Below are 57,671 nucleotides of genomic sequence, written 5' to 3'. Positions count from 1 at the left end.
TCGTCTACGAAGGCAAGATGACGACCGAGCCTTCGCAGGGCGCCTACGCGAAGAAGCTGATCGGCCAGCTGGCCTCGCAGATCCTCGACGAAGGCATGAAGACCAGCCCCGACAAGGGTGTCGTCACGCTGATCAACGAGCGCGTCGCCGAAATCGACCGCCTGCTGACCGACCAGCTCAACGCGATCCTGCACGCCCCCGAATTCCAGGCCCTCGAAGGCTCCTGGCGCGGCCTGCGCGACATGGTGTTCGGCACCGAGACCGGCAGCAACCTGAAGCTGCGCCTGCTCAACGTGAGCAAGAAGGACCTGCTGAAGGACCTGGAGACCGCCGTCGACCACGACACCAGCGTGCTCTTCAAGAAGATCTACGAAGAGGAATACGGCACCTACGGCGGCCACCCCTACTCGCTGCTGATCGGCGACTACTACTTCGGCCGCCACCCGCAGGACATCGCGCTGCTGGAGCGCATCTCCCGCGTGGCCGCCGCCGCGCACGCACCCTTCATCGCCGCCGCCGCACCTGCGCTGTTCGACTTCAAGTCGTTCACCGAGCTGGGCGTTCCGCGCGACCTGTCGAAGACCTTCGAAAGCGCCGAGCTCGCCTCGTGGCGCGGCTTCCGCGAATCGGAAGACTCGCGCTACGTGTCGCTGGTGCTGCCGAGCTACGCAGCCCGCCTGCCCTACGGCGCCAAGACCATCCCCGTCGAGAACTTCAACTACGAAGAAGACGTGGACGGCAGCGACCACGGCAAGTACCTGTGGGCCAATGCGGCCTACCAGCTCGGCCTGCGCATCACGCAGGCGCACTCGACCTACGGCTGGACCACGGCCATCCGCGGCGTCGAAGGCGGCGGCAAGGTCGACGGCATGGTGGCCCACGCCTACAAGACGGACGAAGGCGACATCGCCCTGAAGCCGCCGACGGAAGTGACCATCACCGACCGCCGCGAGAAGGAACTGAGCGACCTCGGCTTCATCGCCATCGTCAACTCCAAGGGTTCGAATTCGGCAGCCTTCTTCGGCGGCCAGACCGTGAACAAGCCCAAGGTGTACGACAAGGACGCGGCCAACGCCAACGCAGCCGTCTCGGCGCGCCTGCCCTACATCCTGGCGGCTTCGCGTTTCGCGCATTACCTGAAGGTGATCGTGCGCGACAAGATCGGCAGCTTCCAGACCCAGGCCGACATGCAGAAGCACCTGAACAACTGGGTGGCCAACTACGTGCTGGTGAGCCCCTCGGCGCCGCAGGCCATGAAGGCCAAGTACCCGCTGAGCCAGGCGCGCGTGGACGTGACCGAAGTGCCGGGCAAGCCGGGTTCGTACCGCGCCATCGCCTTCCTGAAGCCGCACTTCCAGCTCGAGGAACTCTCGGCATCGATCCGCCTCGTGGCAGACCTGCCCGCGGCAGCGGCCTGATCGTCGCCGCTCCGGTCCAACGTCCAGATCCATCGTTCAAGTCGACAGACAGACTGATTGAAAGAAACTTCACATGCCTATCTATCTCAAGCTCCCAGGTGTCACCGGTCAAACCCAGATCGAGGGCCACAAAGACGAACTGGAAGTCCAGAGCTTCCAGTTCGGCGCCGGCCTCGCGGTGACCGCGGGCACGTCCAACCAGGAACGCACCTCGGGCAAGCCCAGCTTCTCCGAAATCACCGTCACCCGCTCCAGCGACTCGGCCACGCCGCAGCTGCTGCAGAAGCTGGCCGGCGGCGAAGTGTTCGCAGGCGACACCATCATCAGCTTCCCGCGTGAAGACAAGAGCGGCCTGCTGCCCCTGATGGTCGTCACCCTGACCGACGTGATCCTGAGCAGCTTCTCGGTGTCCAGCGGCGGCGACATCCCGCACGAAAGCATCTCGCTGAACTTCGCGGCGATCAAGGTCGAGTACACCAAGCAGAAGGAAGAAGGCGGCCAGGAAGGCATCGCTCCGTTCGGCTGGGATCTCTCGAAGAACATCGCGGTCGCCTGATGGACCGGGGCTGACGTCCGGCGCTTACCGTGTCCGAACTTGTCAAGGGGGGCGTCGTGCCCCTGTTCGACCGGCTGGCGTCGGCGCCGTCCGAGCACGCCCGTGCCGCCCATCTCGAGACGATGGAGTCCCTGCAGGATTCCATCGGCCGCGAGCTGAGGCGGCTTTTCAACACGCGCTCTCCATTGTCCGCCGCCGAATACGCGCAGGGCAACGGAACCGTGCTCGAGTACGGCATTCCCGACTTTTCCGCGCTCAGCACGCAGAACGCCGCCGACCTGCAGCAGCTCTCGGCCACGCTGCGCCAGGCGGTGCAGCGCTACGAGCCGCGCCTGTCGGACGTGAGCGTGCAGGTGAGCGCCACGCCCAACCGCCACGAGGTGGCACTGGTGCGCATCGGCGCCCAGGCCCGCGCCGGCCTCGCGCTGCGCCGCGTCGACTTCGAGATGCTGCTCGGAACGCCGGACAGCCTGATGAAAGTCGCCTGACGTGTCCGATATCCAGCACAGCGACCTGCTGCAGTACTACAAGCGCGAGCTGTCCTACCTGCGAGGACAGGGGGCGGATTTCGCCCAGCGCTACCCCAAGGTCGCCTCCCGGCTTTCGCTGCACGGCGGCGAATCGCTCGACCCCCATACCGAACGGCTCATCGAATCGGTGGCCTTTCTCTCCGCGCGCGTGCATCGCGACCTCGACCAGGAATTCCCGGACGTCGCCTACGCGCTGCTCGACAACCTCTGCCCTTCGCTCGTGCAGCCGCTGCCCTCGATGTCGGTGGCGCAGTTCGCGCTCGACCCGGCGCAGGGCAAGGTCACGGCGGGTTTTCGCGTGCCGCGCCACACGATGCTGCATGCGCGCACCGCGCGCGCGCAGCCGCAGGAATGCCGCTTCCGCACCGCGTGGGACACCGTGCTGTGGCCGCTGCGCATCTCGCACGCCGCCGTCGACGCCGACGCCGTGCTGCGGCTCACGCTCGAGTGCGATGCCGAGGCCGACTTCTCCGAACTCGAGATCGACAGCCTGCGCATCCACCTGCAGGGCGACTGGATGACCACGATGCCGCTGTACGACGCGCTGGTCTCCGGCCTGAAGTCGGTCGGCACGATCCCCGAGGGCGGCATGCTGCAGATGCTGCCGGCCGACGCCTGGCGCGAGGTCGGCTTCGCCGAGGGCGAGGAAGTGCTGCCCCAGCCCGCCAATGCGCAGCCGGCCTACGGCCTGCTGCAGGAATACTTCGCCTTCCCGCGCAAGTTCCACTTCTTCGACCTGCACCACCTGCGCTCGCGCCTGGGTCGCGGGCGCCGCTGCGAGCTGGTGTTCCAGCTCGACCGCGCGACGCGCGCGCTGCGTCACCTCGACGCCGACAACTTCCAGCTCGGCTGCACGCCCATCGTCAACCTGTTCCCTCGCGTGAGCGAACCGCTGGTGATGGACCAGCGCCACTACGAATACATGCTGGTGCCCGACCGCCAGCGCGACGCCACCATCGAGGTGCACTCGATCCTCTCGGTGGTCGCCTCCGACCCGGACGCCGACGCGCCGGTCGACGTGCCGGGCTTCGCCGCACTGGGCCACGTGGACAACGACCAGGGCGCGAACGACGCGCGCGGCGCGGTGTTCTGGGCCGCGCGGCGCGAGCCCTGCCTGCGCCACAACATCCCGGGCACCGACGTCTTCCTGTCCTTCGTCGACCGCGGCAAGGCGCACAGCCGTCCGGCACAGCCGGTGGTCTATGCGCACCTGCTGTGCACCAACCGCCGGCTGGCCGAACAGGTGCCGGTGGGTGCCCGGCTGGTGGCCGAAGGCCCGCCGCAGCCCACGCACGTGCGCTGCCTGTACGAGCCCACCGCGCAGCGCGACCCGCCGCTGGGCAGCGAGACGCTCTGGCGGCTGGTGTCGCTGCTCACGCTCAACCACCAGTCGCTGGTGGACGGTTCCACCGGCCGCGAGCAGCTGCGCGAGATGCTGCTGCTGTTCGCCTCCGACAGCCGGCGCGACCATGCGCAGATCCGCGGCATCGCCGGGCTCTCGGCGCGCGGCGTCACCGCGCACGTGGGCACCGACGCCTGGCGCGGCTACTGCCGCGGCACGCAGGTCACGCTCGAATTCGAGGACGACGCCTTCGTCGGCGGCTCGCCGCTCATGATGTCGGCGGTGCTCGCGCGCTTCTTCGCGATGTACACCTCGGTGAACTCCTTCGTGCGCCTCGCGGTGCGCAGCGGCGACGAGATCCGCAAGCAATGGGCCCCCATGACGGGCCGTCAGGTCGTGCTGTGATCGAACGGCTCACCGCCCGCCCGCAGGAATTCAACCTGTTCCAGGCCATCAGCCTGCTCGAGCGCGCCGCGCCCGAGGCGGTGCCGGTGGGCCGCTCGCAGGGCCCGCGCGAGCGCGAGGCCGTGCGGCTGCACGCCTTCGTGTCGCTGGCGTTCGAAGCCAGCGACGTGCGCGAGGTCAGCGCCGGCGCGGCCACCGGCGAGCCCTTTGCGCTCACCACGCCGGCGCTCTCGCTGGGCGGCAGCGGCGGCCCGCTGCCGATCCCCTTCACCGAGATGCTGCTGGAGCGCCGCCAGCAGCGCGATCACGCCACGGCCGACTTTCTCGACATCTTCAACCACCGCTTCCTGGCGTTCCTGTATCGCAGCCGCCGCAAGCACCATGTGGCGCTCAATCCGCAGTCGCCGTCGCGCTCCACGCTGGCTTCGACGCTGGACGCCGCCAGCGCACTCGGCCTGCGCGCGGGTGTACGCGCGCCCGACGGCTCGGCCCTGTGGCTGCGCCACGCCGGCCTGCTGGGCGGTGCGCCGCGCGGCATGACCGCACTGCTGGCGCTGCTGCGAGACCGCCTCGGCGTGCGCGTGCAGGGTGCGCAGTTCCGCGGCGGCTGGCTCGCGCTGGAGCCCGATGCCTCGGCCCGGCTCGACATGCGCACGCCGCTGGGCGGCGGCGCCGTGCTCGGCCAGCGCGTCTGGGACCAGGGCGCCGGCATCCGGCTGTCGTTCACCGAACTGAGCCAGCGGCGCCTGCGCGAACTGCTTCCGGGCGGTGCCGACCATGCACTGGCGAAATGGCTGGTGCGTCGCTTCGTGCCCCAGGAACTGAAGGTCGAGATGGAACTGAGCCTCGCGCCCGCCGAATCGCGCAGCAGCGTGCTCGGGGCCGCGAACCCGATGCGGCTGGGCTGGACCTCGTGGATCGCCGGACCGTCCTTCCGCGGCAGCCTGCCGCCCGTTCAACACACCCTGACCAGCGACGCCCGCGCCCCCGACGGCGCGAGCGCCGCCTGAGCCCACATTTCCTTATGGACATCGACATCCGCACCCTGCTCGGCCGGCTCAACCCGGAATGCAAGCGCGCCATGGAGCAGGCCGCCGAGCTGTGCGTGCAGCAGACGCACTACAACGTCGACCTCGAGCACCTGCTGCTGAAGCTGGTGGACAACGAGGCGCCCGACCTGCGCCTGGTGTTCGGCCGCTTCGGCCTGCGCCCCGACACCGTGCAGGCGCAGCTGCAGAAGTCGCTCGACACCTTCAAGCGCGGCAACGGCCGCACGCCGAGCCTGGCGCCCGACTTCGCGCCGCTGTTCCAGGAAGCCTGGCTCATGAGCTCGATGCTGCTGGGCCAGCAGCACATCCGCTCGGGCACGCTGATGCTGGCGCTGCTCGAGGTGGACCGCCTGCGCGGCCGGCTGGTCGATGCCGCGCCCGCGCTGCTGCAGATCCCGCGCGGCGCGCTGCGCGACGAGCTCGCCGGATTGCTGCAGTCCTCGCCCGAGGATGCCGCCGCTTCCGCGCTGGCCGCCGCGCCGGTGGCTGCCGCGCCGGCCGCGAGCACGGCGCACGCCAGTGCTGCGGCCGACAACGCCGGCGCCGCGCCGCTGCAGATGCCCACCGCGCGCCGCGGCAATTCGTCGACGCCCTCGCTCGACCAGTACACCGTCGACATGACGCAGCTCGCGCGCGACGGCGCGATCGACCCGATACGCGGGCGCGACGCCGAGATCCGCCAGATCATCGACGTGCTGCTGCGCCGCCGCCAGAACAATCCGATCCTGACCGGCGAGGCCGGCGTCGGCAAGACCGCCGTGGTCGAAGGCTTCGCGCAGCGCGTGGTGCAGGGCGACGTTCCGCCCGCGCTGCGCCAGGTGTCGGTGCGCTCGCTCGACCTTGCGCTGCTGCAGGCCGGTGCCGGCGTGAAGGGCGAGTTCGAGAACCGGCTCAAGTCGGTCATCGCCGAGGTCAAGGCCTCGCCCACGCCGGTGATCCTGTTCATCGACGAAGCGCACCAGCTCATCGGCGCCGGCGGCGCCGAGGGCCAGGGCGACGCGGCCAACCTGCTCAAGCCGGCACTGGCGCGCGGCGAGCTGCGCACCATCGCGGCCACCACCTGGGCCGAATACAAGAAGTACGTGGAACGCGACCCCGCGCTGGCGCGGCGCTTCCAGGTGGTGAAGGTCGAGGAGCCGAGCGAAGAGGTCGCCATCGACATGCTGCGCGGCATGGTCGAGACGCTGGAGAAGCACCACGGCGTGGAGATCGTCGACGACGCGGTGCGCGAGGCCGTCAAGCTTTCGCACCGCTACATCACCGGCCGCCAGCTGCCCGACAAGGCCATCAGCGTGCTCGACACCGCCTGCGCGCGCGTGGCCATCGGACAGAACGGACTGCCGGCCGAGCTGGAATCGGCGGCGCGCGACATCGCCTCGGCCGAGAGCGAGCTGCGCGTGCTGCGCCACGAGGCCGCCACCGGCGGCGACCACCAGGACGCCATCGCCGCGCTCACCACGCGGCTGGACACGCTGCGCCAGAAGCACAAGCGCCTGGCCGACAAGGTCGACGAGGAAAAGCGCGCGGTGATGGAGATCGTCGCGCTGCGCCGCCGCATCGCCGACAGCCTGCGCGACGGCGCGCCGCCGCCCGACGAGGAGAATGACCCCGCGCTGCTCACCGCCGCGCTGCGCCGCCTCGAGAAGGGCCTGGAGGCGCTGCAGAGCGACGAGCCGATGGTGCCGGTGTGCGTCGACGGCACGATGGTGGCGGAGGTGATCTCCGGCTGGACCGGCATCCCGGTCGGCAAGATGATGACCGACGAGCTGCACACGGTGCTCCACCTGAAGGAGAAGCTGGCCGAGCGCGTGGTCGGCCAGGACGACGCGCTCGACGCCATCGCGCGTCGCGTGCGCACCTTCCGCGCCGACCTGGACGACCCCGGCAAGCCGGTGGGCGTGTTCATGCTGGTGGGCCCGAGCGGCGTCGGCAAGACCGAGACCGCCTTCGCGCTGGCCGACCTGCTGTACGGCGGCGAGCGCAACGTCATCACTGTGAACATGTCGGAATTCCAGGAGGCCCACACCGTCTCCAGCCTGAAGGGCGCACCGCCGGGCTACGTGGGCTACGGGCGCGGCGGCGTGCTGACCGAGGCCGTGCGCCGCCGTCCCTACAGCGTGGTGCTGCTCGACGAGATGGAGAAGGCGCACCCCGACGTGCTGGAGCTGTTCTTCCAGGTGTTCGACAAGGGCATCATGGAAGACGGCGAAGGCGTGCAGATCGACTTCAAGAACACGCTGATCCTGCTGACCTCCAATGCCGCGCAGGACGTGATCACGCAGGCTTCGCAGGGCGGACGCCGCCCCGATCCCGAGGAACTGGTCGAGCGCCTGCGCCCCGAGCTGCTCAAGCAGTTCAGCCCCGCCTTCCTGGGCCGGCTGGCGCTGGTGCCCTACCACCACCTGGGCGACGGGCAGATCCGATCCATCGTGAACCTCAAGCTCGGCAAGCTGGCGAAGCGCTTCGCGCTGAACCACCACGCCACCTTCACCTGGGATGCGCAGGTGGACGACGCCATCACCGCGCGCTGCACCGAGGTCGACAGCGGCGCACGCAACATCGACCACATCCTGGCGCACGCGGTGCTGCCGGAGCTCTCGCGCCAGGTGCTCGAGCGCATCTCGATGGCCGCCGCGTTCAGCGCGGTGCACATGGGCGTGGACGCCGATGGCGCGTTCGTCTTCAGCTTCGAAGCAGCCGCGCTGAACTGATGAACATGCGCGAAGGCTTCACCCAGACCGCCGCCTTCCTGACGGTGCAGACCGCGCTCGGCCCCGATGCGCTGCTGCTCGACGCCTTCCAGGCCACCGAGGCCATCTCGCAGCCGTTCGCGTGCACGCTTACCATGCGCTCCGACTCGAACGCCCTGGCCGCCGCCGACCTGATCGGCACCTCGGCCACGGTCACGCTGCAGCGGCCCGACAAGGCGGCCCGCCACTTCAACGGCATCGTCTCGCGCTTCACCTACCTGGGCAGCAACCGCGACTTCGCCACCTACACGCTCGAACTGGTGCCGCGCCTGTGGCTGCTCACGCTGGGCCGCGACCGCGTCATCTACCAGAACAAGACCGCGCCCGAGATCGTGCAGGCGGTGCTCGGGGAGTTCGCCGTGAGCTTCGAAGCGCAGCTCAACGGCACGTACCAGCCGCGCGACTACTGCGTGCGCTACGACGAGACGGCCTTCGACTTCATCTCGCGGCTGATGGAAGAAGAAGGCATCTTCTACTTCTTCACCTTCTCGGGCGACGCCCACACCATGGTGCTGGCCGACAGCAATTCCGCCTGGCCGGCCTGCCCGGAGGCGGACAAGCTCGTGGTGCGCGGCAGCGACGTCCACTTCGGCCACGCGCATGCCGTGACCCGCTTCGAGTCGCACGCGCGGCTGGTGGCCAGGTCGCACGCGGTCGACGACTACGACTTCCTCACGCCCGACACCAGCCTGCTCGAGGAATCCGAAGGCAGCAGCGGGCGCGGCTGCGACTACGAATTCCCCTCGCGCGTGCCGGCCGCGAGCGGCGCGGCGCGTGCACGAATGCGCCTGGAGGCGCACCAGGCCGGCAGCCAGTCGGGCCGTGGCGACAGCCATTGCCACTACCTGACGCCGGGCACCACCTTCACGCTGGAAGAGCATCCGCGCGCGGACCTCAACGACAAGCACGTGGTCCACAGCGTGCAGCACCACGCCGACCAGGAGCGCTACAGCAACAGTTTCGAGACCGTGCCGCCCAACGTGCCGTTCCGCCCGCTGCGCCGCACCGCCCGCCCCGTGGTGGCAGGCAGCCACACGGCGCGCGTGGTCGGCCCGGCCGGCGAGGAGATCTGGACCGACGCGCACGGCCGCATCAAGGTGCAGTTCCCGTGGGATCGCCTGGGCAAGAAGGACGACAAGAGCTCGTGCTGGGTGCGCGTGTCGCAGATGTGGGCCGGCGAAGGCTGGGGCGCGCTGTTCGTGCCGCGCATCGGGCAGGAGGTGGTGGTGAGCTACGTCGACGGCGACCCCGACCGGCCGCTGGTCTCGGGCAGCGTCTACAACGGCACGCACGCCACGCCGGTCGCGCTGCCGGGCAAGTCGTCGCAGAGCACCATCCTGTCGCGCTCGCTGCGCGACGGCGTGGCCGGCAACGAGATCCGCTTCGACGACAAGCAGGAAGCCGAGGAGCTCTACCTGCACGCGCAGAAGGACATGCGCGTGGAAGTGGAGAACCAGCTGACCACCAAGGTGATCGCAGGCGACGAGCTTCACACCGTGTCCAAGGGCAATCGCACCGTCAAGGTCGACACCGGCAACGAGACCCATTCGGTCAAGGGCACGCGCGCGCTCGACGTCACCGGCAACGAGACGCACGACAACAAGGCCAATTTCACACAGACGGTCAGCGGCAACTACGAACTCAAGGTCACCGGCAACCTGGTGATCGACGTGACGGGCACGCTGCTCATCAAGTCGGCGCAGACGCTGGACCTGAAGGCCGGCACCGACCTGGGCGCCAACGCCGGCGTCAACTTCAAGGCCGAGGCCGGCGTGGCGCTGTCCGCCAAGGGCGGCGCCTCGCTGTCGACCGAGGCGGCCTCCATCAGCAGCAAGGCCTCGGGCATGAACTCCGTCGAAGGCGGCGGCATGGTCACGCTCAAGGGCGGGCTGGTGAAGATCAACTGAACGCCATGGCCCTGCCCCTGTCCGCCTCCCTTCCCGCGCTGCCTTCCGAAGCCGCTTCCGGCGCCGTGGTGCGCGAAGCCTTCGACGGCGCCGGCCAGGCGGTGGTGCGCGCCTCGTTCCTGGGCGAGGTCGCGCACGGGCCGATGCAGGTGTTCTCGGCCGCGGGCAAGCCCGCCATGGAAGCGTCATACCAGGCCGGACTGCCGCATGGCGCCATGCGCCTGTTCGGCGAAGGCGGCCAGCTGCTGCAGGAAACGCAGCGGCTGGGCGGTGCGGCCGAAGGCGTGACGCGCACCTACTACCCGAGCGGCCGGCTGATGCAGACGCAGCAGCACGTGCGCGGCGCGCTGCACGGCGAGACCGTGGTGTACGCGGAGTCGGGCGACGTCACCGCGCGCCTGCGCCACGTGCTCGGCCGCCTCGAAGGCGAGGCCAGCTACTACCACGAGGGCCGCATCGTCCGGCGCGAGCACTACCGCGCCGGCCTGCTCGACGGCGAGGTGGTCGACCACCAGCCGGGTGGCGGCGTCGCGCAGTCTGCGCCCTACGTGGCCAACCTGCTGCACGGCACGCTGCGCCGCTACTGGCCCAACGGCCAGCCGATGGAAGAGATCGTCTACCGCCAGGGCAAGCCGCACGGCCAGCCGCGCCGCTTCGACGAGGCGGGCCGCGAGATCGCCGGCGGCGCCGCGGCGCCGGGCTTCATGAAGAGCCTCGAAAAGCTCGTGAGGGGAAGCTGAACATGGGCATGCACGTCTGCATGGGAGCCACGCTGCAGTGCAGCTTCGGCGCCGCGCCTTCGAGCCTGGTGGTGCTGCCCGTCAACGCGGTGGTCACCGGCGGCGTGCCGGCCGCCACCATCATGGACAACAAGCCGATCGCCAACATCGCGCCCTTCGGCACCTGCAACAGCATGTCGAACCCCATGGTGGCGGCCGCCACCGCCGCGGCGCTCGGCGCGTTCACGCCGATGCCGTGCATCCCGGTCACGTCCGCGCCCTGGGCGCCCGGCTCACCCACGGTCCTGGTGGGCAACATGCCCGCGCTGCAGGACAGTTCCAAGCTGATGTGCAGCTGGGGCGGCGTGATCCAGGTGGTCGTGCCGGGCCAGTTCACTTCCATGGTTCCCTGAACCGGACACCACTTTTCTCCATGTCGCAATACGTCTTCACGATGACTTCCCGCATGGTCGCGATCACCGCGGCCTGCCTGGTGCTGCTGTGCGTTCTCCTGTTCCTGATGGGCATCGAGATCGGCAAGCTGATGGCCGCCCCCGCGGCCCCCGCCGCCACGGCACCGGCCGCGCTGCAGCCCTCCTCGCCCTCCATGGCACCCGCGCCGGCCGCCTCGCCTGCACCCGCAGCCGCACCGGCCTCCCTGCTTCCACCTCATGAACCAAGTGACCCCACGCATGCCGAACAACACACGACATCCCAAGGGCATGCACAGTGCGCTGCGGCGCCTTGCCCTTCCCGGCCTGCTGGCCCTGGCCGGCCTGCTCGCCGGCGGACCCGCCGGCGCGGCCGGCGAACGCCCCGTGGCCCAGGGGCGCTCGCCGCGCCCGCTGCCACTGCAGCGCCCGTCGTGGCGGTCGCCGCCCCAGCGGCCAGCGCCACGCCCGGCGCACCGGCCGCCGCGTTCCAGGTCGACCCGGCCAACCCCGCGCCCGCCGCGCCGGTGCTGACCAACGGCCTCGTGCGCGTGCCCGACGGCCGGCTGCTCGCACCCGACATCGCGCGCATCGTGATGCGCGGCGAGCTCGTGGTGGCCATGCTCAAGGTCGACACGCCGCCGTTCTTCTTCTTCGACGACGCGGGCCAGTGGACCGGGCTCGAGGTCGGCCTGGCGCAGTCGCTGGCCAAGGAACTCGGCGTCAAGCTGCGCTTCAACCGCGAGGCCGGCACCTTCAACGCGGTGGTCGACCTGCTCGCCAGCGGCCAGGCCGACCTGGCCATCAGCAAGCTGTCGCGCACGCTCGCGCGCACGCAGACCATCGCGTTCAGCGATGCGTACCTCACGCTGAACCATTCGCTGATCCTCAACCGCGTGAAGTTCGCCCAGCTCGCGCACGGGCGTCCGCTGCCGGAAGTCATCCGCAACTTCAACGGCACCGTCGGCGTGATCGCCAAGTCGTCCTTCGCGGACTACGCGCGCACCAACTTCCCGCACGCCAAGGTGCAGGAATACCCGACGTGGAACGAAGTGCTGGTCGCCCTGCACAAGGGCGAGATCGTGAGCGCGTACCGCGACGAGTTCGAGGTCAAGCGCGTGCTCAAGGCCGACCCCACCGTGTCGCTCGTGCTGCGCACCGTGACGCTGAAGGACCTCGAGGACACGCTGGGCATCGGCGTGGCCGTGACCGACACCACCCTTCTGGCCTACGTGAACCAGTTCCTCGCCCAGCGCACCGAGAAGCTGGACATCCAGAAAGTCTTGCAGGCGCTCGACCGCTGAACGGCACCGGACATCCCGACACCATGACTCCCTCCAAGTTCTACGCCTTCGTACTCAATCCCTGGGTCGTCATCATCAGCCTCGGCGCCGGCGTCGCCTTCGGCATGCTCGCGCCCGCCATGGCGACCACGCTGGGCTTCGTGGGCGACATCTACGTCGACCTGCTGAAGATGATCACCCTGCCCTTCATGGTCTCGGCCGTGATCTTCAGCCTGCAGCGGCTGTTCCGCGACGGCGGCACCGCCAGCCTGCTGGGCCGCGTGGCGCTGGTGTTCCTGGCGTTCTCTGCCTTCGTGGCGATCGCCGGCGCGGCCACGCTGCTGATCATGCGTCCCGGCGAGAACCTGCCGAGCACCACGATGCAGACCTTCGGCCAGATCGTGGGCGGCGACCTGAGCGCCAGCGACACGGCCATGAACCTGCGCGGCACCGACGAGGTGAAGAAGACCGCGAGCTTCGCCGACATGCTGGTGAGCCTGGTCCCGGCCAACATCTTCTCGGCACTGGCCAACGGCGACACGCTGAAGACGCTGGTGTTCGCGCTGCTGTTCGGCCTGGCGGTGGGCCACGTGCCCACGCGCATCTCCGACGGCCTCACGCAGGCGCTGGAGACCGTCTACCACGCCTGCCAGACGCTGATGCGCTGGCTGAGCTTCCCGCTGCCGGTGGTGCTGTTCTGCATGAGCGCGGCGCAGCTGGGCAAGACAGGCATGGAGCCGCTGCGCGCCATGGGCGCCTTCGTGGTGGCGTTCCTGGTGGTCTCGGTGGTGCTGCTGATGGTGGCTGCGGTCATCATCTGGAAGCGCTCCAACGGCACGCTGGGCCAGACGCTCAACGCACTGCGCGGGCCCTTCGCGCTCGCGCTGGCCACGCGCAGCAGCGCCACCTGCATGCCGATCATGATCGAGAGCCTGGTCACGCGGCTGGGCTTCGCGCGCTCGCGGGTCGAGCTGCTGGTGCCGCTGACCGTGTCGCTGCTGCGCATCGGCCCGGTCGTGTACTACGTGTGCGCGACGCTGTTCATCGCGCAGATCTACGGGCGCTCGCTGTCGCCGGTGGAAATCGGCATCGTGCTCACGTCGTCGGTGCTCGCGGGCTTCGCCTCGGCCGGCATGACCGGGCTGGTGACGGTGTCGCTGATCGGCATGACCTGCACCTACCTGGGCCTGCCCTTCGAGGCGGCGTTCATCCTGTTCCTGGCGGTCGATCCGGTGTGCGACATGCTGCGCACGCTGGTGCTGGTCATCGGCAACACCGCGGCCGTTGCCGTGGTGTGCCCGCGGCCATTGAAGATCTAGGGAACGTCGGCGTCATGTCACGCATCGGCGTACTCGGCGGCATGGGTCCATCGGCCACGGTGGACTTCATGGACAAGATCATCCGGCTCACGCCCGCCACCCGCGACCAGGAGCACCTGCCGGTGATCGTGGCGAACCTGCCGCACGTGCCCGACCGTTCCAGCGCGATCCTGGGCAGCGGCCCCGACCCGTTGCCGGCACTCCTGGCGGGCATCGACGTGCTGAACGACATCGGCGTGGGCGTGGTCGCGATCCCCTGCAACTCGTCGCACCACTGGTATGCGCAGATGGCCGCGCGCAGCCGCGCGCCGGTGATCCACATCGCGCAGTCGTGCGTCTCGGCCATTGCCTCGGCACCGCGCGCCACGGCCGCACGGCCCGTGCGCGTGGCGATCCTGGCCACGCGCGGCGCGCTGGCCTCGGGCTTCTACCAGCAGTCGCTGCGCGAGCACGGCATCGACTTCCTCGTGCCCGACGCGGCCACCGGCCAGGACCACGTGGACGCCTGCATCCGCGCCGTGAAAGGCGGCGACGTGCCGGCCGGCGCGGCCGCCTTCGAGCGCGCGCTGCAGGCGCTGGCCGCCACGGGCGCCACCGCGGTCATCATGGGCTGCACCGAGCTGCCGATCGCAGCGCAGGCGGCGCAGGCCGCGATCGCGGCGGAGCACGGCGCCATGTCGCTGGTCGACAGCTCGCTCGAACTGGCACGCGCCACGGTCGCATTCGCGCTCGACAAAGGCTGGAACAAGCCGACATGGATTTCCTGACGCGCACGTCCCACAGCCTCGTCGCCCTGCTGCTGTGCATGGCGGCAGGCGCCGTCGCGGGCGTGTACGCGCCCGCGGTGGGCGACGTGGCGTACATCGCGGCGCAGGTGTACCTGTCGATCGTGAGCATGGCGGCCATCCCGCTGCTGGTGGTCGCCACCTTCTTCGGCCTGCGCCAGACCATGGGACTGCCCTTTCCGGGGCGCCGCATCGCGATGATCGCGGGCCTCGCGCTGCTGCTGGTGGTGAGCTGCGCAGGCGCCGGCCTGGCACTGGGCTGGGTGAAGGCGCCGGGCTCGCAGCTCGACGCCGAATCGCGCGCGCACCTCGGCGAACTGGTGCAGAAGGCCGGCGACGGCGGCGACATCGAGATGCGCCTGCACGACGGCGGCATGCAGGCCACGCCGGTGGAGCAGCCGCGCGCGACGCTGCTGCCCGACAACTTCTTCCGCGTGCTGGTGGAGGGCCGCTCGCTCGGCATCCTGTCGTGCGCGCTGCTGTTCGGCCTGGCCTTCGCCGCGCTGGCGCGCACGCAGCACAACGCGCTCAACCACATGTTCGAGGGCATCTACCGCACGCTCGAACTCATCATCGCGCGCGCCAACATCCTGCTGCCGGTGGTGGCCTTCGGCATGTCCGCGCACGTACTCTCGCAAACCGATGCGGTGACCATCCGCGCCATGAGCGGCTTCCTGCTGCACTTCATCGTGCTGGTGGCGCTGCTGGGCGCGGCGGCGATTGCGGTGATCCACCAGCGCGGCAACCAGCCGCTGGCCGAAGTGCTGCAGCACCTGAAGACGCCGATGCTGGTGAGCCTGGTGTCTTCGAGCACCACGGCCAGCATCCCGCACACCATCGAGGCGATGAGCGCGCGCCTGGGCTTCAGCCGCGGCATCGTCGAGCTGGTGGTGCCCACGGCCTCGGTGTTCCTGCGCGCGGGCTCGGCGCTCTACTACGTGCTGCTCGCGCTGTTCGTGGCCAACCTCTACGACCGCACGCTGAGCCCGGCCGACATCGGCGTGATCGGCACCGGCGCGACCATCGCGGCCTTCGCCTCGGCCGGCAACAACAGCCTGACCAATGTCGGCTACGCGGGCATCGTGCTGTCGATGCTGCAGCTGCCCATCGAGGCCGCGCTGGCGCTGTTCCTGGCGATCGACCTGATCTGCGAAGGCCCGCGCAACCTTCTGACGCTGCTGGCGAGCTGCGCGCTGATCTCCATCGTCTCGGCCGGACTGCCGTCGGAGCGCGTGGCCGCGCCCCATGCCGACGCGGCGCCGCCGCGGCCGATCCGCTTCGTGCTCACGCGCGGGCACATCGCGCTGCTGGCCGGCTGCGGCGTGCTGGCATCCCTGCTGATCCTCCTGATGGGCGTTGCCGTGGGTGCACGGCAAGCCCAGCCCGCCGCGGCCTACGCCGTCTCCGGCGCGGCGAACACCGGAATTTCTCGATGAAACGGACAAAGACCTCCCTCGGCTGGCTCGCAGCCGTGCTGCTCGTGCTGCAGCTGGCCGCATGCGGCAGCCTGATGCCCAAGGGCACGCGCGTGGACTGGAGCGAATTCACGCTCTCTGCCGCGCCCAACGCCAACCAGAACAGCCCGGTCGCGGTGGACGTCGTGATGGTCCTCGACGACGCGATGCTCGCGCGCCTGGCCGAGCTGCCCGCCTCCAAGTGGTTCGGCGCACGCGCCGACCTGCAGAAGACCTTTCCGCAAAGCCTCGCGTACCACTCCTGGGAGCTGGTGCCGGGCCAGACGATCCGCGTACCCGCCAGCACCTTCGGCTCGCCGCGCGTGGCCGCCGTGCTCGTCTTCGCGAACTACAACACGCCCGGCGCGAACCGCGCGCGGGTGGAAGACCTCAAGGGCGCCGTCGTCGCCCGCTTCGACATTCAAAGCTTCGACGTGTCGACCACGCGTTGAACAACCCGGACCGCCACCAGTGAACACCGCCCTCCACCCCGCCCGCACGGGAGCCCGCCATGTCTGACGTGCACCGCGCCGCCCCCATCACCGACCGCGTCGAGTGGCACGAAGGCATGCTGCTGTCGCCGCAGCACTTCCAGCAGTTCTCCTCGCGCATGGATTCGCTCGTCGCCTGGCAGACGCTGGCCGCCGCGCCCTTCAGCTGGGGCGTGCGCCGGCTGGTGTTCGACCAGGGCCTGCTGCCGGCCGGCCTGCTGCGCGTGCTGGCGCTCGAGGCCATCCTGCCCGACGGCACCGCCGTGCAGTACGCGGCGGGCGAGCCCACGCACGGCACGCTCGAGCTGTCGCTCGCGCCGCATGCCGAACAGCTGGCCAACGGGCCGCTCGACATCTACCTGACGCTGCCGGTCACCGGCGCGAACCGCCATCGCTCGGCCACGGTGCGCTTCCGCTCGGTGGCGGCCGCGCCGGTGGAGGACATGGTGTCCGACGCCGAACCAGCCAGCATCCCGCGCATGCTGCCGCGCCTGGCGCTGAGCGCCGGTGCGGTGCCGCCCGGCACGCACGTGCACCTGCGCCTGGGCCAGGTGTTCAAGGACAACGAAGTGGTGAAGCTCGGCGACGCCCAGCCGCCGCTGCTCGAGGTGGCGCACGACAACCCGTTGTGGACCGCCGCCGCCGGCCTGCTCGGCCAGCTGCGCGGCAAGGCCGCCTTCGTCGCGAAGCAGACGGCCGTGCCTTCCTCGCGCGTGGACGACCGCCTCGCGCACCTCGAGCTGAAGGACCGCCTTCGCAGCCTGCTGTCGGGCCTGCCGCACGCCGAGGCCGTGCTGCGCACGCCGCACCTGCATCCGCTGCCGATGTACTGGTCGCTGTGCGCGCTGCTGGCCTCCCTGAGCCTGCTGCGCCCCGGCGGCCTGCCGCCGGTGCCGATGGACTACGACCACGCGAACCCCTCGCGCGTGTTCCAGCCGCTGCTGCTGGCGCTGCGCGATGCGGTGTCCGAGGTGAGCCAGGAGTACCGCGAGCACAAGTTCGAGTTCCGCCATGGCGCCTTCGAGACCACGCTGCAGCCGCAGTGGCTGGACGGCGCGCGCATCGTGATCGGCCTGCGCGGCCAGTCCGACCGGGACCTGCTGGCCTGGATGGACAGTGCCATCGTCGGCTCGCAGTCGGCCTACCCGTCGCTGCGCGAGCGCCGCGTACTGGGCGCGGTGCGCCGGCCCATCGAATCGGCGGACGAGCTCGGCCTGCGCCCGGGTTCGGGGTACCTGCTCTTCGCCATCCAGACGAATACCGCGCTGACCGTGCCGGGCGAGCTGCTGGTGATCGCCAACGCCAACGAAGGCGCCACCGCACAGCCTCCGCAGGAGATCGTGCTCTTCGTCAAGGACTGACGGCGCGAACGGCACGAGGCACGCACAGAGATTTCCCACATGGCACGCAACCTTCCCGACCTTGCGGTCGACGACCACATCACCAAGCAGTTCCGCGCTTTCTACGACGAGATCGTGAAAGCGCGCGACCGCACCGCCGAATCGCGCGAGACCGACCCCGACATGGTGGCGCAGGCACTGGCCCGCCATCTGGAGAACCTGCTCGAGCTGCAGTCGCTCGAGTCGCGCCGCGAGAGCACGCGCTTCGAACTCGAGAACGTGGCCGACGCGCGCTACCTGAAGGCCGCGCTGGCCGACGAGATCCTGCTGCACACGCCGTGGGTCGGGCGCGAGCGCTGGACCGCGCACCTGCTCGAGTCCTCGCTGTTCCGAAGCAACATCGCGGGCGACCTCGTGTTCCGCCGCATCGAGGAGCTGCTGTCGGGCCGCGAGCCGTCGCGCCGCGACATCGCGCGGCTGTACCTGTTCGCGCTGGCGCTGGGATTCCAGGGCAAGTACCGCGGCAGCGGCGAGGAGGCTCGCCTGCTCGGCTACCGCGAGGAGCTGTTCCAGTTCGTCTACCAGCGCCAGGCCGACTTCTCGGGCCGCGACCGCGTGGTGTCGGAACGGGCGTATGCGAGCACGCTGTCGCACATCGCGCCGCGCAAGCTGCCGACGCTGAGCCGCTGGACGGTGCTGTTCCTGCTGGCCACCGCCTCGCTGCTCGCGGTGTCGGAGCTGCTGTGGCTGTGGCAGTCGTGGCCGGTGCGGCAGGTGCTGCAGCCGGGCGCGATCGAGGCGTCGGGAGGCTACACGCGATGAACGACCTTTGCCTCGCGCACTCCACCGGGAGCACGCCATGCTGACGGACCAGCTCTTCCTGATCTCCATCGCGGTGCTCACGCTGGTGGTGCTGCTCGTGCTCGGCATGGTGCTGTACTTCGCCGCGCGCCGTTCGCACGCCAAGCCGTCGAGCGACCCGAAGGTCGCGCGCATCCGCTTCGACTCGCTGCGCAGCTCGTTCCGCCAGGCGGTCGAGCTGATCGAGGGCAACATCGCCTCGCGCGCCGACCGCTACGGCATCCCGTGGATCATGCTGCTCAACGAGGGCGACGACCACCGCCAGCTGCCGATCGAGCAGTCGGGCGTGGCCAGCGCGCTGAGCACCGAGTCGGCCTCGGCCGCGGCCACGCAGGGCATCTCGTGGCACTTCTTCGACCGCGGGGTGGTCATCGACATCCAGGGCGCCTACCTCGGCTCGCCCGACGACGACGACGCTTCCGAGAAGCCGTGGGACGAGTTCCTCGGCATGTGCCGGGCCTACCGCCCGCAGCGCCCGTTCGACTCGGTGGTGATCACCATTCCGGCAGCGCTGCTGCTGGACGACAGCACCGACGGACGGCTGGAGCTGTCCAAGCGCGCCAAGCTCGCGCATCGCCGGCTGTGGCTCGCGCAGAACCGCTTCGCGATGCGCTTCGCGGTGTACGTGCTCGTCACGGGCGCCGAGCAGCTCGAGGGCTTCAGCGCCTTCGCGCGCGCATTGCCCGAGCCGCTGCGCGCCAGCATGCTGGGCTGGTCGTCGCCGTACGACCTGTCGACCACCTACCAGCCGGGCTGGGTCGACGAGGCGGTGGGCACCGTGGTGCGCTCGGTCTCCGACGTGTCGGCCGAGCTGTTCGCGACCGACACCGCGCCCCAGGGGGCCGGCCCTCAGCTGCTGCTGCCTTCGCGCATCGAGGCGCTGCGCGGCCAGCTGCAGCTGTACGTCGACGAACTGATGCGCCCGAGCGCCTACCACGAGCCCTTCTTCTTCCGCGGCATCTACCTGACGGGCGACAGCGGCGAATCGGCGCAGGCCATCGCGACCATCGACGCGGAGCGCTTCGCCGAGCGCTTCACCGACGTCGACAACCAGCGCGACGCCTACGGCCGGCAGGAGCCCGCCGGCGGCGACCTCATCGCGCAGCTGATGCGCCAGCCTGCGTTCCTGCGCGACCTTTTCGAGAAGAAGATCTTTCTCGAGTACGGCCTCACCCGGCCGTCGCGCACGCAAACGCTCGCACGCCCGGTGCTGCACCGCGCGCTGCGCTGGACGGCGGTGCTGTTCCTCGGCGGCTGGGGCATCGGCCTGGTGGTGGCCACATGGCAGCTGCACCGGCACAACGGCACGCTGGTGTCGGCGCTCTCGCAGCTCCAGAACGACGCCCACTACCGCATGCGCGCACAGCAGCGCGGCGAGACCATTCCGACGGCCTGGTACCGAAACAAGGCGCTGTCGCTGCTGGCCATGAACGAACGGCTGCGCACCGACGGCACCTACTCGTTCTTCATGCCGGGCTCGTGGCAGCCTTTCGACGACCTCAACGAACGCGTGATCGAGCGCATCGAGCGCGAGTTCGGCGACATCGCAGTGAGCACCCTGCGGCGCGAGCTGATGGCCCGCGTGAGCCAGCTGAGCGGCGTGGAGCAGGACGAGGCCACAGGCGAATTCATCGTCGGCGCGAACTGCGCGCTGCCGCCGAGCTTCCGGACCATCGGCGACGCCCCTCGCAAGAACGGCCTGCTGGTGGAAGACCAGCCGGAGTTCGGCGCACTGCAGCGCTACCTCGGCTCGGCCGAACAGCTCGACACCGCGCTGCAGGCCGTGGAGCGGCTGCGCCAGCCGTCCACCGGCAATGCGGAAGACCTGCGCGTGGCCGTGCGCTATGCGCTGGGCGCCGAGCTGCCGGCCGACCTGAGCCGCAATCTGCGCTACTTCCGCCAGGCCGCCGAAGGCAACGCGCTGGCGATTCCGCTGGCGCCGGTGCAGGCGGCGCTGCGCTGCGCGCTCGACAAGGGCACGGCGCAGCTCGACGCACGGCTGTTCGTCAACAACGAGCTGCTGGTGTCCGAACAGGCGCTGGCCCGGCTCACGCCGTCGCTCGCCGGTGCCGGCAGCTTCGCGCGCACCACCGCCAGCTACCGCGAGGTGATCGGCGCGATCAAGGACCAGGAAGACCTGGTCGCGTCCGGCAAGGGCGGCTGGATGCGCCAGCCGGTGCTGGCGCTGGGCGGCTCGTACGACCGCACGATCGCGCGCATCGAGCAGAACCGCCTGCTGGGGCAGGAATCGGCCGATGCCGTGCGTTCGCGCGCACAGGACGCGTTCCAGAAATTCCGCGCGGAGTTCAACCTGCGCTTCGGCGGCGCGCAACCCGGCCTGGTGTGGCAGGACAAGGAAGGCCGCTTCGCGCTGGCACCCGAGCGCATCGCGCTGCGCGACGCGCTCTCCGCGTTGCTGGCGCAGCCCTTCATGGCCGCCGCGCGCGACCGCGACCTGCCCGGCGCGGGCATGCGGTCGATGGCCGCGTGGGACCTGCCGCGGCTCGACCAGGCGCTGGCGGTCGGCGACGTCCGCAAGCGCTACATGACCGATGGCCTGACGGCCTTCCCCGCGTCGGTTCGCCCGGGCATCGAGGCCGCGCTGAACGCGCACTTCGCGCAGCTGGTGGTCGACCAGGTGGCCGAGGCCGCGTCCGGCGCCGGCGACGGTCCGCGCACGCTGATGGCCACCGACACGCAGGCCGCGGCCTATGAAGCCTCGCGCCAGCGGCTGGCCAAGGTGCAGGCGCTGCTGTACGAACTGGGCGCGGGCCCGCGCGCCGAAGACCTGCGCGCGCTGATCTCGCGCGATGCGCTGCAGCGTCTGGAGGCCGTGGACGAGGCCTTCAATCAGTCGGAGCTCTACGCCATGCGCGGGCGCGACTTCCAGGGCTGGCGCGGCGAGCGCGGTCCGATGCTGGTGACCTTCGGCGTCTCGGACACCGGCTCGCTCGCGGCCTACCTGGGCCAGCAGTTCAATCGCGTCGAAACGCTGGGCAAGCTCGCCGACGGCTACATCGCGGCGCTCGACGGCGCAGGCGCGGGCTCGGTGCTCGCACAGCGCTGGCAGGCGATCAACCGCGACCTCGAACGCTACCGGCTGAAGAACCCGAACAGCAGCCTGCTGCTGCTCGAGCAGTTCCTGGGGACCACCGGCGCCGAGATCGATCGCGAGACCTGCTCGGCCAAGCTGGCCGGCAAGGCACCGGCGACGCGCATCGGCGACTACTTCGCGGACCGCCACCAGCAGATCTACAGCGCGCTGCTCGCACGCTGCTACGAACTGCAGTTCGGCGACCAGCAGGAGCTGTGGACCCAGTTCTCCACACGCTTCAATCGCTCGCTGGCCGGCAGGCACCCGTTCGGCGCGGCCACCACCGCGCGCGCCTTCGACCTGGCCGACCCGGCCGATGTGAACGACCTGGCGCGGGCCTTCGATCCGCTGGCACGCGCGCTGAAGGAAAGCCGCACCGACGCCGGTGCACGTACCTCGGCGATGCCGGGCGCGGCCGCGCGCCGCTTCGCCGAGCAGTTCGGCCGCGCGCGCGACTTCCTGCAGCCGCTGTTCCCCACCGAGGAGGGCGCCACGCCGGGCTTCGACCTGAGCGTGGACTTCCGCGCGAACACCACGGCGGAAATCGAAGGCAACAAGATCATCGACTGGTCCTTCGAGGTCGGCGACCAGGTGCTGCGCCTGCGCGACGCCCCGCGCACGCTGCGCTGGGAGTACGGCATGCCGGTGGCGCTGGTGCTGCGCGTCGCGAAGGACTCGCCGCTGGTACCACGTGCCGACGCGCAGCAGCCTGCCCTGCTGACCGACGGCCAGACCGTGACCTTCCGCTTCGCCGACCCGTGGGCGCTGCTCACGCTGGCGCAGCGCCAGCGCGAAGGCGAGTCGCTGCAACGCCCGGACGGCCGCTCGCAGCTGCTGAAGTTCGAGTTTCCGCTGGCGGCCCAGTCGGCCGGCGACACGGCGCAGATGCCGGCCGGTGGACGCGCGCGCGTGTTCCTGCGCATCGCGGCGAGCCCCGCCGGCAAGAAGAACGCCTTGATCTGGCCGGCGGCGTTCCCCGCCCGCGCCCCTGAATGGAGCACGCCCTGATGGCCGCCCTGCTCGCTCCCCTGAACGCCGAGGCCGCCAACGGCTTCGCGCCCGATCTCGCGGCCTTCCTCGCGCCGCTGGACATCGACGGCCCCGGCGGGCCGGCACTGCGCTACGACGCCGTGTACGGACGCATCCGCGACGCACGCATGGAGGAAGACGCCAGCCTGCCGATGGGCGAATGGACCCGCCCGCTGAAGAAGGCCGACTGGCGCGCCTGCGAGATGCTGTGTGCCGAGCTGCTGCAACGGCGCAGCAAGGACCTGCAGGTGGCTGCCTGGCTCACCGAGGCCTGGATGCATCGCCACGCGATCGACGGTCTTCTCGCGGGCACGCGGCTCCTCGAAGGGCTCGCGCGCGAGTTCTGGGACGAGGTGCATCCGCGCATCGAGGACAACGACGCCGACATGCGCGCCGCCACCTTCGTGTGGGCCAACGACACCTTCGCGCAGGTGCTGCTGATGCGGGTGCCGCTGCTCGCGTGGCCCGACTTCTCGCCGCCCTTCATCAACCTGAACGACTGGCAGCGCGCGCTGACCACCGAGTTCGGTGCCGGTACGAGCGCGCCCGCAGGCAATGCGAAGTCGAAGGCCAAGGAAGTAGCCGAGGAACCGACGGCACAGACGGTGTCGCGCCAGGACATCCTCGACCGCGCGGCGCGTGACCTGCACGCGGTGGCCGCGCTCGACGACCGCGTGGCGCTGGCGGCCGACGCCTGGCGCCGCCTGGGCGCGCTGCTCGATGAACGCCTGGGCGCCGATGCGCCCAGCCTGTCGAAGGTCACCGAGATGCTGGCACGCATGCGCCAGGCCCTGCGCAGCCTGCTGCAGGAGCGCGACCCGCGCGGCCAGCCCGCGCCGGCGTGGGCCGCCGAGCCACCGGCTGCGCCGCTTGCCGCGCCGCTGTCCCTTCTTTCTTCCGCGACCTCGATGGACGACCACCACATGAGCGAAGCCACGCCCGCACTCCCCCCCACGCCGGCGGCACTGCCGCAAGCCGCGGCGAACGGCCGCATCGGCAGCCGCGCCGAGGCCTACCAGCTGCTCGAGCTGGCCGCCGCCTACCTGATGCGCGAAGAGCCGCACAGCCCCACGCCCTACCTCGTGAACCGTGCTGTCGCATGGGGGCGCATGCCGCTGCCGCAACTGATGCAGGAAGTGTTGCGCGAGGACGGCGACCTGAACCGCTTCTTTTCGATCATCGGCGTGCGGCAGGACGCCTGACGCCATCTGTTCCACCCCAACGCATCCAACGCCATGGCCACTTCCATTCCACTGTTCAATGCGCTCTCGAGTGCCAAGTTCACGCACAAGTACGAAGTCGTCTGGGCTGAACTGCCCACGCCGGAGTTCAACATCAAGACCAAGGCCTGGCTCAAGACGCTCGACAAGCTGATCGGCGGCGTGTCGAGCAAGGAGCGCAAGGTGCTGGCGCAGGAGTTCCTGCAGTTCCTCTACGTCTACAAGCAGATGCTGGAGAAGCTCACGCGCGGGACGAACTCGGCCGAGCCGGCGCAGGTGCTGCAGAAGATGAACGACTTCAGCAACGAGTACAAGCGCCAGTTCGGCAGCATGCTCGACATGCCCAACGTGCGCCTGCCCAACGAGCTGGCGACCATCAGCGACAAGATGGCCATCAATGCGGCGCGGCGCGAGCTGATCGTGCGCAAGAAGCAGCTGGTCAAATACTGGATCGACGGCCTGCGCGACTTCCCCGAGCACATCGACGATGTGTCGATGTCGATGCAGTACATGGGCAACAACGAGCCGGCGAAGGTGCGCCTGTTCCTCGACGTGCTGTGCAAGGACCTGAGCAAGATCGGTGTCGGCGACCCGCGTCCCTGGCTGCAGACCAGCAGCCAGATCGAGACCGGACTGATGCGCGGCGGCGAGAACGGCAAGTTCAGCAAGGTGACCTGGACCAACGACGAGTTCAAGAAGGCGGTGAAGGCCGAGGCCTCGGTGGGCTACGGCGTGAAGGCTACCGGCGAGTGCGTGCTCGAGATCACCGGGCTGCGTGCCGAGTTCAAGGCCGAGGCCTTCGCTGGCGCGTCGCTCAGCGCCGAGGGCGAGGCCACGTACGAGAAGGGCAAGGGCGTCACGGTCAAGGGCAGCGTCGAGGCGATGGTGGGCGTGAAGATCAAGGTGGACGCGAACATCGACGTGGCCGACATCTTCCTGATCGAGGCCAGCGCCGAGGCTTTCGCGGGCGCCATGGCCACGGCCGAGGTCGAGTTCAGCGCCACGGTGGACGGCGTGAAGCTCGAGCTCAAGGCCGAAGCCTTCGCCGGCGCGCGCATCAAGGGCGAGGCCTCGCTGTCGCTGCGCATGTGCGGCTACGACATCATCAAGGGCACGGCCAAGGGTTCGCTGTCGGTCGGCGTCGGCGCCTCGTTCGCGCTCGAGTTCGAGTCGTCGGCCTTCGGGGGCTCCAAGCTCGGCATCGAGGCCGACGTGACGGTGGGCGTGGGCATGGGCGGCGGCGGCGAGTTCACCGTGTATCAGGACAACCTGGGCCGCGCGTTCAACTCGCTCTTCTATTCCAGCTACCTCACGCTGCTCGGACGCTCCAGCGAGCGCGACACCTGGCGCACCTACTTCCGCGACCTGGAAGACAACCAGATCCTGTTCGAGCGCGCCGACAAGATCATCGACGAGGCGCTGACAGGCTGCTACATCGAGTACCAGACCAACTTCACGCAGCTGCAGGCGTGGAAGCAGATGGAGGCGCTGTCCTGCTTCAAGGCGAACAAGGCCATTCCGGACGTGATCGCGCTGTAGACCGGGGTTGGGGGCGCGTAGACGTACGCGTCTCCGTCTGATACAGGGCCCGGCCGCGGGCGCGGCAGAATGTGCGCCGGAACTCCTTTCGCGGCACGGCCGGCGGGGCAACCATGCCACGCCGCCGCGCCACACCGACAGCCCTCGCACAGACCGCCGCCCACATGAAAATCGCCACCTGGAACGTCAACTCCCTCACCGCGCGCCTGCAGCACGTGCTCGACTGGCTCATTGCCAACCCGGTCGACGTGCTCTGCCTGCAGGAGCTCAAGATGACGGACGACAAGTTTCCGCTCGAGGTCCTGAAGTCCGCGGGCTACGAGGCCGCGGTGTTCGGCCAGAAGACCTACAACGGCGTCGCCATCCTGAGCCTCGCGCCGGTCCGCGACGTGGTGAAGAACATCGGCGGTTTCACGGACGACCAGTCGCGCGTGATCGCGGCGACCATCGAGACGCCCTCCGGTCCGCTGCGCGTGGTCAACTGCTACTTCGTGAACGGGCAGGCGCCGGGCTCGGAAAAGTTCGCCTACAAGATGAAGTGGCTCGAGGCGCTGCACGACCAGCTGCGCCAAGAGCTGGCCGCACACCCGAACCTGGTGCTGCTGGGCGACTTCAACGTCACGCCCGAGGACCGCGACAGCTTCGACCCTGTGGGCCTGAAGGAAACCATCCACCACACGACCGAGGAACGCAACCATTTCAAGGCGCTGCTCGAGCTGGGCCTGACCGACAGCTTCCGCATGTTCGAGCAGCCCGAGAAGAGCTTCTCGTGGTGGGACTACCGCATGCTGGGCTACCAGAAGAACCGCGGCCTGCGCATCGACCACATCCTCGTGAGCCAGCCGCTGCTGCCGCGCGTGAAGGGCTGCGTCATCGACCGCGTGCCGCGCAAATGGGAAAAGCCCAGCGATCACGCACCGGTGGTGCTCGATCTTGACCAGGGAGCCTGAGACCATGGCGAAGCTCCATCGCACGGCCAGCCGCGTCGCCCTGCTGGCGGCGGCACTGGCACTGTCGGCCTGTTCGCTGCTGAAGTCCGCCGACAAGGCGGAGGGCGGCGCAGGGGCCTCCTCGTCCACGTCCGAATCGCCCGCGGACGAGGCTTCCTCGAGCGGGCGCGAAGTGGCCACGGTGCGGCTGATCACGGCGCAGACGCCGGCCGTGCGGGCCTACCGCAAGATCGGCGCGCGCCACATCTACAACAAGTACGCCAGCCGCATCTACAAGGGCAAGATCCCGCCGCTGGTCTACGCGGTGGTGGTGGTCGAGACCGACATCGATGCCACCGGCAAGGTGGTGCGCGTGGGTTTCAGCCGCACGCCGAGCCATGCACCCGAGGTGCCGCCGAAGATCGCGGAGCTGATCAAGGCCACGTCGCCGCTGCCCAACCCCGGAAAGCTGGGCGCCCACACCTACGTGGACACGTGGCTCTGGGACAAGAGCGGCAACTTCCAGCTGGACTCGCTGACCCTCGGACAACGCAGCCGATAGCGAAGACACCCGCGAACCGGCATAAAAAAAGGCCCCGAGGGGCCTTTTTCATTCGATGCCGAGTTCCTGGATCTTCCGGGTGATGGTGTTGCGCCCGATGCCCAGCTTCTGCGCGGCCTCGATGCGGCGACCGCGCGTATTGGCCAGCGCCGTGAGGATCAGGCGCGACTCGAAGCGGCGCGACAGCACGTCCCACACGTCGGTGCGCCCGGCCGCCAGCAGCGCCTGCGCCTCGGCCTCGAGGCCGCCTTCCCAGCTGCTGACGCCGCCCGCGGCGGGAGCCTCCGGAGCGTCGGCTGCGGCGTGTGCGCTGTGTGTGGCCGATGGCGCCTCGACGCCCGCCACCGGCAGCGGCGCCACGGCCTGCTGCGGCATTCCGGCAGGGGCCGTGGCCGCGCTCTCCGCCGCATGGGCGTGGGCATCGACGGCGGCGCCGCCGGCCATCACTTCGGGCGGCAGGTCCTTGGCCTCGATCAGCTGGGCTGGCGCCATCACGGTCAGCCAGTGGCAGATGTTCTCGAGCTGCCGCACGTTGCCGGGGAAGCTGAAGGCCGCGAGCCTGGCCAGCGCGGCATCGGAAATGCGCTTGGGCTCCACGCCGAGTTGCCGCGCGCTGACCTGCAGGAAGTGGCGCGTGAGCGCGGGCACGTCCTCGCCGCGTTCGCGCAGGGCCGGCAGGCGCAGGCGGATCACGTTGAGACGGTGGAACAGGTCTTCGCGGAAGCCGCCGAGCTTGACGCGCTGCTCCAGGTCCTGGTGGGTGGCCGCGATGACCCGCACGTTGGCCTTCACCGAGTTGTGGCCGCCCACGCGATAGAAGTGGCCGTCGCTGAGTACGCGCAGCAGGCGCGTCTGCAGGTCGAAGGGCATGTCGCCGATTTCATCGAGGAACAGCGTGCCGCCCTCGGCCTGCTCGAAGCGGCCGCGGCGCATGGTCTGCGCGCCGGTGAAGGCGCCGCGCTCATGGCCGAAGAGCTCGCTCTCGAGCAGGTCCTTCGGGATGGCGGCGGTGTTGATGGCCACGAACGGGCCGTTGGCGCGCGGCGAGTGCTTGTGCAGCGCGCGCGCCACCAGCTCCTTGCCCGAGCCCGATTCGCCGGTGATGAGCACCGTGACGTTGCTCTGCGAGAGCCGGCCGATGGCGCGGAACACGTCCTGCATCGCGGGCGCCTGGCCGAGCATCTCGGGCGCAGCGACCATACGTTCTTCCGCGACTTCCTCGCGCTGGCTTTCGTCGACCGCGCGGCGGATGAGCTCGACCGCACGCGGCAGGTCGAAGGGTTTGGGCAGGTATTCGAAGGCACCGCCTTGAAAGGCCGAGACGGCGCTGTCGAGGTCGGAGAACGCCGTCATGATGATGACGGGCAGGCCGGGGTGCCGGGCCTTGATCTTGTCGAGCAGGTCGAGCCCGGAGCCGCCCGGCATCCGGATGTCGCTCACCAGGACCTGGGGCGCCTGCTGCTCGTCGTCGCCGGCCTGCTCGAGGGCGGCCAGCACCTCTCGGGTATTCGTGAAACTGCGCGTGGGCAGGTCTTCGCGCAGCAGAGCCTTCTCGAGCACGAAGCGAATCGATTGGTCGTCATCAACTATCCAGATCGGCTTCATGCATCTCCTCTGTTGCCGGTGCTGCGCTAGGGCAGCGGTATCAATATCTTGAAATCGGTTCGGCCCGGGACGCTGTCGCACTCGATCACGCCGTGATGCTGCTGCACAAAGGTTTGCGCGAGCGTCAGCCCCAGCCCGGTCCCGCCTTCCCTGCCCGAGACGAGCGGATAGAAGATGCGGTCCTTGATCGTGTCCGGCACACCCGGTCCATTGTCGATGACATGCAATTCCAGTGCCAGTCGATACCACTGCTTGTTGAAGATCACCTGGCGTGCCACGCGCGTCTTGAAAGTGATCTGCGCATCGCCCGCGGCGCGACGCTCGGCCAGCGCCTGCGCCGCGTTGTGCGCGATGTTCAGCGTGGCCTGGATGAGTTGCTCGCGGTCGCCGCGGAACTCGGGGATCGAGACGTCGAAGTCGCGCTCGATGTGCAGGTCGCGCGGAAATTCCGCCAGGATGACCGAGCGCACGCGCTCGCACACCTCGTGGATGTTCACGTCGCCCACCACGTGCGGGCGCCGGTGCGGCGCCAGCAGCCGGTCGACCAGCGTCTGCAGCCGGTCGGCCTCGTGGATGATGACCTGGGTGTATTCGATGAGGTCGCGGGACTCGACCTCCATCTGCAGCAGCTGCGCCGCACCGCGGATGCCGCCCAGCGGATTCTTGATCTCGTGCGCGAGGTTGCGGATGAGTTCCTTGTTGGCCTGCGCCTGGTCGATGAGGCGCTCCTCGCGGTCCTGGCGCACCTGCTGCTCGAGCGGCGACATCTCGATGATGAGCTCGCCCTTCCTGTCGCCGTGCGACAGCGTGACCTGCACCGGCATCAGCTCGTGATTGACGCGACGCAGGAAGGCTTCGTAGCGCAGCGTTGCGAAGTCGTTGCTGCTGGCGCCGTCGATGGCAGTGCGCAGCACCTGCGGCTCGTGGAAACAGGCACCGAACTGCGATCCCTCGAGCGTGCGTCGCGATGTGCCCAGTGCGTCCTCGAGGCCTGCGTTGGCAAACAGCACGGAGCCGTTGCCGTTGACCACCGCGATCAGCGTGGACAGCAGGTCGAAGGACTTGAAGCGCAGGTTGGCGCCGTTCGCCTTCTTCCCGAACACCATGTGATCAGGGCTGCTTGACGGGCAGACGGCCGATCTCGCGGCGGATGCCGGCGATATCGCTCTCGTTGCGCGCCAGCTCGGCCTTCATTTCGGCGACGCGGTCCAGGTACTTCTGATAGTTCTTGCTTTCGCTGCCCTGCTTCTCGGGCTCGCCGTTGTTGTATTCCTTCTGCAGCTCGGCCTGGCGCGCCTCGGCCTTCTTGAGCTCGGACTCGAGCACCGAACGCGCCTCGCCATCGCGGGCGCGCTGGTCGACGCCTTCGACGCGCGGGCTGCCCGCCGGCGCACGCGCTGCAGACGAACCCGAGGACGACGACGTCGAACCGCCGCCACCGCCCGAAGGCCTCGTGCCCTGCACGACCGTGACGTTGCCGCCTTCGAGCGGCTTGCATCCCTTCTGCTGGGCGATGGAGGCGTTGTTGGTGTATTCATTGCCGCAACGCCAGACGCGCTCCTGCGCGAGCGCCGGCAGCGCGAGCAGTGAACCGGCCAGGAAAATGAGGGAAGCAGTCTTCATGTGTATCGGTTATTGGCGGTGGACAGCGCGACAAAGGCGCATTTTCATGCAATTCGACGCCAATGGTGACCAGATGTTCCACCCCAATGAAAAAGGACGGCAAGCCGTCCTTTTCTTAACCCATCGGGCCTACACACCGCGCTGCGCCAAGCCCCCTTCCAGGGATACCGCGGAACCGGCTTTGCCGGGCCGCAGGTATCGCCCCCGGTAGGAAGGCGAAGCGACACGAAGTGCGCACAGCCTGGAGGCGAGCCAAATTACAGCGAGTAGTACATGTCGAACTCGACGGGGTGCGTCGCCATGCGGAAGCGCGTGACTTCCTGCATCTTCAGTTCGATGTAAGCATCGATGTAGGCATCGGTGAACACGCCGCCCTTGGTCAGGAACGCACGGTCCTTGTCCAGGTATTCCAGGGCCTGGTCGAGGCTGTGGCAGACGGTCGGGATCAGCGCGTCTTCTTCCGGCGGCAGGTGGTACAGGTCCTTGCTGGCAGCTTCGCCCGGATGGATCTTGTTCTCCACGCCGTCGAGGCCGGCCATCAGCAGCGCGGCGAAGCCCAGGTACGGGTTCATCAGCGGATCGGGGAAGCGCGCTTCGACGCGGCGGCCCTTCGGGTTGGCCACGAACGGAATGCGGATCGAGGCCGAGCGGTTCTTGGCCGAATAGGCCAGCTTCACCGGGGCTTCGAAGCCGGGCACCAGGCGCTTGTAGCTGTTGGTGCCGGGGTTCGTGATGGCGTTCAGGGCACGTGCGTGCTTGATGATGCCGCCGATGTAGTGCAGCGCGAAATCGCTCAGGCCTGCATAGCCGTCGCCTGCGAACAGGTTCTTGCCGTCCTTCCAGACCGACTGGTGCACGTGCATGCCGGAGCCGTTGTCGCCGACGATGGGCTTGGGCATGAAGGTGGCGGTCTTGCCGTAGGCGTGCGCCACGTTGTGGATCACGTACTTCTGCAGCTGGACCCAGTCGGCGCGCTGGACCAGCGTGCTGAACTTGGTGCCGAGTTCCATCTGGCCGGCGTTGGCCACTTCATGGTGATGCACTTCGACCGGGATGCCCAGCGATTCGAGCACCAGACACATTTCGGAGCGCATGTCCTGGAAGCTGTCGACCGGGGGAACCGGGAAGTAGCCGCCCTTGACTGCGGGACGGTGGCCGGTGTTGCCGTGCTCGTATTCCTTGTCGGTGTTCCACGAGGCTTCTTCGGACTCGATCTTCACGAAGCAGCCCGACATGTCGTTCTTCCAGCGAACGCCGTCGAACACGAAGAATTCGGGTTCCGGACCGAAGAAGGCGGTGTCGCCCAGGCCCGATGCCTTCATGTAGGCTTCGGCGCGCTTGGCGAGCGAGCGCGGGTCGCGCTCGTAGGCCTTGCCGTCGGCGGGGTCGATCACGTCGCAGGTCAGGATCAGCGTCGTTTCTTCGAAGAACGGGTCGATGTTGGCGGTGTTCGGGTCGGGCATGAGCTGCATGTCCGAGGCTTCGATTCCCTTCCAGCCGGCGATGGACGAGCCGTCGAATGCGTGGCCCGAGGTGAATTTGTCTTCATCGAAAGCCGAGACCGGCACGGTCACGTGCTGCTCTTTGCCGCGGGTGTCGGTGAAGCGGAAGTCGACGAACTTGACCTCGTTTTCCTTGACGAGCTTGAGTACATCGGCGACGGTCTTTGCCATCAGTTTCTCCTGAGTTGGATGGTGGTTAGGAATACAGGCAAGAGGGATTGCAGGTTCTGTGCCATTGTCGCCTCAGCGGATGAGGCTTTGGTGAACGCTGCAGACCCCAAATGAAGGCGGAAATTCACTTATTTGGTGCATTGAAAATCAACGCACCAATTCGGGGCCAAGCTTCGCATCGAAACCGTGCAGGCCCTCGATCAACTGCGCATAGGCCGCATCGAGCAGACCGGGGTCGCCCTTGACGCCCAGCTCGATATGCCGGCCGTACTGGGGGTGATCGACGCTCGGCAGGCTGAACACCTTGATGCCGGCGTGCCGGTTTTCGATGGCCTGCATCAGGGGGGTCAGCGTTGCTTCCATGGCACCGAAAACGATCACGGATTTCTCGGCGACGCCGTTGCGGGTGAACAGGTCCTTGTAGCGGCCGTCGAGCACCGACTCGACCATGGGCCAGGCCATGACCGGGAAACCGGGCACGAAATGCACGTCGCCGACGCTGAAGCCGGGGATCTTGTTGTACGGGTTGTAAATGAGCGTGGCGCCCTGCGGGAACACGCCCATGTTCAGCCGGTGGATGTTGTCGGCGCGGTCGGGCTCGTAGGGCACGCCCTGCTCGCGCGCGGTGTCCTGCATGCGTTCGCGGATCAGCAATTCGGCCTCGGGATGCAGCTCGAGCGGCACGCCCAGCGCCCTGGCGGCGCACTGGCGCGTGTGGTCGTCGGGCGTGGCGCCGATGCCGCCGGTCGAGAACACGACGTCGCCCGAGGCGAAAGCGCGGGCGAGTGCGGCGGTGATGCGGTCCGGCTCATCGCCGACGTACTCGGCCCAGCTGAGCTGCAGGCCGCGCGCGGCGAGCAGCTCGATGACCTTGGCCATGTGCTTGTCGGCCCGCTTGCCGGAAAGGATCTCGTCGCCGACGACGATGAGACCGAATGCGCGTGTCATGGTGAACCCCATTGAGAAAGAGCGGCGCGGTTGGCCTCGGCGACCTCGAGGGCCGGCGTTGCATTCACGGACGACGCCGCGGCCGCGGCGCGCTGGGTGCGCAGCTGCGCCAGGGCATCGAGGCAGTAGTGGGCGAACCAGAGCGCCGAGAACGCGAACACCAGCGTGTAGATCCAGATGGCGAGCGGCACCAGCACGAAGAAGGCGGCCGCGAACAGGAGCCCGGAAGCCCAGACGATGCTCGGCGCGGCGCCCAGATAACCGCACAGCACGCCGACGCACAGGAGCGGCACGCGGTGCGCGCGCATCAGCGCAGCGCGCTCCTCGGGGCTGGCATGCTCGGCCAGCGCGTCGAAACTCATCACCCGGTAGGTCAGCCAGCCCCAGATGAGCGGCGGAAGAATCAGCACCAGCGGCGGGATGAGCCACAACGGCATCGACACCACCAGCGCGATCAGCGCCAGCACGGTGGCGCCGAGGGAACGAGCCACGCTGCCGAAGAAGGAAGCGCCCTTCTTCTGCTCGAGCGATGGAAAGCGCCGCTCGGCCACCAGCCTGGTGAGCGCCGGCGCCATGAAGCCGGCCACGATGAGCAGGCAGATCACCACGATCAGCGGCGTGGCTGCCAGCACCACGACCAGCGGCGCGAGCATGCCGGTGACGTCGCCCGAGAACAGCCGGCCGATCCAGGCCCAGAAACTCGACAACAGCGGCCACGCGTCGAGCGCGCCGTGCGTCCAGGCCACCGCCGCATCCCAGAAGAAGTAGCCGAGCCCCGCGGCCAGCACCACCATCAGGCCCAGCGGCAGCAGCGACAGCACGATCACGCGCGGCAGCATGCAATAGGCGACCGCGCGCCAGAAGGAGTCGAGGAGCAGGCGCATGAGGCAGGGAGGATAACGCCTCGGGCGAGGCCTTCAAGGGACGGAGCCCCTCAGCCGCGCCCGACCATTCGCTTCAGGCCGAGCCACTGCTGCGCCCAGAAGCCGCGTCCGTACTCGCGCACGCGCCCGTCGGCGCCGGGTTCGACCTGGTCGCGGATGCCCGTGGGGTCGTAGCGGTTCTCGAAGTTGGCGGTGCCGAACATCATGTCCCACCACGGCAGCAGCACGCCGAAGTTGTGGCCGCCGAGCGTGCTCCTGCCGTGCGACTCGTGGCCCAGGCCGATGCTGTGGTGCAGCCGGTGGAAGCGCGGGCTGATCCACAGCCGCTCGCCGATCGCGCCGAAGCTCAGCCGCAGGTTGGCATGCTGCAGACTCTCGCTGAGCTGGGTGAACGCGACGAAGGCGATGAACTGGCCCGGCGCCACGCCGATCAGCTGCGCCACGATGACGATGAGCGTGTCGTGCACGATGTCGTCGAGCAGGTGATTGCGGTCGTCGCTCCACATGGTCATCTGCCGCTGCGAGTGGTGCAGCGAATGCAGGCCCCACCACCAGTTGAACTGGTGCTGACCGCGGTGGATCCAGTAGCCGACGAAGTCGAGCACCACGAGATAGATGGCAAAGGCGACCACCGGCACGTCGGTCACGCCGGGCCACACCTCGTCGAGGTGGAAAGTGCCCCACCCCGCCGTGCGCAGGCTGCCCATGGCGTCGTCGAAGAAGGGCTGCAGCGTGAAGAAGATCGCCAGGCGGAACAGGCCAAGCCGATGGATCAGCGTGTAGAGCACGTCGATGCGGATCGCATGGCGGTCGGTCACGGGCTCCACCGAGCGCCAGCGCTGCAGCGGGCCGATCAGCGCGACCAGCACAACGACCTGGATGACGCCGACCAGCAGCCAGCCGGTGGCGTCGAAGGCGTCTTCGGTCCATCCGCCGAGGCCGACGGCGAAGACCAGCGGCTGCACGACGGCTTCGAAGAACCAGCCCTGCAGCGCGGAGAACATGTCGGTCAACCACTCGATCACGGCACGGACCTCAGGGATGGGATGCGATCCAGGCGCGGAAATCGGGGTGCTGGCGCAGGGTCTCGAAGCAGAAGCCCTTGGCCTTGAGGCCGACGATCAGCGGCTCGAGGTTGGCCGGCGCCCAGGGATCCTTGCGCGACCAGATGCCCAGGTGCGCCAGCAGGATGTCGCCGGGGCGGATGGTGTCGAGCGCCTGCGTGAGCAGCTTCGCATTGCTGAACTTCTCGCTCGGCAATTCGTCGCCCAGGAAGCCCGCGGGCGCCCAGCCGACGTACTTGTAGCCGCAGCCCTCGGCCGCGGCCAGCAGCGCGGGCGAGGTCTTGCCGCCCGGCGCACGGTACAGCGGCAGCGGCTTCTTGCCGGTGATGGCAGCCAGCCGGTCGGACGACTTGCGGATGTTCGCGCAATACTCGGCCGCGCTCCAGGTCGATTCCTTGCCGTTCTGCGGACCGGCCGACGGCTTGATGCGGAAGCTCGACGGCGCGCCCTTCACGTCGGCGCGCCAGTAAGCGTGGTCGTAGGTGTGCGAGCCGAACTCGTTGCCCTCGGCCGCCCTCGCCTTCCACCATGGCGCCCAGTGGTCGTCGAGGCTGTCGCCATCGGTCTGGGTGCGCTCGGCGGCGGCGAAGAAAGTGACTCTCACGTTCTGGCGCTTGAGCACGTCGGCCACCAGCGGGGCAATGCCCATGTGGCCTGTGTCGAAGGTCAGGTAGACCGGCTTCTCGCAGCTGGCCGTGCCCTGCGCCGCCCAGGCGCCGGGCATGACGCTGCCGGCCAGCAGCAGCGCGAGCGCCACGCCGGCGCTTCTACGTGCGCTTGCCATGGTCCAGGGTCCAGACGCCGTGCGGCGAACGGCCGACGTTGACCTGGCGCACGACCTTCTGGGCGACGAGGTCCACCACCGTGAGCTTCTTGGCCCAGCGCGAGGTCACGTACAGCGTCTTTCCGTCGGCCGAGACATCCATGCAGTCGGGGCCGCCGGGCACGGAATAGGTGGCGATCACCTTCAGCGTGGTCAGGTCGATGCGGCTGATGGTGTTCGCCACGCGGTTGCTCACGAACACGGTCTTGCCGTCGCCGGCCGAACGGAAGGCATGGGCGCCCTTGCCGGTGGGGATCTTGCCGACCAGCTTGGGCTCGGCGCCGGCCACGTCGAACACCTGCACGCCGTCGCTGCCGGTTAGGCCGACCAGCAGCGTCTTGTCGTTGTGCACGCCGAAGATGTCGGCCGGCATCGGGCCGGTGACGGTGCGCCACTTGATGGCCTGCGTGGGCAGGTCGACGGCGATCATCTCGTCGCTGTCCTGCATGGTCACGTAGGCGATGGTGCTGGTGTTGTCGATCCAGATGTGGCTGGGCGTCTTGCCGGTGGCGATGCGCTTGGCCAGCTTGAAATCCTTGCCGTCCCAGCGGTACACGTCAACGTGGTTCAGGCGGTTGCCCGCGGTGACGAACCACTTCATGTCGCGGGAGAACTGCAGTTGGTACGGATCGGTGATGCCGTACACCACCCGCTGCACTTCGGCCGTCTTCGGATTGAGGAAGGTCAGCGAGTCGCCCGCCGAATTGGCCACGATGACCGACTTCTCGTCGGGCGTCATGTAGATGTGGTGCGGCTCCTTGCCGGTCGCGATGCGCTGCTTCTCGGTCCAGTCGACCGGATTGATCACGCTCACGCTGGCGTCCAGCGAGTTGAGCACGAAGATCGGAGGAGGCTCGGCCGCAGCGGCGGCGGGCGTCATATGTACCGAAAAGGCCGCAAGGCAGGCAAGCAGGAAGGCCGAGAGGCGGCCGTTCGGTCGGGCAGAAAGTCGCAAGGGGAGGTTCCGGGAGAGAGCTTGGCGAGATTAACGGCCGAGCCTTAAGACTGGCTGACCGTCCGGGGGCGCTTTCTTGTGCTTATTTCGGTGTCTTGGCGGCTTTGGCCGGCGCACGCAGGCCAGCCACCTCGTCGGCGGTCAGCCAGCGCCATTGGCCCGGCGCCAGGTCGGCCGGCAGCGCCAGATCGCCCATGCGCGAGCGGTGCAGCCCTTCGACCCGGTTGCCGACCGCGGCCAGCATGCGCTTGACCTGGTGGTACTTGCCTTCGGTCAACGTCAGGCGCAGGTGCAGCGGACTGTCCGATTCGCAGGCGGCGGCGCGCACGGGCTTCGGGTCGTCGTCGAGCACCACGCCGCCCAGCAGCTTCGCGATCTGGGCCTCGTCCACCGGATGCTTGGCCGTCACCTCGTAGACCTTGGGCACGTGGTGCTTGGGCGAGCCCATCTTGTGGATGAACTGGCCGTCGTCGGTCAGCAACAGAAGGCCGGTGGTGTCCTGGTCGAGCCGGCCGATGGCCTGCACGCCCTGCACCGCGCCCTTGTTGGGCCGCAGGCGCAGCGGCGACGGCAGCAGCGTATAGATGCTCGGATAGGTCGAGGGCTTCTGCGAGCACTCGGTACCTGCCGGCTTGTGCAGCATCAGGTAGGCCTTCTCGTGGTAGGCCCACGGGGTGCCCTGGACGGTGAAAAGCAGGCCCTCGGCATCAAGGTCGGCGAAGGGGTCGGTCACGGCCTTGCCGTCGATGGCCACGTGGCCTTGCTGGACCAGGCCCGCGCACACGCGGCGCGTGCCGAAGCCCTGGGTGTAGAGGATGTCTTGCAGATGCATGGAAATGAAAAAAGCGGCCGCGCCGGCATGGCACGACCGCCCCTGAGTTTGCTGGATCAGTACCCTGCGGCCAAACCGGTGTTGCGGCGCGGGTCGTTGGCGCCGTAGAAGCGGTTGCTGCCCACCGGCTTGCCGCCCAGCGTGGGCGCCCCGACGATGATGGCCGCCAGGTGGTTGGCCGGTTGCGGCACGCCCAGGTTGTGGCCCATGTCGGTCAGGATCTTGCGCGTGTCGGGGCTGATCGCGAAGGTCTCGACGTTGGTGACGTCGGGCAGCCACTGCTGGTGGAAGCGCGGCGCATCGACGGCTTCCTGCACGTTCATGTCGTAGTCGACCACGTTCAGGATGGTGTGCAGCACCGCCGTGATGATGCGGCTGCCGCCCGGCGTGCCGACCACGAACACCGGCTTGCCGTCCTTGGAGACGATGGTCGGGCTCATCGAGCTCAGCGGACGCTTGCCCGGCTCGATCTTGTTGGCCTCGCCCTGCACCAAGCCGTAGAGGTTGGGCACGCCGACCTTCGACGTGAAGTCGTCCATCTCGTTGTTCAGCAGCACGCCGGTCTTGGCGGCCGTGACCTTGGCGCCGAACCAGTCGTTCAGCGTGTAGGTCACCGAGACGGCATTGCCCCATTGGTCGGTGATCGAGTAGTGGGTGGTGTTGCTGCCTTCATGCGGCGCCACGCCGGGCTTGATGTCCTTGGAAACACCGGCCTTCTTCGGGTCGATGCTCGCGCGGATCTTCTCGGCGTAGCCCTTGTCGAGCAGGCGCTCGAGCGGGTTCTTCACGAAGTCTGGATCGCCCAGGTAGCTGTTGCGGTCGACGTAGGCATGGCGCATGGCCTCGATCTGGTAGTGCACCGACTGGGCCGAACGGAAACCCAGCTCCTTCAGCGGGTAGCCCTCGAGGATGTTGAGCATCTCGCAGATGATCACGCCGCCCGAGCTGGGCGGCGGCGCCGACACCACGCGGTAGCCGCGGTAGTCGCATTCCACCGGCGCGAGTTCGCGCGTCTTGTACTGGTCGAGGTCGGCCTGGGTGATGATGCCCTTGCCCGCCTGGCTCGAAGCCACGATGGCCTGGCCCACCCAGCCCTTGTAGAAGCCGTCGGTGCCGTTCTGGCTGATGGCGCGCAGCGTCTTGCCGAGGTCCTTCTGCACCAGCTTCTGGCCGACCTGGAAGGGCTGGCCCTTGTTCAGGAAGATGGCACCGGAGACCGGATCCTTCTGGAAATCGGCGGTGGACGTCCAGAGCATGTCGATGTCGCCCTGTTCCAGCGCGAAGCCCTTTTCGGCCAGTTGGATGGAGGGGGCGATCAGGTCGGCGCGCTTCATGGTGCCGTACTTCTCGCGTGCGTATTCCATGCCCGAGACAGAGCCCGGCACGCCCACCGCAAGGTGGCCATTGGTGCTCAGGCCCTTGATGACGTTGCCGTCCTTGTCGAGGTACATGTTGGCCGTCGCGGCCAGCGGCGCCTTCTCGCGGAAATCGAGGAAGGTCTTGCGGCCATCGGCCAGCTGCACGGTCATGAAGCCGCCGCCGCCGAGGTTGCCCGCGGCGGGATACACCACCGCCAGCGCATAGCCCACGGCCACCGCCGCGTCGACGGCATTGCCGCCGCGCTTGAGTACGTCGACGCCGACTTTGCTGGCCAAGTGCTGCGCGCTCACGACCATGCCGTGCTCGGCCGCGACCGGCGCCTGCGACGCGGCATTCGACGCGCCGGCGGCAGCCAGCGCGAGCACCGCCGCCACGGCGGCGCGCAGCTTTGGAGTCCAGTGGATGTGTTGCATGTAGAAGTCTCCTCTTTGAGTGCGATGAAGAAGGATGGCGGCTCTGATCGTCTCCGGGTGGAGCGGCTCAGGCCGTCAGCAGCGCCTTGCGCCGCAGGCTCGCCAGCGCCAGCGCGACCTGCTGCCTGGCGAATTCTTTCACCGCCGACGGCTCTGTCAGCGGCTTGTCGTCCTTGACGAAGCGCAGCCGGTCGCTGCGCACTTCCGCCTCGAGGTGCTGCGCGAGCGCCTCGTGCGAATGCTTGCCGTCGAGCAGCGGCAGCAGGCTGCGCTCGAGCAGCGACAGCACGACCGGCTCGTGCCATTGATTGCAGGAGCCGAAGGTGTCGCCGGCGCCAGTGCGCAGAACGGAGAGGGCACGGATCGCAGGCAACGCCACGGGGCTCTCGGACACCGAGGCGACCACAGGCACCGTCGTGCGACGCACCCGCAAGGCACCCAGGATCAGCAGTTCCTCGAGCATGGCCATCACCGCGGGCTCGACGGCAGCCGGCGGCTGGTCGACAAGCCGCGATACTCCGTCGACCAGCGCCTGCGGCGATATCGAAGTGGGATAGCCCGCATCGAGCAGTTGGGCAACGGCCTTGTGCACCGGGAGCCGCAGCGTGACCTTGAGGCCGCGGATCGCGTTGCACGGTTGCTCGCGGGCGTCCAGCGTGAACGCCGTGCCGTCTGCGGAAGCGAAAAGGCCCGCGAATTCGAGTTCGCGCAGGCGCGCAGGATCGAGCCTGTAGCGGATGCGGTCGGCATTCTGCTGCCCGACCAGCAGCGTCTGGCGAAACGTGCGGTTGACCAGGAAATCGAGGTACTGCTCCATGAGGATCTGGCTGCCCCCGCACTCGCGCAGGAGCGGGCCATGTACCTTGTCGCCGTAGTTCTGCACGAACATGGTCGAAGGCTCGGCGTCGCACAGGTAGGCAAGGCCCTCCGCCTGTGCACGCGCCACGAACTCCTTGAAGTAGCACGGCGCGTTGCAGGGCTCGAGGAACTCGTGCAGCAGGTACGAACTGTTGGCGCTGCGCACGATCGGCATGGCCTCGTCGAGCGTCTTCTTCAGCACACTGTCGGGACGGGCCGACTGCTCGAGAAACTCGAGCATGCCGCGCGCATACGAGAGCTTTTCGTCCGGCGTGTCGCGCGGCCCGCCGCGCAGGATCATGGCGTCGCGCACGATCTCGCGCGCCTTCCAGCCCGGGTACACGTTGTAGCTCACATACGCCACGCCGTTCGGCGCAAGGTTCTGCGCACAGATGCGCAGGATCGCCTCCTGCACGGGTTGCGGCACCCAGCTGTACACGCCGTGGCAGACGATGTAGTCGAACTGGCCGAACGAGGCGTCGATCTGCGAGATATCGAACGCCTTGAGCTCCACGTTCGACAGGCCCGCACGCTCGATGGCGGCCACGCCCTGCGCCACCTGCACCGTGGACAGGTCGACGCCGATCGCGCGGGCATCGGGATGGCGCGCCGCGAACGGAATCAGGTTGCCGCCAGCGGCACATCCGAGCTCGAGCACGCGTGCGCGCGATGGAGCAGGCGCGTCGAGCCCGAAGAGATAGGCCAGCGCTTCCAGGTGCTCCATGGCCGACTGAGGAAACGGGTGCGAGTCGTAGGGCACCGCGTCGTAGTAGCGAGTCAGCGTGGAGGTCAGGGAATCCGGCACGAAGGTCCTTGTTCGGGATCTGGGCAAGCGGGACGCGTTGCCTGCGAGTAAGCGGAGAGAGGCTTGCAGTGACTGCAATGTGACAGCGCTGGCCGACTATAGCTTCGCGCCCCGTCAAAAAGAAGCGGGCCTGCGCGGGATTGCCGGGGCTGCATATCGATGACGCATAAAAAAAGCCCAGCACGGTGGCTGGGCTTGAAAAGCCTATCGGCGTGGCAATGCGTCAAGGCCCCCGCACAGGTTGACCAGCGGGGGACGGGTTACCCGTCAAGGAGAAATCGGGACCATGGCGGAACTGCCGGATGTGATGGGGCGAAGCCAGTCCATTGCTGCTTCTTCCGGCCACATGGCGCGCAACCGTTCATCGCGCCACAGGCCGCGCGCGACCTCTTCCAGTTCAAGCAAGTCGACACTGTGCCAACGCTGCCGCAGCCGATGCGCGCAAGCGGCTATCCAGAGAGGGGCAGGCATGTGTTCCATGTCTTCAGTTTACTGTATTTTCATACAGTATTTCAAGTGGCGTGACGGAATACAAGGATGTGGCTTCGATTCCAATCGAGCGCGCCATGATGCGCCGGCCTGAACCTCGAAATTTGCTCGGACCTGACACGCCATTGAGCCACTGCGTTAAAGCCCCGAGCACCGACTGCCCCCCATCAGGAGGCCGATGCTCCCCCAGACCGCCAAGCATGAAGATTCCGCGCAACTTGCGAGGCTTCTTTCCAGCAACCTGGCTATTGCATCAGGTGCATCCCATCCGGTGCACGAATGAAGTGCCGTCTTAGAATGCCCCGATGAACTGGCGCCCATTGCTTCCACTCGCTCTGCTGATCCTCGCAGGCTGCTCGACTCCCCCAAATGAAGTGACGCCAGTGCGCGAAGGCGTGCTGCGGGCCATGACCTATGTCCAAGCCTCGGACTACTGCGACGCAAGAAGCAAGACGCCACGCTGGCTTGGCAAGGCCCCTGCGGAACAGGGCGTCCTGTTCCAGTGCGACTGAAGCAAACTCCAAGCAATTTGAGACCGTGTTGCCGACCTTCGGAGGCAGCGCACGAAATGCCGTGTGAGAAAGAACGCCACCTGCAAAGTGAGTGGGTTCCAGATTGAGCGCTGACGTTTGCCGTCGGCGTCGATCATTCAAGATGGTGGAGCTGGGGGGATTTGAACCCCCGTCCGCAAGCCTTCATCGCGCAGTTCTACATGTTTAGCGATCTGATTTAAGTCTCGCTTCCGGTGTCGCGCAGTCGCACGCTACACCGGACGCCAGCACCCTATTTTCTCGCCCCGACCCAAGGTACCCGGATCGAAGCCAGCCCATGTAATTATCCTTGCAGCCGGGAGGTCAGGATTGCTCCGGACCCCCTTGCCCAGCCCATCGGCCAACTGTTGCAAGGCTCACTGGCAATTAAGCAGCGAGTGCGAAACGTTCGTCGTTTGCAGTTAGTTTGTTTGAATCTGTTTTACGAGCGCATTCAGCTCGACATGCCCCGCTGCGATTCCGAACCCACGTCGAAACCAGTGCAGCCCCAAGAGGCTCATTTTAGGCGCTATTGAGCAACTTCAAGAGCTCCAGGGGCGAAGAGATTGAGGCATCTGCGTTCCACAGCGCCGAATCAGCCTGCGAACCCATGTAGCCGTAGGTGGCGGCCACGGTCCGCATGCCGGCAGCACGCCCCGCGATGATGTCACGCTCGTCGTCGCCGACGTAGATGCAGGCCTCCGCTGCCACGCCGAGCCGGCGCGAAGCCTCCCGCAGCGGCTCCGGATGCGGCTTCGAGAACGGCGTCGTATCGCCGCTCACCACGGCACCCGCGCTGGCGAACAACGGGATCGCGCGCGTCAGCGGATCGGTGAAGCGCATCGACTTGTTGGTGACAACGCCCCACGGAAGACCCTGCTCTCGCAGGCCCTCGATCAGCGCTTGAACACCATCGAACACCTGCGTGTTGAGCAGCATGCGGCGCTCGTAGGTGACGAAGAATTCTTCACGCAATACGTCGAACTCGGGCGACTCCGGCGTGATGCCGAACGCCACGCCCAGCATGCCGCGGGCGCCCGCTCCGGCCATCGGCCGGTAGCGCTCCAGTGGATAAGATGCAAGGCCACGGTCGGTTCGCATCTTGTCGGCGGCAGCACCGAGGTCGGGAGCACTGTCGATCAAAGTGCCGTCGAGGTCGAACAGCACAGCCTTGGTTTCGATGTCCATCACCCTTGCGATTCCTTGACCGACTCGGACGGCTTCTGCGTGGCGAACATGTAGTTGACGCTGGTATCGCCGCTGAGCCAATAACGTCGCGTCAGCGGGTTGTGCTCCATGCCACGGGTGTGCCGCAGATCCAGCCCCGCTGCACGGCAGTACCCCGCCAATTCACTGGGACGGATCAGCTTGGCATATTCATGCGTGCCTTTGGGCAGCATGCCCAACACGTATTCGGCGCCGACGATGGCCAGCATGAAGGCCTTCAGGTTGCGGTTGATGGTCGAGAGGAATACCCAGCCGCCAGGCTTGACCAGCGTGGCGCAAGCCCGGATGACCGAGTCCGGCTGCGGCACGTGCTCGAGCATTTCCATGCAGGTGACCACGTCGAAACTGCCCGGCTGCTCGGCCGCCAGCGCCTCAGCGCTGATTTCCCGATACTTCACGCCACGCGTGCCGGCCTCCAGCGCGTGCAATTGAGCGACCTTGAGCGCCTTGCCGGCAAGGTCGATGCCCAGCACATCCGCCCCCTTGCGCGCCATCGAATCGGCAAGGATTCCGCCGCCACAGCCGATATCGAGCACACGCTGCTGCGAAATAGGCGCAATTCCATCAATCCATTCGAGGCGCAGAGGATTGATCTCATGCAAAGGGCGAAATTCGCTGTCCAAATCCCACCAGCGATGTGCAAGTTCTGAAAACTTGGCCAGTTCGGCCGGATCTGCATTCACGTTTTCTGTCATGCAGCGATTATGAAACGAGCAATGTCCGATAAACGATGGACAGGCTTCCGCAAAGACCTATCGGCAATTTGACAGGCACAAAAAAACCCCGCCTGAGCGGGGTTTTCATGGTCGATGGAATCGATCGATCAGTTGGCGCGGGTGCCGACCACTTCGATTTCCACGCGACGGTTCTTGGCGCGGCCTTCCTTGGTGCGGTTGTCAGCCACTGGCTGCTTCTCGCCCTTGCCTTCGGTGTAGACGCGGTTGCGTTCGATGCCCTTCGAGACCAGGAAGGCCTTGACGGCTTCGGCGCGACGCACCGACAGACGCTGGTTGTAGGCGTCGGTACCGATCGAGTCGGTGTGGCCCACAGCGATGATGACTTCGAGGTTCACACCACGAATCTTCTCGACGAGGTCGGTCAGCTTGGCGCGACCTTCGGGCTTCAGAACCGACTTGTCGAAGTCGAAGAAGGCGTCGGCAGCGAAGGTCACCTTGTTGGCAGCGACTTGCGGTGCAGCCGGGGCAGCCGGAGCAGCAGGGGTCGGAGCAGCAGCAGCCGGAGCAGCAGGAACCAGAGCACCGTCGCAACCAGCGGCAGCCGTAGCAGGCGTCCAGTTGGCATCGCGCCAGCACAGTTCGTTCGTGCCGTTCTTCCAGACCAGTTCGCCGGTGCCGTTTTGCCAGTTGTCGATCGTAGGACCGCCGTCCGCAGCGGTGACACGGGTCTGCGCGCCGGCGGCAGTGGCGAGCGCAGCGACTGCAAACATCATCGCCACTTTATTCAGTTTCTTCATGGTTCTCCTCTTGGGGAAAAAGCCGCAGCCGCGCTGCGAATCAAGGACGCTTTAAGTGACCACCACCCAAAACGTTGAGGCGATTGTGCCATAGGGTCTTTGGCAAACAGGCCGCCGGGCGCCCCGGAAACGTAGGACGGAGGCGGAATAGACGCCTTGTGTTGCGGCGGTGCGACACCCCTCACAGCGTAAAATTTAAGGTTCCTGCCGCCAGCCCCTTGCTCATGACGTCCTTCGCAAAAGAAACCCTGCCCATCAGTCTCGAAGAGGAAATGCGCAGCAGCTATCTCGATTACGCCATGAGCGTGATCGTGGGCCGAGCGCTTCCCGATGCCCGCGACGGCCTCAAGCCGGTGCACCGCCGGGTGCTCTACGCGATGCACGAGCTCAACAACGACTGGAACCGGCCCTACAAGAAGTCGGCCCGTATCGTCGGCGACGTCATCGGTAAATACCATCCGCACGGCGACCAGTCGGTCTACGACACGATTGTGCGGCTGGCTCAGGACTTCTCGATGCGCCACATGCTGGTGGACGGCCAGGGCAACTTCGGGTCTGTCGATGGAGACAACGCGGCCGCAATGCGTTATACGGAAATCCGGCTGGCGAAAATTGCTCACGAAATGCTGGCTGATATCGACAAGGAAACTGTCGACTTTCAGGACAATTACGACGGCTCCGAAAAAGAGCCGAAGGTGTTGCCGAGCCAGCTTCCGAATTTGCTGGTCAATGGCTCCGGCGGTATTGCGGTCGGCATGGCCACCAATATCCCGCCGCACAACCTGAACGAAGTGGTCGATGCCTGCCTGCACCTGCTGCGCAATCCGCAGGCCAGCATCGACGAACTGATGGAAATCGTGCCCGCGCCCGACTTCCCCACCGCCGGCATCATCTACGGCATCAACGGCGTGAAGGACGGCTACCGCACCGGCCGCGGCAAGGTGGTGATGCGCGCCAAGTGCCACTTCGAAGACATCGACCGCGGCCAGCGCCAGGCGATCATCGTCGACGAGCTCCCCTACCAGGTCAACAAGAAGACGTTGCAGGAGCGCATGGCCGAACTGGTGCACGAGAAGAAGATCGAAGGCATCAGCCACATCCAGGACGAGTCCGACAAGTCGGGCATGCGCCTGGTCATCGAGCTCAAGCGCGGCGAAGTGCCCGAGGTCGTGCTCAACAACCTCTACAAGCAGACGCAGCTGCAGGACACCTTCGGCATCAACATGGTGGCGCTGGTCGACGGCCAGCCGAAGCTGTGCAATCTGAAGGACCTGATCGAGGTCTTTCTCCAGCATCGCCGTGAAGTGGTCACGCGCCGCACCGTCTTCACGCTGCGCAAGGCCCGCGAACGCGGCCACGTGCTCGAAGGCCTGGCGGTGGCGCTCGCCAACATCGACGAGTTCATTCGCATCATCCGCGAATCGCCGACGCCGCCGGTGGCCAAGGCCGAGCTCATGACGCGCGCCTGGGACAGCAAACTGGTGCGCGAGATGCTCACGCGTTCGCGCGCCGATGGCGGCGTGGTCAACGCCGACGACTACCGTCCCGAAGGCCTGGAGCGCGAGTTCGGCATGGGCGGCGACGGACTCTACCGCCTCTCGGATACGCAGGCCCAGGAAATCCTGCAGATGCGTCTGCAGCGCCTGACCGGCCTTGAGCAGGACAAAATCGTTGCCGAATACAAGGATGTCATGGCAGAGATCGACGACCTGCTCGACATCCTCGCCAAGCCCGAACGCGTCTCGACCATCATTGGCGAAGAGCTCGGCACCATCAAGCAGGAGTTCGGCCAGTCGAAGATCGGGGCTCGCCGCAGCCAGGTCGAGCACAGCGCCTACGACCTCTCCACCGAAGACCTGATCACGCCCACCGACATGGTGGTGACGCTCTCGCACAGTGGCTACATCAAGAGCCAGCCGCTGGGCGAATACCGCGCACAGAAGCGCGGCGGCCGCGGCAAGCAGGCCACGGCCACCAAGGACGACGACTGGATCGACCAGCTCTTCATCGCCAACACGCACGACTACATCCTGTGCTTCTCCAACCGCGGCCGGCTCTACTGGCTCAAGGTGTGGGAAGTGCCGGCGGGTTCGCGCGGATCGCGCGGGCGCCCCATCGTCAACATGTTTCCGCTGCAGGAAGGCGAGAAGATCAACGTCGTGCTTGCACTGACCGGCGAGAAGCGCAATTTCCCGGCGGACCAGTACGTGTTCATGGCAACCTCGATGGGCACAGTGAAGAAGACTGCGCTCGACGAGTTCAGCAACCCTCGCAAGGGCGGCATCATCGCCGTGAACCTCGACGAGGGCGACTACCTGATCGGCGCGGCGCTGACAGACGGCAAGCATGACGTGATGCTGTTCAGCGACGGTGGCAAGGCCGTGCGTTTCGACGAGGAGGATGTCCGTCCGCTGGGCCGGAATGCCCGCGGCGTGCGCGGCATGTCGCTCGACCCGGGACAGGGCGTCATCGCCATGCTGGTGGCCGAAGACGAGCAGCAGAGCGTGCTCACCGCCACGGAAAATGGTTACGGAAAGCGCACAAGCATTACCGAATACACGCGCCATGGCCGCGGAACCAAGGGCATGATCGCGATCCAACAGAGTGAACGCAACGGCAAGGTCGTGGCTGCCACTCTCGTTCATGCCGATGATGAGATCATGCTCATCACTGACAAGGGTGTGCTGGTGCGCACCCGGGTTGCCGAAATTCGCGAACTGGGCCGCGCAACGCAAGGCGTTACGCTTATCGGTCTCGACGAAGGCGCCAAACTCAGCGGTCTTCAACGCATTGTCGAAAATGACGCGAACGGCGAATCCGAGCCGGACGCGGACGATGCATCCTCATCTTCAACGGAGAATCCTCAGTGAAAAAAATCAAACTCGCACTTCTGACGGTCGCCCTGGCTGGCAGTTCGATGGCCGCAATGGCCCAGGACAAGGCCGCGCTCATCAAGCAGTTCATCGACATCCAGCGCCCCGGCATCGAATCGCTGGCGCGCGGTCTGGTCGAGCAATCGAGCGCTCCGATCGCACAGGCGGGTTCGCAGTACCTGCAGACGCAGGTTCCCGAAGCCAAGCGTGAATCGGCCGCCAAGGCAGCCGATGCAGAGCTGAAGAAGTACTTCGACGACGCCTATCCGATCGTCCGCGACAAGGCCGTTCAACTGGCTCCCGGTGCCCTGAGCCCGCTGCTCGAGCAGAACTTCAGCGAAGACGAGCTCAAGCAGCTGCTCGCCTGGATCAACTCGCCCCTGAGCAAGAAATACCAGGACCTGAACCCGAAGATGCAGACCGCACTGACCGAGAAGCTCGTGTCGGAAACCCGCGGCACCATCGAGCCCAAGATGCGCGCGCTCGACGAGAACGTCGCCAAGGCCCTGGGTGCTCCCACCGAAGCCCCTGCAGGCAAGGCTCCCGCCAAGGCTCCAGCCAAGAAGTAAGACCAACGTGACCCAGCAGCAGCAGACGCCGGCCGGCAAGCGCCCTTACAACTTCTCGGCCGGTCCGGCTGCCATGCCGGAGGCGGTGCTGCAACGCGCCGCCGCCGAAATGCTCGACTGGCAGGGCAGCGGCATGAGCGTGATGGAAATGAGCCACCGCGGCAAGGAATTCGGTGCGATCTGCACCCAGGCCGAAGCCGACATCCGAACGCTGCTGGCCATTCCCTCTCACTTTCACGTCCTGTTCATGCAGGGCGGCGGACTGGGCGAGAACGCCATCGTGCCGTTGAACCTGTCGCGCGGGCAAGCCGCCGACTTCGTCATCACCGGCAGCTGGAGCATCAAGTCGCACAAGGAAGCCCAACGCTACTGCACGGCGCGCGTGGCCGCGAGCAACGCCGACGACCAGCACACCAAGCTTCCCGACCCCGCCAGCTGGCAACTCGCCAAGGATGCGTCGTACGTGCACGTATGCACCAACGAGACCATCAACGGCATCGAGTTTCATCAGTTGCCCGACCTGGCCGCGCTCGGCAGCGACGTGCCGCTGGTCATCGATTTCTCCTCGCACGTCGCCTCGCGCAGCGTCGACTGGAGCCGCGTGGGCCTGGCCTTTGGCGGCGCCCAGAAGAATCTCGGCCCTGCAGGCCTGACCATCGTCGTCGTGCGCGACGACCTGCTGGGCCGCGCGCTCGAGATCTGCCCGAGCGCGTTCAACTACAAGACCGTGGCCGACAACCATTCCATGTACAACACCCCGCCGACGTGGGGCATCTACATGGCCGGACTCACCTTCCAGTGGCTGCTGCAGCAGCGGGAAGGCGATCTCACGGGCGTGGCAGCCATGGAGCAGCGCAACATCGCCAAGGCTAAGCTGCTGTACGAATTCATCGACAGTTCCGACTTCTACGCCAACCGCATCGATGCGAGCTGCCGCTCGCGCATGAACGTGCCGTTCTTCCTGGCCGACGAAGGCCGCAACGAGGCCTTCCTGGCGGGTGCGCGCGAAACCGGGCTGCTGCAGCTCAAGGGCCACAAGTCGGTCGGCGGCATGCGTGCCAGCATTTACAACGCCATGCCGCTGGAAGGGGTGCAGGCCCTCGTGTCCTACATGCGAGAATTCGAGCGATCGCATGCCTAGGCGCATGCCCAGCCGCTGCTCGCACCGATGACCGCCTCCGATTCCACACCACCCTCCTCTTCTTCTGACAATTCCGAGAGCCTGGCCGATCTGCGCGTGCAGATCGACTCGCTCGACCAGCGACTGCTCAGCCTGCTCAACGAGCGCGCCCACGTGGCCGAGCTGGTCGGCGAGGTCAAGAAGCGCGAGGGCACGCCGTTCTTCCGCCCCGACCGCGTGGCACAAGTCATCGACAAGATGCAGAAGACGAACGGCGGTCCGCTCAAGGACCTCCACGTCGCGGCCATCTGGCGCGAGATCATGTCGGCCTGCCTGGCGCTCGAGTCGCCCCAGCGTGTGGCCGTTCTCGGCCCCGAAGGCACCTTCTGCGAACAGGCAGCGATCGAGTACTTCGGCGGCGCCGCGGACCTGATCTACTGCGCGAGCTTCGACGAGGTGTTCCATGCCACCGCGGCGGGCAGCGCCCAGTACGGCGTGGTCGGCGTCGAGAACTCGACCGAAGGCGTCGTCACCCGCTCGCTCGACCTGTTCCTGCACTCGCCCACCCATGTGGTCGGCGAGGTCAGCCTGCTGGTTCGCCACCACCTGCTGCGAAGCAGCAATTCGCTCGAAGGCATCGAGGCCGTGCTGGCGCACCCGCAGGCGCTGGCGCAGTGCCAGACCTGGCTGTCCAAGCACCTGCCCAACGCCGAGCGGCGCGCCGTGTCGAGCAATGCAGAAGGCGCCCGCCTCGCGGCCACCAACCCCGCGTGGGCCGCGCTGGCCGGCGAACGCGCCGCCACCCGTTTCGGCCTGCACATCGTGGCGCATGCCATCCAGGACGACTCGTACAACCGCACCCGCTTCTCCGTGATCTGCCTGCCGCAGACGCTCGCCATGCCGCCGGCCTCGGGCCGCGACTGCACCAGCCTGATCGTCTCGGTGCCGAACCGTCCCGGCGCGGTGCACGACCTGCTGGTGCCGCTGAAGGTCAACAATGTGTCGATGACGCGCTTCGAGTCGCGTCCTGCGCGTACCGGCCAGTGGGAGTACTACTTCTACATCGACCTCGACGGCCATCCTTCGCAGCCCAACGTGGCCGCGGCCCTGGCCGAACTGCGCGGCCTGTGCGCGTTCTACAAGGTGCTCGGCGCCTACCCGGTCAAGGCCTGAGCAGCAGGCAGACGCACAGCATGTTCGAACAACTGGGACTGATCGGCTGCGGCCTGATGGGCGGCTCGTTCGCGCTCGCACTGAAGCGCGCGAAGCTGGTGAAACGGGTGGTGGGCTACAGCAAGTCGCCCTCCACCACCGAACGGGCGCGGCAGCTCGGCGTGATCGACGTGGCGGCGCCTTCGGCGCTGCTGGCGGTCTCGGGCGCCGACATCGTGCTGCTGGCCGTGCCGGTGGCCGCATCGGAAGCCACGTTCAAGGCCATCCGCCACGGCATTTCGGCCGACACGCTCGTGATGGACGTCGGCTCGACCAAGGGCGACGTGATCGAAGCCGCGCGCAACGGCCTGCAGCGCCAGTTCGCCAATTTCGTGCCGGCGCACCCGATCGCGGGCAAGGAGCTGTCGGGCATCGAGCACGCCGAGGCGTCGCTCTTCGCCGGCCGCCAGGTCGTGCTGACGCCTGTCAAGGCCACGCTGCGCTCCAACGTGCAGCGCGCTTCGCAAGTGTGGAGCGGCATCGGCGCCCACGTGATCACCATGACGCACGAGGAGCACGACGGCGCCTTCGCCGCAGTGAGCCATCTCCCTCACCTGCTGGCCTTCGCCTACATCAACGGCCTCGCCGCGCAGCCGCAGGGCCAGCGCTTCCTGAGCCTGGCCGGCCCGGGCTTTCGCGACTTCTCGCGCATTGCCGCAAGCGACCCGGTCATGTGGCGCGATGTGCTGCTGGCCAACCGCGAGCAGGTGCTGGAGCAGTCGCAGGCATTCCGCAAGGCGCTCGACGAGTTCGAGGCGCTGATGAAGGCGGGCGACCTGCAGGCGATCGAGCAATCGATCGCCGCCGCCAGCAAGGCGCGCGCAGGCTGGAAGCCGGCCACCGACACGTCGTCGCAGCAACAGGACGCCTGACATGTTCTCGACGGCATTCCTCGACCTGCCGGCGCTCGCTGGCGCCGCCGGCACGGTCCGGCTTCCGGGCTCCAAGAGCATCTCCAACCGCGTTTTGCTCCTTGCCGCGCTGGCGAGCGGCACCACCGCCATCCACGACCTGCTCGACTCCGACGACACCCGCGTGATGCTCGACGCCCTGCGCGCGCTCGGCTGCGGCGTGGAAACAGATGGCAGCACGCTGCGCGTGACAGGCCTTGGCGGCCAGCTGAAGCCCAGCGAAACGCTGATGCCGCTGTTCCTCGGCAACGCCGGCACGGCGATGCGCCCGCTGACCGCGGCGCTTTCCTTGCTGGGCGGTGAGTTCGAGCTGAGCGGCGTGCCGCGCATGCACGAACGCCCGATCGGCGATCTCGTCGACGCGCTCACGCAACTCGGCTGCCGCATCGACTATCTCGGCAACCCCGGCTACCCGCCGCTGCGCATCCACCCGGTGCCCCATGGCGAGCTGTCGCTCGACACCCCGATCCGCGTGCGCGGCGACGTGTCGAGCCAATTCCTGACGGCCCTGCTGCTGGCACTGCCGCTGGCCGCCGCCAGCGACATCGTGATCGAGGTGGTCGGCGAGCTGATCTCCAAGCCCTACATCGAAATCACGCTGAACCTGCTGGCGCGGTTCGGCATCCAGGTGCGACGCGACGGCTGGGAACGCTTCACCATTCCTGCCGGTAGCCGCTACAGCTCGCCGGGCGACATCCATGTCGAGGCCGATGCGTCTTCTGCCAGCTATTTCATCGCGCTGGGCGCCATCGCGACAGACGTATCGGGCAAGAACGGCATCCGGATCGAAGGCGTGGGAGCCGATTCGATCCAGGGCGACATTCGCTTCATCGATGCCGCCCGCCAGATGGGCGCCCTGGTCGACAGCGGCCCGAACTGGCTCGAGATCCGCCGCGGCGCCTGGCCGCTCAAGGCTCTCGACCTCGACGCCAACCACATCCCCGATGCCGCGATGACGCTGGCGGTGATGGCGCTGTACGCAGACGGCCCGACCACCCTGCGCAACATCGCGAGCTGGCGCGTGAAGGAAACCGACCGCATCGACGCCATGGCCAACGAGCTGCGCAAGCTCGGCGCCACGGTAGAGGCCGGCCCCGACTTCATCCGCGTGCATCCGCTGGCCAAGGCCGGCTGGCGCCCGGCGAGCATCAAGACCTACGACGACCACCGGGTGGCCATGTGCTTCTCGCTGGCGGCGTTCAACCCGGCGGGGATGCCGGTGCGCATCCTCGATCCGCACTGCGTCGCCAAGACCTTCCCCGACTACTTCGAGACGCTGTTCTCGGTGGCCGAGGCCGCGGAGGTGCCGGTGATCTGCATCGACGGTCCGACCGCGTCCGGCAAGGGCACGCTCGCGGCCGAGGTGGCGCGGCTGCTGGGCTACCACTACCTCGACTCCGGCTCGCTCTACCGCGTCACCGGCCTTGCCATGCGGCGTGCCGGCCTGAGCGCCGACGCGCAGCACGAAGCGCAGATCGCCGCCATGGCAGCGGCCTTGCCCCTCCAGTTCACCGAGGGCAAGGTCATGCTCGACGGCGAGGACGTCAGCGAAGACATCCGGACCGAGGCCGCCGGCATGGACGCGTCCCGTGTCTCCACGTTGCCGGCAGTGCGGGCGGCGCTCCTGGCCCTGCAGCAGCGCTTTCGCGAACTGCCGGGCCTCGTGGCCGACGGGCGCGACATGGGCACCGTGATCTTCCCCGACGCGGAGCTCAAGGTCTTCCTTACGGCCAGCGCCGCGCGCCGGGCCGAACGGCGCCATAAGCAGTTGATTTCAAAGGGTATTTCGACTACACTCGACAGTCTGCGCTCCGACTTGGAAGCACGTGACGCCCGGGACTCCTCCCGCAGCGTCGCCCCTCTGAAGCCTGCGCAGGACGCTCGCCACCTCGACAACTCCCAGCTGTCCATCGAGCAATCGATCGACCAGGTGCTGAAGTGGTGGCAGAAAGTACAGCCTTTCAAGTCCGCTTGAAAAGCTGGCGCCCGACGGAATATCTGAAGGCGCATACCGCTCCAGCAGGCTCTCTTCGCGCGACAGCGCACCGGCCTGCTGGTTGTTCAACCAACCGGGTTCACGCCCACCCAACCGCCGTCTCCAGACCCACAGCAGTCGCACGCAATTTCGCAAGAGCGCCTGCCAACCCTGCCTGACGGAAGGAACCATCAATGTCTGAATCTTTTGCCGATCTGTTCGAAGAGTCCCTGAAGCGTTCTGAAATGCGCACCGGCGAGGTCATCACGGCCGAAGTCGTGCGTGTCGAGCACAACCACGTCGTCGTCAACGCCGGCCTGAAGTCCGAAGCGTATGTGCCGATCGAAGAGTTCAAGAACGACAAGGGCGAACTCGAAGTTCAGGCCGGCGACTTCGTTTCCGTTGCCATCGGCAGCGTTGAAAACGGCTACGGCGACACCATCCTCTCGCGCGACACCGCCAAGCGCCTCGCTTCGTGGCTCGCCCTCGAGAAGGCACTGGAATCGGGCGACTTCGTCACCGGTACCACCAGCGGCAAGGTCAAGGGCGGTCTGACCGTTCTGGTCAACGGCATCCGTGCATTCCTGCCGGGCTCGCTGATCGACACGCGTCCGATCAAGGACCTGACCCCGTACGAAAACAAGACCCTCGAATTCAAGGTCATCAAGCTCGACCGCAAGCGCAACAACGTCGTGCTGTCGCGCCGTGCCGTGGTCGAAGCCAGCATGGGCGAAGAACGCGCCAAGCTGATGGAAACGCTCAAGGAAGGCGCAGTCGTGCGCGGTGTGGTCAAGAACATCACCGAATACGGCGCGTTCGTGGACCTCGGCGGCATCGACGGCCTGCTGCACATCACCGACATGGCATGGCGCCGTGTCCGCCACCCGAGCGAAGTCGTTCAGGCCGGCCAGGAAATCACCGCCAAGATCCTCAAGTTCGACACCGAGAAGAACCGTGTCTCGCTGGGTCTCAAGCAGATGGGCGACGACCCGTGGATGGGCGTTTCGCGCCGCTACCCGCAAGGCACCCGCCTGTTCGGCAAGGTCACGAACATTGCCGACTACGGCGCGTTTGTCGAGCTCGAACCCGGCATCGAAGGCCTGGTGCACGTCTCCGAAATGGACTGGACCAACAAGAACATCGCTCCGAACAAGATCGTCTCGCTGGGCGACGAAGTCGAAGTCATGGTCCTGGAAATCGACGAAGACAAGCGCCGCATCAGCCTGGGCATGAAGCAGTGCAAGGCCAACCCGTGGCAAGAGTTCGCGCAAAACACCAAGCGCGGCGACCGCGTCAAGGGTCCGATCAAGTCGATCACCGACTTCGGCGTGTTCGTGGGTCTGGCTGCCGGCATCGACGGCCTGGTTCACCTCTCGGACCTCTCGTGGAACGAAGCCGGCGAAACCGCCGTTCGCAACTACAAGAAGGGCCAGGAAGTCGAAGCGATCGTGCTGGCTGTGGACGTCGACCGCGAGCGCATCTCGCTGGGTATCAAGCAGCTCGACAGCGACCCGTTCACCACGTTCACCACCGTGAACGACAAGGGCCAGATCGTGACCGGCAAGGTCAAGACCGTGGACGCCCGCGGCGCTGAGATCGACCTCGGCGAAGACATCATCGGCTACCTCCGTGCTTCGGAAATCTCGCGCGACCGCGTCGAAGATGCCCGCAACGTGCTGAAGGAAGGCGACGAAGTCACCGCCATCGTCGTGAATGTGGATCGCAAGACCCGCAACATCCAGCTGTCGATCAAGCAGAAGGACATGGTCGACGAGCAAGGCGCCATGGCCAGCCTGAGCCAGCAGTCGGCACGCGAGAACGCGGGCACGACCAGCCTGGGCGCACTGTTGCGCGCCAAGCTCGACAACAGCGACAACAAGTAAGCTGAGTCCGAAGACAGAGTGGGCCCTGGGGCCGCTCTGTCTTTTTTTTCGTCCACGTTTTTGTTTGGCCCATGACCCGCTCAGACCTCGTCGAAGAACTTGCAGCTCGCTTTGCGCAGCTCACGCACCGCGATGCCGAATACGCCGTCAAGACCATCCTCGACGCGATGAGCGACGCATTGGTGCGCGGACACCGCATCGAGATCCGTGGCTTCGGCAGCTTCTCGGTCAACCGGCGCCCGCCGCGCATCGGCCGCAACCCGCGTTCGGGCGAGAGCGTGCAGATTCCCGAGAAGCGCGTGCCGCACTTCAAGCCCGGCAAGGCGCTGCGCGAAGCGGTCGACGCAAAGACGGCCGAGCTCGATGCAGGCAAGGAAGCCAGCGCGCGCAAGGCCTGATGGCCGGGCCGTCCCGACGGTTGCAAACGTAGAATCGTCCCTCCAACGGGAACGTGCATGAAATACCTCCTGTGGCTGCTCAAGGCAGCCATTTTTTTTACGCTCTTCGCCTTCGCGCTGAACAACCAGCACGACGCGACCGTCTACTTCTTCTTCGGCACCTACTGGCGTGCCCCCCTGGTGCTCGTGGTGCTCGCGGCCTTCGCCGGCGGACTGGTGGTGGGTGCACTGGGCATGCTGCCCGGCTGGTGGAAACACCGCGCCGCCGCAGCACAACTGCCTGCCGCCACCGAAGCCCAGCCATCCGTGCCGCTGGCCGCAGCACCGGCTCCCGCAGCCGCGCCGGCCATCTCTGCCACCGACCTTCCCGCCGTACGTCAACATGGACTTTGATCCCAGCTGGCTGCTGATCAGCCTGCCCGTCGCCTTCGTGCTGGGCTGGCTCGCGTCGCGCTTCGACATCCGGCAACTCAAGCTCGAGAACCGGCAGGCACCCAAGGCCTACTTCCGCGGACTCAACTTCCTGCTCAACGAGCAGCAGGACCAGGCCATCGACGCTTTCATCGAGGCCGTGCAGAACGACCCTGACACCCAGGAGCTGCATTTCGCGCTCGGCAACCTGTTCCGCAGGCGCGGCGAATACCAGCGCGCCGTGCGCGTGCACGAGCACCTGCTGGGACGGGGCGACCTGAGTCGCAGCGACCGCGAGCGCGCACAGCATGCGCTGGCGCAGGACTTCCTTCGCGCCGGCCTGCTCGACCGCGCCGAGGCCGCGCTGCAGAAGCTCGAGGGCACGCGCTACGAGAACGAGGCGCGCCTGTCGCTGCTGGCCATCTACGAGCGCTCGCGCGAATGGGCGCAGGCCGCCAACGTGGCGCAGAAGCTCGACGAGTCCGATCAGGCCAGCTACGGCACGCGGCGCGCGCATCACCTGTGCGAGCAGGCCACCGAGCGCGTTGCGGCCGGCGACCTGCCCGGTGCCGCGAAGCTGCTGGCAGCGGCCGTCGAACTGGCGCCGCAGGCGCCGCGCCCCGCCATCGACACGGCCAACCTGCAGCTGCGCAACGGCGAACCCGGCGCAGCCTTCGACACCCTGGTGGCCCTGAGCAACAACGCGCCGCTCGCGCTACCGCTCTACGCGGCCGCGTTGCAGCAGGCGGCCGTGGCGGCGCACCGGGAGGCCGACGCGCTCGCCCTGCTGCAGCGGCGCTATGTCGAATCGCCTTCCATCGACGTGCTCGAGGCGATGATCGCGCTCGGCGGCACGCCCACCGCCACGCCCGAGGCACCCGACCCGACGCCGCGCGACGGCTACATCGCACACCTGGCGCAGCAGCCCTCGCTGGTGGCCGCATCGCGCTGGCTGTCCGGCGAGAAGTTCGAGCACGAGCAGTTCCACCCGCAGGTGCAACGCGCGCTCGACCAGGCCACGCGCCCGCTCATGCGCTACCGCTGCGCAGCCTGCGGCTTCGAGGCACACCAGTACTTCTGGCACTGCCCCGGCTGCCAGGCCTGGGACAGCTATCCGCCGCGCCGCGTCGAGGAGCTTTGATCACGCTTTTGAACAATGGTCACGTCGGCACCGGCCATGCTTTCGAGCGTCAACGCGCCGCTCCCTGCCCCCGTTGATCGCGGGCCGACGCTCTTGTCGGCTGTCAGTCATACCAACATCAGGGAGTAAAAAATCATGTTCAAGAAAATGCTGGCGGTCACGGCCATGTTGTTCGCCGTTGCCGCTCATGCAGCCGTCGACGTCAACAAGGGCACTGCCGCCGACCTGGACGGCATCAAGGGCGTCGGCCCGTCGATGTCCAAGCGCATCCTCGAGGCGCGCAAGGAAGGCGAGTTCAAGGACTGGCCCGACCTCATGCAGCGCGTGAAGGGCGTGAAGGAAAAGAACGCGGAGAAGCTCTCGGCCGAGGGCCTCACGGTGAACGGCAAGAGCTTCGGCGGCGCCGCAGCCAATCCCAAGGACGTGAAGGAAGCCAAGCCGGCCAAGCCATGACGCACGCCTGATCCACGCACCGGATCGATACGACACCAAGCCGCCTTCGGGCGGCTTTTTATATGCGCGCAACAAGGCAGGGAAATGCCTCAGAAGATGGCCCGGAATTTGCACGTATGCTCATTTTCC

48 protein-coding genes and 1 other RNA gene (1 of these 49 only partly in view) are annotated in these 57,671 nt (G+C 67.4%); 32 read left to right on the top strand and 17 right to left on the bottom strand.

Going from position 1 to position 57,671, the window contains the following annotated elements:
• From tssC to AACL56_RS11345, 21 genes are all read left to right on the top strand, one after another.
• Positions 1-1,418, top strand: the 3' portion of a protein-coding gene (gene tssC, locus AACL56_RS11445; protein WP_339089950.1) for a type VI secretion system contractile sheath large subunit. 79 nt of this gene lie to the left of the window's left edge; only the last 1,418 of its 1,497 coding nucleotides appear in the window; its start codon lies beyond the left edge, outside the window; it ends in the stop codon at positions 1,416-1,418.
• Positions 1,419-1,491: 73 nt separating this feature from the next.
• A complete protein-coding gene (locus tag AACL56_RS11440) occupies positions 1,492-1,974 on the top strand; it encodes an Hcp family type VI secretion system effector (RefSeq protein ID WP_339089949.1) in 483 nt (160 codons plus the stop codon).
• Positions 1,975-2,003: 29 nt separating this feature from the next.
• Positions 2,004-2,462, top strand: a complete 459-nt coding sequence (tssE, locus tag AACL56_RS11435) for a type VI secretion system baseplate subunit TssE (protein ID WP_339089948.1) — start codon at positions 2,004-2,006, stop codon at positions 2,460-2,462.
• 10 nt (positions 2,463-2,472) lie between these two features.
• On the top strand, positions 2,473-4,251 hold the full coding sequence (gene tssF, locus AACL56_RS11430) for a type VI secretion system baseplate subunit TssF (protein ID WP_339092851.1): 1,779 nt from the start codon (positions 2,473-2,475) through the stop codon (positions 4,249-4,251).
• Positions 4,248-5,261, top strand: coding sequence for a type VI secretion system baseplate subunit TssG (tssG, locus tag AACL56_RS11425; RefSeq protein ID WP_339089947.1), 1,014 nt, complete (start codon positions 4,248-4,250; stop codon positions 5,259-5,261). The genes tssF and tssG overlap by 4 nt, the downstream gene beginning before the upstream one ends.
• A 14-nt stretch (positions 5,262-5,275) precedes the next feature.
• Positions 5,276-8,011 (top strand): type VI secretion system ATPase TssH, encoded by a 2,736-nt coding sequence (gene tssH, locus AACL56_RS11420; RefSeq protein WP_339089945.1) that lies wholly within the window; start codon positions 5,276-5,278, stop codon positions 8,009-8,011.
• Entirely contained in the window at positions 8,011-9,957 is a 1,947-nt protein-coding gene (locus AACL56_RS11415) for a type VI secretion system Vgr family protein (protein WP_339089944.1), read from the top strand. The genes tssH and AACL56_RS11415 overlap by 1 nt, the downstream gene beginning before the upstream one ends.
• A 5-nt stretch (positions 9,958-9,962) precedes the next feature.
• Positions 9,963-10,697: a toxin-antitoxin system YwqK family antitoxin gene (locus AACL56_RS11410; RefSeq protein ID WP_339089943.1), complete on the top strand. Its 735-nt coding sequence runs from the start codon at positions 9,963-9,965 to the stop codon at positions 10,695-10,697.
• 2 nt (positions 10,698-10,699) lie between these two features.
• Positions 10,700-11,089 carry a DUF4280 domain-containing protein gene (locus AACL56_RS11405; protein WP_339089942.1) on the top strand — a complete coding sequence of 130 codons (390 nt, stop codon included), beginning with the start codon at positions 10,700-10,702 and terminating at the stop codon, positions 11,087-11,089.
• Positions 11,090-11,541: 452 nt separating this feature from the next.
• The gene (locus AACL56_RS11400) at positions 11,542-12,411 is read left to right on the top strand and encodes an ABC transporter substrate-binding protein (protein ID WP_339089941.1); all 870 of its coding nucleotides are present in this window, start codon (positions 11,542-11,544) and stop codon (positions 12,409-12,411) included.
• A gap of 23 nt (positions 12,412-12,434) precedes the next feature.
• Entirely contained in the window at positions 12,435-13,709 is a 1,275-nt protein-coding gene (locus tag AACL56_RS11395; protein WP_339089940.1) for a dicarboxylate/amino acid:cation symporter, read from the top strand.
• Positions 13,710-13,723: 14 nt separating this feature from the next.
• A complete protein-coding gene (locus AACL56_RS11390) occupies positions 13,724-14,476 on the top strand; it encodes an aspartate/glutamate racemase family protein (RefSeq protein WP_339089939.1) in 753 nt (250 codons plus the stop codon).
• Positions 14,464-15,930: a dicarboxylate/amino acid:cation symporter gene (locus AACL56_RS11385; protein ID WP_339089937.1), complete on the top strand. Its 1,467-nt coding sequence runs from the start codon at positions 14,464-14,466 to the stop codon at positions 15,928-15,930. The genes AACL56_RS11390 and AACL56_RS11385 overlap by 13 nt, the downstream gene beginning before the upstream one ends.
• Positions 15,927-16,400: a hypothetical protein gene (locus AACL56_RS11380; protein WP_339089936.1), complete on the top strand. Its 474-nt coding sequence runs from the start codon at positions 15,927-15,929 to the stop codon at positions 16,398-16,400. The genes AACL56_RS11385 and AACL56_RS11380 overlap by 4 nt, the downstream gene beginning before the upstream one ends.
• Before the next feature lie 59 nt (positions 16,401-16,459).
• Entirely contained in the window at positions 16,460-17,800 is a 1,341-nt protein-coding gene (gene tssK, locus AACL56_RS11375) for a type VI secretion system baseplate subunit TssK (RefSeq protein ID WP_339089935.1), read from the top strand.
• 39 nt (positions 17,801-17,839) lie between these two features.
• The gene (locus AACL56_RS11370; RefSeq protein WP_339089934.1) at positions 17,840-18,601 is read left to right on the top strand and encodes a DotU family type IV/VI secretion system protein; all 762 of its coding nucleotides are present in this window, start codon (positions 17,840-17,842) and stop codon (positions 18,599-18,601) included.
• Between the two features lie 37 nt (positions 18,602-18,638).
• Positions 18,639-22,742, top strand: a complete 4,104-nt coding sequence (locus AACL56_RS11365; protein ID WP_339089933.1) for a type VI secretion system protein — start codon at positions 18,639-18,641, stop codon at positions 22,740-22,742.
• Positions 22,742-23,965 carry a type VI secretion system protein TssA gene (gene tssA / locus AACL56_RS11360; protein ID WP_339089932.1) on the top strand — a complete coding sequence of 408 codons (1,224 nt, stop codon included), beginning with the start codon at positions 22,742-22,744 and terminating at the stop codon, positions 23,963-23,965. The genes AACL56_RS11365 and tssA overlap by 1 nt, the downstream gene beginning before the upstream one ends.
• 33 nt (positions 23,966-23,998) lie before the next feature.
• Positions 23,999-25,522, top strand: coding sequence for a hypothetical protein (locus tag AACL56_RS11355; protein WP_339089931.1), 1,524 nt, complete (start codon positions 23,999-24,001; stop codon positions 25,520-25,522).
• 164 nt (positions 25,523-25,686) lie between these two features.
• Positions 25,687-26,472: an exodeoxyribonuclease III gene (gene xth / locus AACL56_RS11350; RefSeq protein ID WP_339089930.1), complete on the top strand. Its 786-nt coding sequence runs from the start codon at positions 25,687-25,689 to the stop codon at positions 26,470-26,472.
• Positions 26,473-26,476: 4 nt separating this feature from the next.
• Positions 26,477-27,013: a hypothetical protein gene (locus AACL56_RS11345; RefSeq protein ID WP_339089929.1), complete on the top strand. Its 537-nt coding sequence runs from the start codon at positions 26,477-26,479 to the stop codon at positions 27,011-27,013.
• A 48-nt stretch (positions 27,014-27,061) separates the two neighbouring features.
• Here the strand turns inward: AACL56_RS11345 and ntrC are convergent, their stop codons facing one another.
• From ntrC to ompA, 17 genes are all read right to left on the bottom strand, one after another.
• Entirely contained in the window at positions 27,062-28,618 is a 1,557-nt protein-coding gene (gene ntrC, locus AACL56_RS11340) for a nitrogen regulation protein NR(I) (RefSeq protein WP_339089928.1), read from the bottom strand.
• 26 nt (positions 28,619-28,644) lie between these two features.
• Positions 28,645-29,724: a nitrogen regulation protein NR(II) gene (gene glnL / locus AACL56_RS11335; RefSeq protein ID WP_339089927.1), complete on the bottom strand. Its 1,080-nt coding sequence runs from the start codon at positions 29,722-29,724 to the stop codon at positions 28,645-28,647.
• Between the two features lie 4 nt (positions 29,725-29,728).
• Entirely contained in the window at positions 29,729-30,241 is a 513-nt protein-coding gene (locus tag AACL56_RS11330; protein WP_339089926.1) for a hypothetical protein, read from the bottom strand.
• Between the two features lie 257 nt (positions 30,242-30,498).
• The gene (glnA, locus tag AACL56_RS11325) at positions 30,499-31,914 is read right to left on the bottom strand and encodes a type I glutamate--ammonia ligase (RefSeq protein WP_081271312.1); all 1,416 of its coding nucleotides are present in this window, start codon (positions 31,912-31,914) and stop codon (positions 30,499-30,501) included.
• A 147-nt stretch (positions 31,915-32,061) separates the two neighbouring features.
• Complete coding sequence (locus tag AACL56_RS11320; protein ID WP_339089925.1) at positions 32,062-32,862, bottom strand: competence/damage-inducible protein A; 801 nt, start codon at positions 32,860-32,862, stop codon at positions 32,062-32,064.
• Positions 32,859-33,746 carry an EI24 domain-containing protein gene (locus AACL56_RS11315; protein WP_339089924.1) on the bottom strand — a complete coding sequence of 296 codons (888 nt, stop codon included), beginning with the start codon at positions 33,744-33,746 and terminating at the stop codon, positions 32,859-32,861. Before AACL56_RS11315 ends, AACL56_RS11320 begins: the two co-directional genes overlap by 4 nt.
• Before the next feature lie 50 nt (positions 33,747-33,796).
• Positions 33,797-34,771: a sterol desaturase family protein gene (locus AACL56_RS11310; RefSeq protein WP_339089923.1), complete on the bottom strand. Its 975-nt coding sequence runs from the start codon at positions 34,769-34,771 to the stop codon at positions 33,797-33,799.
• A gap of 10 nt (positions 34,772-34,781) precedes the next feature.
• Entirely contained in the window at positions 34,782-35,594 is an 813-nt protein-coding gene (locus AACL56_RS11305; protein WP_339089922.1) for a polysaccharide deacetylase family protein, read from the bottom strand.
• The gene (locus AACL56_RS11300; RefSeq protein ID WP_339089921.1) at positions 35,578-36,588 is read right to left on the bottom strand and encodes a YncE family protein; all 1,011 of its coding nucleotides are present in this window, start codon (positions 36,586-36,588) and stop codon (positions 35,578-35,580) included. The genes AACL56_RS11305 and AACL56_RS11300 overlap by 17 nt, the downstream gene beginning before the upstream one ends.
• Before the next feature lie 82 nt (positions 36,589-36,670).
• Positions 36,671-37,420 (bottom strand): pseudouridine synthase, encoded by a 750-nt coding sequence (locus tag AACL56_RS11295; RefSeq protein ID WP_339089920.1) that lies wholly within the window; start codon positions 37,418-37,420, stop codon positions 36,671-36,673.
• Positions 37,421-37,476: 56 nt separating this feature from the next.
• Entirely contained in the window at positions 37,477-39,213 is a 1,737-nt protein-coding gene (gene ggt, locus AACL56_RS11290) for a gamma-glutamyltransferase (protein ID WP_339089919.1), read from the bottom strand.
• Between the two features lie 67 nt (positions 39,214-39,280).
• Positions 39,281-40,876: a class I SAM-dependent methyltransferase gene (locus AACL56_RS11285; protein ID WP_339089918.1), complete on the bottom strand. Its 1,596-nt coding sequence runs from the start codon at positions 40,874-40,876 to the stop codon at positions 39,281-39,283.
• A 267-nt stretch (positions 40,877-41,143) separates the two neighbouring features.
• On the bottom strand, positions 41,144-41,356 hold the full coding sequence (locus AACL56_RS11280; RefSeq protein WP_339089917.1) for a hypothetical protein: 213 nt from the start codon (positions 41,354-41,356) through the stop codon (positions 41,144-41,146).
• Positions 41,357-42,020: 664 nt separating this feature from the next.
• Positions 42,021-42,405, bottom strand: a transfer-messenger RNA (tmRNA) gene (ssrA, locus tag AACL56_RS11275).
• A 12-nt stretch (positions 42,406-42,417) separates the two neighbouring features.
• The gene (locus AACL56_RS11270) at positions 42,418-43,083 is read right to left on the bottom strand and encodes an HAD-IA family hydrolase (RefSeq protein ID WP_339089916.1); all 666 of its coding nucleotides are present in this window, start codon (positions 43,081-43,083) and stop codon (positions 42,418-42,420) included.
• Entirely contained in the window at positions 43,083-43,817 is a 735-nt protein-coding gene (ubiG, locus tag AACL56_RS11265) for a bifunctional 2-polyprenyl-6-hydroxyphenol methylase/3-demethylubiquinol 3-O-methyltransferase UbiG (protein WP_339089915.1), read from the bottom strand. The genes AACL56_RS11270 and ubiG overlap by 1 nt, the downstream gene beginning before the upstream one ends.
• A gap of 128 nt (positions 43,818-43,945) precedes the next feature.
• Positions 43,946-44,596: an outer membrane protein OmpA gene (gene ompA, locus AACL56_RS11260; RefSeq protein WP_056510399.1), complete on the bottom strand. Its 651-nt coding sequence runs from the start codon at positions 44,594-44,596 to the stop codon at positions 43,946-43,948.
• A gap of 224 nt (positions 44,597-44,820) precedes the next feature.
• Here ompA and gyrA point away from each other — a divergent pair, with 224 nt between their 5' ends.
• The 11 genes from gyrA to AACL56_RS11205 all read left to right on the top strand — a co-directional run bounded on the left by gyrA (position 44,821) and on the right by AACL56_RS11205 (position 57,542).
• On the top strand, positions 44,821-47,466 hold the full coding sequence (gene gyrA, locus AACL56_RS11255) for a DNA gyrase subunit A (protein WP_339092850.1): 2,646 nt from the start codon (positions 44,821-44,823) through the stop codon (positions 47,464-47,466).
• Entirely contained in the window at positions 47,463-48,038 is a 576-nt protein-coding gene (locus AACL56_RS11250; RefSeq protein WP_339089914.1) for a DUF2059 domain-containing protein, read from the top strand. Before gyrA ends, AACL56_RS11250 begins: the two co-directional genes overlap by 4 nt.
• A 73-nt stretch (positions 48,039-48,111) precedes the next feature.
• A complete protein-coding gene (gene serC / locus AACL56_RS11245; RefSeq protein WP_339092849.1) occupies positions 48,112-49,179 on the top strand; it encodes a 3-phosphoserine/phosphohydroxythreonine transaminase in 1,068 nt (355 codons plus the stop codon).
• Between the two features lie 27 nt (positions 49,180-49,206).
• On the top strand, positions 49,207-50,331 hold the full coding sequence (gene pheA / locus AACL56_RS11240; RefSeq protein WP_339089913.1) for a prephenate dehydratase: 1,125 nt from the start codon (positions 49,207-49,209) through the stop codon (positions 50,329-50,331).
• A gap of 20 nt (positions 50,332-50,351) precedes the next feature.
• Positions 50,352-51,242, top strand: a complete 891-nt coding sequence (locus tag AACL56_RS11235; protein WP_339089912.1) for a prephenate dehydrogenase — start codon at positions 50,352-50,354, stop codon at positions 51,240-51,242.
• Position 51,243: 1 nt separating this feature from the next.
• Positions 51,244-53,256 carry a bifunctional 3-phosphoshikimate 1-carboxyvinyltransferase/cytidylate kinase gene (locus AACL56_RS11230; RefSeq protein WP_339089911.1) on the top strand — a complete coding sequence of 671 codons (2,013 nt, stop codon included), beginning with the start codon at positions 51,244-51,246 and terminating at the stop codon, positions 53,254-53,256.
• 194 nt (positions 53,257-53,450) lie between these two features.
• Entirely contained in the window at positions 53,451-55,139 is a 1,689-nt protein-coding gene (gene rpsA, locus AACL56_RS11225; RefSeq protein WP_339089910.1) for a 30S ribosomal protein S1, read from the top strand.
• A gap of 71 nt (positions 55,140-55,210) precedes the next feature.
• On the top strand, positions 55,211-55,537 hold the full coding sequence (locus AACL56_RS11220) for an integration host factor subunit beta (RefSeq protein WP_339089909.1): 327 nt from the start codon (positions 55,211-55,213) through the stop codon (positions 55,535-55,537).
• Positions 55,538-55,594: 57 nt separating this feature from the next.
• Entirely contained in the window at positions 55,595-55,930 is a 336-nt protein-coding gene (locus AACL56_RS11215) for a LapA family protein (RefSeq protein WP_339089908.1), read from the top strand.
• Positions 55,920-57,089: a lipopolysaccharide assembly protein LapB gene (gene lapB, locus AACL56_RS11210; protein ID WP_339089907.1), complete on the top strand. Its 1,170-nt coding sequence runs from the start codon at positions 55,920-55,922 to the stop codon at positions 57,087-57,089. Before AACL56_RS11215 ends, lapB begins: the two co-directional genes overlap by 11 nt.
• Positions 57,090-57,224: 135 nt before the next feature.
• Positions 57,225-57,542: a ComEA family DNA-binding protein gene (locus tag AACL56_RS11205; RefSeq protein ID WP_339089906.1), complete on the top strand. Its 318-nt coding sequence runs from the start codon at positions 57,225-57,227 to the stop codon at positions 57,540-57,542.
• Positions 57,543-57,671: the final 129 nt, after the last annotated feature.

This window comes from Variovorax paradoxus, assembly GCF_902712855.1.
In the GTDB taxonomy this organism is placed as follows: Bacteria; Pseudomonadota; Gammaproteobacteria; order Burkholderiales; family Burkholderiaceae_C; genus Variovorax; species Variovorax paradoxus_Q.
This window is presented reverse-complemented; position numbering and strand designations above follow the sequence as displayed.

Excerpts from the sequence above, each read along its gene's own strand:
- AACL56_RS11440 (WP_339089949.1), top strand. The coding sequence starts at position 1,492 with ATGCCTATCTATCTCAAGCTCCCAGGTGTCACCGGTCAAACCCAGATC.
- tssH (WP_339089945.1), top strand. The coding sequence starts at position 5,276 with ATGGACATCGACATCCGCACCCTGCTCGGCCGGCTCAACCCGGAATGC.
- AACL56_RS11415 (WP_339089944.1), top strand. The coding sequence starts at position 8,011 with ATGAACATGCGCGAAGGCTTCACCCAGACCGCCGCCTTCCTGACGGTG.
- AACL56_RS11410 (WP_339089943.1), top strand. The coding sequence starts at position 9,963 with ATGGCCCTGCCCCTGTCCGCCTCCCTTCCCGCGCTGCCTTCCGAAGCC.
- AACL56_RS11405 (WP_339089942.1), top strand. The coding sequence starts at position 10,700 with ATGGGCATGCACGTCTGCATGGGAGCCACGCTGCAGTGCAGCTTCGGC.
- AACL56_RS11395 (WP_339089940.1), top strand. The coding sequence starts at position 12,435 with ATGACTCCCTCCAAGTTCTACGCCTTCGTACTCAATCCCTGGGTCGTC.
- AACL56_RS11390 (WP_339089939.1), top strand. The coding sequence starts at position 13,724 with ATGTCACGCATCGGCGTACTCGGCGGCATGGGTCCATCGGCCACGGTG.
- AACL56_RS11385 (WP_339089937.1), top strand. The coding sequence starts at position 14,464 with ATGGATTTCCTGACGCGCACGTCCCACAGCCTCGTCGCCCTGCTGCTG.
- AACL56_RS11380 (WP_339089936.1), top strand. The coding sequence starts at position 15,927 with ATGAAACGGACAAAGACCTCCCTCGGCTGGCTCGCAGCCGTGCTGCTC.
- tssK (WP_339089935.1), top strand. The coding sequence starts at position 16,460 with ATGTCTGACGTGCACCGCGCCGCCCCCATCACCGACCGCGTCGAGTGG.
- AACL56_RS11370 (WP_339089934.1), top strand. The coding sequence starts at position 17,840 with ATGGCACGCAACCTTCCCGACCTTGCGGTCGACGACCACATCACCAAG.
- AACL56_RS11365 (WP_339089933.1), top strand. The coding sequence starts at position 18,639 with ATGCTGACGGACCAGCTCTTCCTGATCTCCATCGCGGTGCTCACGCTG.
- tssA (WP_339089932.1), top strand. The coding sequence starts at position 22,742 with ATGGCCGCCCTGCTCGCTCCCCTGAACGCCGAGGCCGCCAACGGCTTC.
- AACL56_RS11355 (WP_339089931.1), top strand. The coding sequence starts at position 23,999 with ATGGCCACTTCCATTCCACTGTTCAATGCGCTCTCGAGTGCCAAGTTC.
- xth (WP_339089930.1), top strand. The coding sequence starts at position 25,687 with ATGAAAATCGCCACCTGGAACGTCAACTCCCTCACCGCGCGCCTGCAG.
- AACL56_RS11345 (WP_339089929.1), top strand. The coding sequence starts at position 26,477 with ATGGCGAAGCTCCATCGCACGGCCAGCCGCGTCGCCCTGCTGGCGGCG.
- ntrC (WP_339089928.1), bottom strand. The coding sequence starts at position 28,618 with ATGAAGCCGATCTGGATAGTTGATGACGACCAATCGATTCGCTTCGTG.
- glnL (WP_339089927.1), bottom strand. The coding sequence starts at position 29,724 with ATGGTGTTCGGGAAGAAGGCGAACGGCGCCAACCTGCGCTTCAAGTCC.
- AACL56_RS11330 (WP_339089926.1), bottom strand. The coding sequence starts at position 30,241 with ATGAAGACTGCTTCCCTCATTTTCCTGGCCGGTTCACTGCTCGCGCTG.
- glnA (WP_081271312.1), bottom strand. The coding sequence starts at position 31,914 with ATGGCAAAGACCGTCGCCGATGTACTCAAGCTCGTCAAGGAAAACGAG.
- AACL56_RS11320 (WP_339089925.1), bottom strand. The coding sequence starts at position 32,862 with ATGACACGCGCATTCGGTCTCATCGTCGTCGGCGACGAGATCCTTTCC.
- AACL56_RS11315 (WP_339089924.1), bottom strand. The coding sequence starts at position 33,746 with ATGCGCCTGCTCCTCGACTCCTTCTGGCGCGCGGTCGCCTATTGCATG.
- AACL56_RS11305 (WP_339089922.1), bottom strand. The coding sequence starts at position 35,594 with ATGGCAAGCGCACGTAGAAGCGCCGGCGTGGCGCTCGCGCTGCTGCTG.
- AACL56_RS11295 (WP_339089920.1), bottom strand. The coding sequence starts at position 37,420 with ATGCATCTGCAAGACATCCTCTACACCCAGGGCTTCGGCACGCGCCGC.
- ggt (WP_339089919.1), bottom strand. The coding sequence starts at position 39,213 with ATGCAACACATCCACTGGACTCCAAAGCTGCGCGCCGCCGTGGCGGCG.
- AACL56_RS11280 (WP_339089917.1), bottom strand. The coding sequence starts at position 41,356 with ATGGAACACATGCCTGCCCCTCTCTGGATAGCCGCTTGCGCGCATCGG.
- AACL56_RS11270 (WP_339089916.1), bottom strand. The coding sequence starts at position 43,083 with ATGGACATCGAAACCAAGGCTGTGCTGTTCGACCTCGACGGCACTTTG.
- ubiG (WP_339089915.1), bottom strand. The coding sequence starts at position 43,817 with ATGACAGAAAACGTGAATGCAGATCCGGCCGAACTGGCCAAGTTTTCA.
- ompA (WP_056510399.1), bottom strand. The coding sequence starts at position 44,596 with ATGAAGAAACTGAATAAAGTGGCGATGATGTTTGCAGTCGCTGCGCTC.
- gyrA (WP_339092850.1), top strand. The coding sequence starts at position 44,821 with ATGACGTCCTTCGCAAAAGAAACCCTGCCCATCAGTCTCGAAGAGGAA.
- serC (WP_339092849.1), top strand. The coding sequence starts at position 48,112 with ATGCCGGAGGCGGTGCTGCAACGCGCCGCCGCCGAAATGCTCGACTGG.
- pheA (WP_339089913.1), top strand. The coding sequence starts at position 49,207 with ATGACCGCCTCCGATTCCACACCACCCTCCTCTTCTTCTGACAATTCC.
- AACL56_RS11235 (WP_339089912.1), top strand. The coding sequence starts at position 50,352 with ATGTTCGAACAACTGGGACTGATCGGCTGCGGCCTGATGGGCGGCTCG.
- AACL56_RS11230 (WP_339089911.1), top strand. The coding sequence starts at position 51,244 with ATGTTCTCGACGGCATTCCTCGACCTGCCGGCGCTCGCTGGCGCCGCC.
- rpsA (WP_339089910.1), top strand. The coding sequence starts at position 53,451 with ATGTCTGAATCTTTTGCCGATCTGTTCGAAGAGTCCCTGAAGCGTTCT.
- AACL56_RS11220 (WP_339089909.1), top strand. The coding sequence starts at position 55,211 with ATGACCCGCTCAGACCTCGTCGAAGAACTTGCAGCTCGCTTTGCGCAG.
- AACL56_RS11215 (WP_339089908.1), top strand. The coding sequence starts at position 55,595 with ATGAAATACCTCCTGTGGCTGCTCAAGGCAGCCATTTTTTTTACGCTC.
- lapB (WP_339089907.1), top strand. The coding sequence starts at position 55,920 with ATGGACTTTGATCCCAGCTGGCTGCTGATCAGCCTGCCCGTCGCCTTC.
- AACL56_RS11205 (WP_339089906.1), top strand. The coding sequence starts at position 57,225 with ATGTTCAAGAAAATGCTGGCGGTCACGGCCATGTTGTTCGCCGTTGCC.